Here is a 55,990-nt window from a genome sequence, read left to right as displayed (position 1 = left end):
GAATTAGAAGAAAAAATTAAGGAAAAGTTTGGAGTTTCTCCTCAATAAACGTGGGGTAGAATTTTATTCAGAGATATTTCAGCTATAGCAACGGGGTATTTTATATCGAATTTCTTTAACAGCTCTGGCCTTATCTCTCCCAAGGAACCTATCTCCTCATTATTTCCTATTATCACCGATGCACTTCTTCCCTTAATGAAGTAAGGCGACTCCTTACTTGAATATTTAGGTTGGATTGAAAGATTGAGCAGAATCTGATGTAATGGTGACTGTATCTCTTCGTATCCAGCCTTAGAATCCATTAATGCAATGGTAAGCATTCTTTCGTTCTTATATCCAGTTTCATTGTCTTTGTTTCTAACTACAATATCTCCGCTTTCAAATATTTTTACAGGAAATCTAGAGTGCTGATTTTTAGATAAGAAGTCTAATATGACTGGTATTAGTGAATTTCTAACTGCATTGTATTCATCAGAAATAGGATTTTCTATAACTACATAATCTCCAATCAAGTTGTCCTTTTTGGTCAATACATATGTGAAAACTTCCTGGAATCCGGCACCTATACTCAACTCCTTAATAGTTCTTTCTATTAATGTGATATTATCATACGTTCCTAATTTATAGCTAACAAATCTTTGTGGCTCTATCTTGGAATATCCATACATCATTGCTATATCTTCCGCAATATCCTCGTCTCTAATGATGTCTACTCTGTAAGGAGGTATTATTATTGAGCTAGACTCAAGGAAATAATCTATTCTATCCTTAGCTAAAAGGTGCTGTATTTCTTTTTCATCTAATCTTAGACCTAATACTTTTTGTACCCTTAATTTATCGATTACTAACTCTTCCCTTTTCATGATGTCAATTCTGTCTCTAGAATGTATTTTAACTGAATAGATTTTACCTCCTCCCTCAGCCAAATTAGATATGAGTATATTTATCGTTTGAAGAACTGCATGTAAAGAGGTTCCAGTTACGTCTATGAAAAGATCTTTACTTTTTTGGGTTATCCTTGTATGCTCCGAATTAATTACAGGAGGAATACTCATTACGTTTCCATTTTCTTCCATTATAGCAGGCATAGTTCCCCTATCTTGGTCTATTGAAATGTTACCGTATTCCTTTCCTTGGTTAGTTGACTGTAATACTTCCTTAACCTCAAGTAGCCTTCTTTCACCTAATGGGACGAATTTGTAATCCAACGGAACTTCCTTGTAAACGATAGTTTTGCTAGTTATTTTACCTAAGTCGTGAATTCCTATAGCTACTTTCTTTCTCTTTCTCCCTATTGTGGCATGTAATTTCTCTTGTAACTGAATTATTTCCTTTAAATACTCTTCGTCTAGCTTTATTTCCTTAACTATGGCAGCTATAGCATATGGTCTTTTCCTAACCTCTTCTACTTTTAATTCATAGTCTGATTCAAAAACGGGATACTTAGGTTCCCCGACTGCTCTCTCCTTTAACCCATCAATTGCCCTCTTAAGTCCGTCAGATGAGAATAGGTCCGGTCTATCAGCGTTTACTTCTATTTCTATAGAATCTCCAGAAACTTTAGACTCAGACTTTAAGTTAAATAATAAATCTTCTAGCTCATCCTCTCTTAAATTTAATTTTTTTAATAATCTTTCTCTATTTAAATTTATAGTTACCATCTTAAGCTCACCTTTCTGTCCCTAAGATATTCTATGTCATATGAATAGAGCTTCCTCACATCGTCTGTTCCAGTGTAAAGCATAGCTAATCTTTCTATTCCTAAACCCCAAGCTCCCGCCCTTCCTTTCACTTTTACTGCTTCTAGAATTTCAGGCCTTAACATTCCAGCTCCGCTTAACTCAACCCACCCAAGTTTTCCTATTAAGCCGTATGCCTCTACACTGGGTTCCGTGAAGGGGAAGTAAGCTGGCTTAAATTTTACTTTCTCAATGCCTATCCTTGCAAAGATTTCCTTCAAGACCCCTAACAGATCCTTGAAGCTGAAGTCTTCCTCTATTATTAATCCATCTAGTTGATGAAATTCCAGTATATGTGTGGCATCTATCGCATCAGGCCTGAAAACCTTTCCTATAGTAAAGGATCTAAATGGTGGAGTAGGTCTACTAGCTAATGTCCTTGCAGTTGTAGCAGTTGTGTGACTCCTCAGCAATAGCCTTTTAGAGATATCTGGGTTCCATGTATATTTCCACCATTTTTCATGCATCTCCTTTACGTTGCTTATGAGATTACTATCCTTCACGTTACCATTTCCTTTTATAGAGAAACTATCGTGGATTTCCCTTGCAGGATGATCTTGTGGCTGAAATAGGAGGTCGAAGTTGTAAAATTCTATCTCTATGTAGTCAGTTACTATTTCCTTAAATCCAAGTCCTACCATTACGTCCTTCAGTTTGTCTAGAAATTCCTTGAAGAAGTGCTTTTTAGCTAAAGGGAAAAAGGGAGGAAAAGCCTCAACGTTGAAGGGGCGAAACTCCTTGTTCTTCCAGCTTTCGTTAACTAATATGTCATGCGTTAACGTCGTTATCATCTCTGTCTGGCTAGCTATTGGTTTCAATAACGTAACTTTGGCTATTACCTTCTTGCCCTTCTTTAGGAGCCCCCTCTTAACAAGAACGTCGATGAAAGGAGAATTCGGATTTGGGTTTCTGAGAGTTTCTAGCTCTGGAGAAACATAGTGTTCTACCTTAGGTTTTACAACTCCTCCTTTAACCTCAATCAGGTTTTTCTTCTTACCCCAAGTTATCGCTATTTTGAAGTCTTCTCCCATTTTATCCTTAACGTCGTTAATCTTGACCTCTTTTCCTTTCAATATCTCATTAATTAAAACTTCCTCAGGTAAACCTTTCGTTGCCCTTTCCTTTCCCTCCTCAGTGAGCTCAACTTCTTCCTCTTCGTTAACTTCGATGTCCACTATACCTTTAGACTTAAGCAATTCAAGCAGGCTAAGTACAGAACTGTAATCCATTCCTAAGTCTTTAGATATTTGATCTGAGGTCGCTTGTCCTCTACTCGAAAGGTAATCTACAATATTTCTTTCTTTTTCGCTTAACATGGTTTTACAGCTCCTTTTCTTGTCCAGGGTAGAGAATTAAAGGCTTAAACCCTCTCTCTTTCACGTATTTTTCGAAGTCAGATATATTTACCTTTATCAAGTCCCAAGTATTATAATGAATTGGTATTACAGCTTTCTTCGGTTTTATCATTGAAGCCGCTATTCCACATTGATATGGATCCATTGTAAACCTGCCCCCTGACGGTAACATTGCGTAGTCGGGAGAAAATAGTTCTCCTATAAGTTTCATATCTTCAAATAGCCCAGTATCTCCTGCGTGATATAATGTAGTGCTGCCCAACTTTATCACTATTCCGGTTGGATCCCCATGCTCGCTAGAATGTACAGCCTTAGTTAAGGCTACCTTCACCTGATCGACGTCGATATAACTACCTACGTTGGCAGGTATCATTCTTTCCCAAGGTATGTTATGTGTTTTATTGAGGAAATTTTCCAAATCCCATGTTGCTATCAATTTTGCCTTTTGGTTGATCTTCATAAGTTCTAAAGCGTCTCCTAAATGGTCGTAATGATCGTGGGTTATACCTATCAAGTCAATGTCTTTAAACTCTTCAATCGGAACTTTATTCATTGGGTTATCCTTAAGTAATGGATCTATGAGAATTTTATATCCATCAAATTTTATTTCAACTGCTGCATGACCTAACCATCTTATCGTTAGCATTTGTTATAAAATGAATCAAGACAAAGATTAAAGTTTAGGTAATCCAATTAAAGAGCATGAATGACGAGGAACTAAAGAAAGTCCTTGAGGCAGGAAAAATAGGGGCAAAAGCTAGAGATGAAGGTGCAAGGCTAATTAAAGAGGGAGCTAAAGTCTTAGATATTTGCGAGGCAGTAGAAAAAATAATAATGGAATCTGGTGCTTTTCCAGCTTTTCCATGTAATCTCTCAATAAATTCTGAGGCAGCACATTATAGTCCTCTAATAGAAGATGAGAAAACAATACCTGCAGATGCGGTAGTAAAGTTAGATATTGGAGCGCACATAGACGGTTATATTTCAGACACTGCAGTAACCGTAAGTTTAGGCAGTAGATACGAAAAACTTCTAGATGCATCTAAGGACGCATTAAAAGTAGCAATAATGAACTCTAGGGTAGGTAGTAGTATAGGAGATATAGGCAAAATGATAGAGAAGACAATCAAAATGAAGGGATATAAGCCAATCAGGAACTTGGGCGGTCACTTGATAAGACGCTATGAACTTCATGCTGGTGTATTCATACCCAACATTCATGAAAGGAACACAAGTTTCCTTCAAGAAGGTAATACATATGCTATAGAGCCATTTGCAACAGATGGAGCAGGCTTTGTGGTAGAAGGAAAGCAAGTCACGATATACTCAGTAAGAAATATAGACCAAAAAGGTTTAAGCGATATTGAAATTAAGTATCTAACTGAAATTTTTAAGAGATTCAATTATTTGCCATTTAATGAAAGATGGTTAAAGAATTTGGGAGATGCTAATGAGATTAGGTCAATTCTGAGTTCCTTAACCAAAAAGGGTAGACTCTACGGATACCCTGTTCTAATCGAAGCTAGAGGCGGCGTAGTTTCTCAGTTCGAACATACAATATACATAGGGAAGGATAAATCGATAGTAACCACTGATATTAATGATTCTTGAATAAAGTTTAATTTGTAGAACTGAGAGAAGAGTTAAGATACAACATGAGCATTTTAATAGCTTTAGCCTCCTCTAGCGGTATATCTTCGAATTCTTACACTTTCCTAGATACCCTATTGTTTGTAGGAATATTTCTATTTTACATGATACTCGCTCTTCCAGGTCCTGGTACAAAAATTAGCATGATGTTCCTTTCTAGAGGAATAGAGGCTCAACTAGCTCAAATTGAAAACTATCTAAAGGACTCCAAGAAAAAGATGCATGACGTACTCTCTTCTAAAGGAGTCCAGAAACCAGAGGAAGTTATAGATAGAATCTCGGAAATATTTACTATAGATCCAGTTTCAGTAGAACCCACAGATATCATAGGAAGGATGAGGTTGATGATGAGAACTACGGAAGACAAAATAAGGGATATAATGGAGTTAGCAGTTCCAAATATAGATCCAGTAACCAGGAGTAAATTGGAGGTTTCCGCGGAAGTAGTTAATTCGTTGAACATGATACACAAGGTAATTAGGCACTATCTCATTTCAGCAAAGAAGACAAATAGCGTTTTCATTCTCTATCAGTTGCAAATGGTCGTCCCTCAATTGGTGAAGATATCTGAGGCATATTCTAAGGCTATGAGCACATTTATGAAAGGCATACCGGTTGGGGATTCTTTGGGTCCTTTAGTTGCTGCTAACCTCCTAATGAATTCTCAAAATAAATGGAACCCAAGCAGGGATACCATTGCAGGAGAAGTGGAATTCGAGGGAAGGAAACTAATTGTAGTGAAAGCCGAAGGCCCTATGGCTACTGTGGGAAGACCGGGTGAGGCAGTGGCTAACGTAGTTGAAGAGTACAAAGGTAACATAAAGAGGATAATAACCGTAGATGCCGCATTGAAGTTAGAAGGCGAGGAAACAGGGAGTGTAGCGGAGGGAACCGGAGTTGCGATGGGAGACCCAGGTCCTGAGAAAATAGCTATAGAGAGAATAGCCGTAAAGTACGGTATTCCTATAGACGCGTTAATAGTTAAAATGGGAATGGAGGAAGCTATAACTGAAATGAGGAAATCCGTTTATGATGCGTCGTCGAGAATAATGCAAATGTTGAAGAGAATAATACAGGAAAGAACTCATCCAGGAGATATAGTAGTAGTAGTAGGAGTAGGAAACACTTCTGGGGTGGCTCAGTAATGTCATCTCAACAGCAAAAGGAGCAATTGACGGTAATAACTGAGATAAAGTGCCGAACATGTGATTATACTACCACACGTCCGTTTACTGAAGGGGATTTTGTACTTAAGGAAGTTGGTTCTTGCAGCAAGGACGGAGGGACGCTTTACATAGCCGGAATATATGCAGTATCGCCAGTTAAGGAAAATAAATAACTTTTTAAAGATAGGGTAGATTAGTAGTTTGTCACCCGGTCATAGTAGGCGGGAAAACACCCGGACTCATCTCGAACCCGGAAGTTAAGCCGCTTACGTTGGTAGGGCAGTGGATTCCGAGAGGATCCGCAGCCCTGCCAAACCGGGATGGCTTTATAGGAGTTATGTTCAAATTGCTTTAATGAAAAGGATTTTCGATGATCTACACGGTTATGTTTCACTTAACGACTTAGAAGTAATGATATTAGATCACCCTCTGTTACAGAGGTTAAGAAGGATAAAGCAAACGAGTTTAGCATTCATGGTGTATCCAGGGGCAGTAAATACCAGATTTAGCCATACATTAGGGACACTACATATAACCACGATTTTAGGAGGCATCTTAGAAGAAAAGGGTATATTAACGCATGAAGAAACAAGAAAGTTGAGAATTGCGTCACTGCTTCACGACGTAGGGCAGTTCCCTTTTTCACATTCAATTGGAGGATTTTTTATGTCAAAGAATTTTTCAAATTCAGACTTTGGAGATATGTTAATATCATCTACAGATCTAAAGGACATATTGAATAATGGTGGCTATCCTTATCGAGAAATAAAGGATATTCTCTGGGGAGAAAGTCCGCTTAGGCCTATTATAGATAGTGACGTTGATGTTGATAGAATGGACTATCTTTTAAGAGATTCTAAGTATAGCGGCGTACAACTAGGGAATATAGACCTACAAAGGTTAATGGATAGTGTTTCCTATGAACAAGGTAAGGTAGATATCTCAGAAAAGGGTCTTTATAGTGCAGAGAACTTCTTCATTGCCAGACTTCATATGTACCAAGCGGTATATTATCATAAGACAATTCTGGGTTATGAACTTCTTGCCAGGAAGATATATTCGGATATGATAGATGAATGTGACGTTCCAGGCTCACCTTCAGAACTTAGAGAAATTGTTGAGTCTGGAAACATCTTTATGTGGGATGATGAGTGGTTCCATTCCAGACTTTACGGCTGCTATTATACTACAAGTAATGATGTCCTAAAGCAGAAAATATGGAACTTAATAAATAGAAGAGGACCGAAAATGGTGTATGACGAACCTTTCTCTGCGGCGAATAAATATTCTCTGCATTCAGTTCTGGAAAAATTAGAATCATCAAACATACCCAGATCATCAATATATCCCATAGAAGAAAACATTTCAATTATAGACAAGACTAGAATTAACTTCGTGAAAGCTAACGGTGGTAAGGTAGCAGTTGACGACGTCGGATTTCTGCTTAAATCCGTTCCGTCTCGTCTCTCAATAAATCGTATATACGTTGACGCACCTTACTCTAGCAGAGCGAGGGAAGTTATACCTTGAACAATAACGTTGTCATTCTTCTTGATCTGGATGGAACGTTAACTCTGGATAGAAATACCTATTCTCTTGACCTAGAAGCAATTTCGGAAATAAGGAATATTCAAAAGTTAGGTGTAAGAGTATTTATAGTAACTGGAAATTCTTACCCTGTATCAAGGGGGCTGGCTACTTACTTAGGTTTGGATGGAGTTGTTGCAGAAAATGGTTGTGTGATTTACTTTGATGAGGAGGAATCTCTTTGTAAAGAAATAGACTCAAATTTAGTTTTAGAGTTTGAGAGAAAATTTAACCTAAAGGGAAGTTGGCAAAATCGGTACAGAAGGTATGACTTCGGTTTCTATCCTCCGGATTTAAAAGACGATATGATATCGTGGGCCAATTATCGAGGACTTTACTTGAAGACCAGTGGATACGCTCTTCATTTAAGTTACAATGATAAAGGTAAAGAAGTGGGCGTAAATAGGCTCTTAAGTTTGCTAGGAGTGGATAGGAAAAACGTAATTGCAATAGGAGACTCATTAACTGATATTGACATGATGAAGCTGGCAGCTATCAAGGTTGCAGTTTCCAACGCAGACGAAGAGTTAAAGGCAATTGCTAACGTTGTAACCAAAGGAAGTAGCGGAGAAGGTGTAAAAGAATATATTTCGAGTTTAGCCAATGCATTGCATGGATCAAATAAGAGAACTTGCTAGAAAATATGCACTAGCTAATGCTTTCGCTCATGGCGGGAAAGCCCAAGTTGGGTCGGTAATAAGCAAAATACTTGCTGAGATGCCTGACCTAAGAAGTAAAGCAAAGGAGATAATTCCTATAATAAATGAGGTAGTAACTCAGATAAATTCTATGACTTTTGATCAACAGAAACAAGAAATTGAAGCAAAATTTCCTCAACTTCTTGAGAGGAAAAAAGACGATGAGGCTAAGGAGAAGAAATTACCACCTTTACCTAACGTTAGTAAAAAGGTAGTGACAAGATTCGCTCCTAATCCAGACGGTCCTTTGCATTTAGGTAATTCAAGGGCAGCAATTATATCCTATGAATACGCTTCAATGTATAATGGTGACTTCATACTTAGGTTTGACGATACTGATCCTAAAGTCAAGAAACCACTGAAAGAAGCCTATAATTGGATAAAGGAAGATCTAAAGTGGTTAGGTATTTCATGGAAGGAAGAGTTTGCCGCTTCATCTAGGTTTGAAAGATACTATGAAGTGGCTGAGATCATGATTCAAAAGGGATACGCATACGTGGATACTTGTGATAAGGACACTTTTCTGAAATTTACCAGCAAAAAGAATGGCGAACCTCCATGCTTACATAGGAGTTCGGATCCAAATGAAAACCTGGGTTTATGGAGGAAGATGCTCAAAGGAGAATACGATGAAGGAAAGGCTGTACTTAGGATAAAGACAGACCTAGACGATCCAGATCCTTCTCAAAGGGACTGGGTTATGTTTAGAATTATCGACACCAAGAGATCCCCTCATCCACTTACTGGAGATAAATACAGAGTTTTCCCTACATATAATTTTGCCAATTCGGTAGACGATCATGATAAAGGAGTCACTCATGTATTTCGAGCAAAGGAGCATATGTCGAATTCGTTGAAGCAGAAGTGGGTCTTTGATTACATGGGATGGGAGTTCCCCACAGTTATGGAATTCGGCAGACTCAAGCTAGAGGGATTCATGATGAGCAAATCTAAGATAAAAGAAATACTTGAGAAAGGCGTGACCAGAGACGATCCTAGGTTATCCACGTTAGCTGGACTAAGGAGGAGAGGAATACTGCCTGAAACCGTCAGGGAGATCATAATAGAAGTTGGCCTTAAGGTCTCTGACGCTACGATAAGCTTTGAGAATATAGCTGCAATTAATAGGAAAAAGTTGGACAAAACTGCAAGGAGGTTAATGTACGTTCCAGAAAATAAGGCGAAGACAATGAAAATTACAGGAGATAATATGCCCCAATGCATTAAGGCTAGAATACCGTATAACTTCTCTAATCCATCGGATTACAGAGAAGTGGAGGTATGTAAGGGTGACATAATAATGGTTGATTCAGACGATGCAAAAGAAGGATCTTACCTTAGGTTGATGGAGTTATGTAACGTTAAAGTTCAAGGTAATGAACTAATCTTTGATAGCAAAACCCTTGAAGAAGGAAAGGTAAAGAAAGCTTCTATAGTCCAGTGGGTAAAGCAATCCGATAGTTATCCTGTTGTCTTAAAGAAATACAACGGCAATGATGAAACTATTGAGAAAGGTTACGGCGAATTGTCAGTATCTTCCCTTAAGGTAAACGATATAGTACAATTCTTCAGGTACGGTTTCGTAAGGGTAGACGAAGTAAGTAACGGATTAATCGTAGCTATCTATTCCCATGATTGAAAAACTTATATAGGGAAGAGGATAGGTATGAAATGCGCGACCTAAAAAGAGGAGGATGAGCGCCATGTCTAAACCTTCATATGTAAAATTTGAAGTCCCCCAAGAATTAGGGGATAAAGCTCTAGAAGCAGTAAGAAAGGCAAAAGAATCAGGAAAAATAAAGAAAGGTACAAACGAGGCTACTAAGGCAATTGAAAGAGGACTTGCAAAGCTGGTGGTAGTTGCTGAGGATGTACAGCCTGAAGAGATAGTAGCACACCTACCTCTTCTATGCGAAGAGAAGAAGATACCATACGTGTACGTAAGTTCAAAGAAATCATTAGGTGAAGCTGCAGGTCTTCAGGTTGGTTCTGCCGCAGTAGCCATAGTAGATCCAGGCGAGGGTAAAGACGTTCTTGACGAAGTAATAAAGAGAGTAAATGAACTAAGAGGAAAGAGCTAAAATAATTGTTATAGTTTTTTGAATCCTTATTAAGATTATTTTGTATTGCTGGATATTACGCCTATATTTTCTCCTACTTTTTTTAAAAAAAGACGCCCAATATAAACCGTCTTAGTTCTTTTGTTTATTTTATGAATAAAATTAACTACCAGCTAGATATAAAGTAAGGAAAATTTGAAATAATATAAAACCATTTAGAAATATAATGGGCCCAGAGGGATTTGAACCCCCGACCACTGGGTCTCTCCATTCCAGATATAATTCATCCCCCAAGAGGGGTCGTTAGACCCAATGCTATCTGGAGCCCAGCACTCAACCTGGCTGAGCTATGGGCCCATTACCGATCATTCGCTAAGACCTATTATCATCCTTCATTTAAAAATTTATTTAGCTACTTTCCTATTATAGTTATTTTATCTCTATACCTATAATTATATTTTTCATATAGTTGAAAGAGACTAGACGCATGGTATCACCATATTATTTAAGAATACAATGAACCTGAGGTATTTCCTGTATTAGTTTTCGTGTAAATTGAGCGATAACTAAGGCTCAGATGAAGACAGCAGACATTCTTTAATTTTAGATATAGGGATATAAGTAAGTCATGAAGTGGGACGAAAGAAGGGTAGAAATAGTTCGTGAGCTTAAAGAAAAGGGAATAAATCCTTATCCTCATAAGTTCACATTTACCAATACAATTCAGGAGCTTAGAGATATAGGAAAAGAGAAAGGTAATCCATCTTCTCATGATCCCTTTATATTTAACATTTCAACGGTAGGGCGCATAGCTAATATAAGAAGACATGGAAAAGCGGCCTTCGTGGACATATTTGATGAAGGAGAGAGATTACAGCTGTATTTAAGGGTGAATGAGCTTGGGGATCGCTACGAATGGTTCATGAAATACATAGGTAGAGGAGACTTAATAGGAGTAAAGGGTGACTTGTTCTATACCATGAAAGGGGAGCTCTCACTTATGGTAAAGGACTTTGAGCTCCTAAGTAAGGCATTGATAGAGCCCCCAGATTGGACCACCCTTACACCCGAGTTTAGGTACGCCCATAGGTATGTTGATTTCCTTTACAATGATAAAGCTAGGAGTGCAATGGAAATTAGATTTTCAATGGAGAAAGAGATCAGGCAGTTCCTTTACTCTAAAGGTTTCATAGAAGTAGAGACGCCCATTGTGCAGCCAGTTTACGGTGGTGCTCTAGCTAAACCTTTCAAGACTCATGTAAACTATTTAGAGGAAGATTGGTTTCTTAGGATAGCATTAGAGCTTTACTTGAAGAGGTTTATAGTGGGCGGTTTCGATAAAGTATTTGAAATAGGTAAGGTATTCAGGAACGAGGATATAGACGTTACCCATAATCCTGAATTTAGTCTTTTAGAACTCTACTGGGCCTATGCTGACTATAACGACATAATGAACCTAACTGAGGAATTAATAAGAGAAGTATTCAAGAAGATCCTATCTACTAATGTAATAAAATATAATGGAAACGAAATTAAACTTGATTCACCTTTTAAGAGAATTTCGATGCATGACTCACTTTCCGAAGCTTTAGGGGAGAATATAGATTCACTATCTAACGATGAACTAAAAAACTTGTTAAAGAAGAACCAGCTAAAGCCAAGGGGTTGTCATTATGTAAGAGGATTAATGATAGAGAAGCTGTTCGATAAACTGGTTTCACCTAACTTAATCCAACCTACGTTTATTACAGATCACCCTCTAGAAACTACTCCCTTATGCAAGCCCCATAGGGAAAAGCCCGGTCTAGTAGAAAGGTTCGAATTGTATATAGCAGGAATGGAAATAGCAAACGCTTACACGGAGCTTAATGATCCGATATTACAAGACCAATTGTTTAAAGAAGAGCAAGAAATGTTTAAGAGAGGAGACCAAGAAGCCCATCCTTACGATAAGGACTTCATAAGGGCTTTAAGTTATGGAATGCCCCCAACTGGCGGTTTAGGGATAGGAATAGATAGGCTTGCTATGCTTGCTACAGACAATATAAGCATAAAGGAAGTAATACCATTTCCAATGATTAGCTCCAAGCTCATCCAAGAAGATGATTAGATAGCAGGATGGAGTATACGAAAGTTAATATCAACAATGCTTGGAAGTAGAGAGAGATTTTTTCTCCATTGGTTCCCATTATTCTCTTAAGTAGTTCCGTAAATATTTTACCTCCGTCTGTTATTATTAAAGGAGCTCCATTAAACAAGGCGAGACTAAAGTTGATCGTAAACATCCAGAAGACGAACGTATAAATGTCAAGCCAAATTGATGGAATATAGTAAGTTACATAAACTCCTAGAAAATGGGAAGGAGCAGATATTGTTACCTCTCTTTCTGTTCCGTTAGGCAGAAGTATGGTGTAAGTATTTGTCCGATATTTCTGTAGAAAATTTCCTAACTGATAAGGATTATTTACTGAAGTCCCATCAACTGCCTTTATTATATCTCCTGAAGTGAGGGAGGAGTTATAGGCAGCAGAGTCTTTTACAACACTCTCTATTAATATACCTTGAGATACCAAGTTAGGGAAAAAGTAGGTGATGGGGAAGAATATAGCTGCCAATATAAGGTTTAGAGCTATGCCTGCAGCTATTACTTTAACCTTTTTGGATAAAGCGCTTGAATTGAAGCTTTCCTCGTCAGGCTCAACGAAAGCTCCAGGGAATATGCCCAACAGTAGAATGCCGCCATTTCTTACCTTTATCCCGTTTGAAGTTGCGGAAAGTGCATGCATTATTTCATGCAATGCTACAGATATTCCAAGGGCCAAAAGGAGGAAAGGAGTCTGAGATAACGATATTGTTATCCCTGGTATTATGGGAGTAAGCGAAAGTGCTGGTTTCTCGGATGGTGGATGTGGTATTATGAATTCTGAGATTATGTAGAAAATCAGCACTATTCCTCCTATCATGGATATTATAGAAAGAACAACCGCTGCTCTCTCATAATATCTGTAAGCTTTGCTCATCGATATTGAAGGAAACCATACGTCTCTAACCTTAGATTTATACATAACAAAGAAAGGAATAGGCACGCTCACGCCGAACCTTTCGAGTCTTCTTCTTGATACATAAAGTAATATCCATGCTACTATGAAGATGGCTATGAACGCTATAATTTCTACGCTTATCATATCAAACTACTTCGTTCTCGACGACTATAAATCTCTTCCAAAAGTCTTGGTTATAGAAACCCCGTAATTAAAGTCTTAAAAGTGGTTAGAGTTAACTTTTATTCTGATGATTAGTGGAAATATAGGCAAGTTTAAGATTTCTAGCTCGGAACCTAAAAGAACCCATATAAGGGAGCTTTTCTACTTCGTACTCTTCGCTAATGGAAGGGAGGTCGCCAAGGTGTCCTACTTTACGGGCAGGGAATATTACCCACCTTGGATTGAGCTAGATTATGATCCTTGGTTAAGGAGAGAAGGAGTTGAGCCCGAACTTTTCAAACTATTATTTGAAATACTCGACTGCAACGGGAAACTGTTTGTCACTTATGATAAAGACAAGGATACAGAGAGGTTGATTTTAAGAGGCTATTCTCCTGTGGAGACACCCTTAGGTATTTCTATGCTTAACGCAGGCTTCACATGGTTTAAGGTATGGTATATACCGGAGGGAGGAAATGAAGGTTCTGCTAAGATACAAGGCAACAAGTCATGCAGGTACCAGGACTCTGTTAGCCAGCTTAAAGAACTCTTAGATGACGTTAAAACTCCAGAAGTAAGAGAAATAATACTGAAAAAACTTGACGATTTCAGGAAACCCCGAGATAACGTTGTATAACAATCCCTTACCGAAGGGCTGCGAACTTTGCAGGTTAGGCTCTAAGTTGGTAGTATTTATATCAGGAGAGTGTGGAGACTCTTGTTATTATTGCCCAGTGAGCTCAGAGAGATTTAATAAGAATAAGATGTTTGCGAATGAAGCTGAAGTGAGTAATCTTATGGATTACATATATGAAGCTTATCGAATGGGAGCTCTAGGGGCTGGAATAACAGGAGGCGATCCAATATTAGCCATTGACAAGGTAACATCACTTATTCGAATCTTTAAGAATGAGTTTGGAGAAAAATTTCATGTCCATTTATACACCTCTGGGCGTTACGCTACTAATGATGCATTAAGAGAGCTAAGCGAAGTTGGGCTAGATGAAATTAGGTTCCACCCTTTAAAGGTGGAATATAGAGAAGCCTTGAAGAAAGCCATGAAATACGACATGGACGTAGGCATTGAAATCCCTTCGATACCAGGAGAGGAGGAAAAGATATTGGAGCTAATAAAATGGGCTGAAAAGGAAGGCGTGAAATTTGTAAATTTAAATGAGCTAGAACTTAATGAAAGGAATTTCTTTCAATTAAATTCAAGGGGAATGAACGTTTCCCATGGGATAACCGGTGTTAAGGGGAGCTTTGAGACTGCGAAGAAGGTTATTGAGGAATTTAAAGAGTCACGAATCACAGTGCATTACTGCAGTTCCGTGTATAAAGACGTAGTTGAAACTAGGACAAGGTTCTTACGTACAATACGAGTATCAGCTAAACCTTACGAGGATTTCACCGGAGAGGGTACTTTGATAAGAGCTATAGTTAGGACAAATCAAAATCTAGACATACTTTACGGCGAGAAAATAGGCGATAACGTATATTCTGTCTTTCCAGGTATTACAGATGAGCTGGTGAAAAAGCTTGATATAGACGAACTGAAGATAGTCGAAGAACACCCAGACAGTAGAAGGTTGAAGGTTTCAGAGAAGGTGTTAAAGTCCAATTTCGAGCCATAGTAATTTACGTTATACTTACAGACCCACTTTATTGTATTTGTATGAAATATAGTTTGCAGACTTAGATTGGAAATCTAAGTAAGGCCACAATACCGCCCATGTTCTTTACTTGATAGTAAGAAGGGGAATCCCTAGGCACCAAAATCACTTTCCCTCCCTTTTCCGATACCTCATTTAATATAGTTGGATAGTCGTTTTCTTGCCCTATTATAAGTTCTGCAAGTACTAATACTGTATCGATGGCTCCAATTTCGGCGGCTTTCCTCACCTCTTCCTTACCGTAAGCTATATTTCTAGACCCTTTAGCTAGCATTTCCATAAACTTATCCATAGCCTTTGTTCCTTCAGATATCTCGTAATCCCTTATTAGTTGGTCTATCAAATCTCTCTTCATTACCTCATTTAATCCAGTTCTGCCAGGGGAATTCACATCGTCAGTATATACCTTATACTTCTTTGAAAGTAGCTTAGCCACATCCTGTTTAAAGAAGCCCGGTCCTGCGATTAAGATCGCATCAGGCGAATAAGTTTTAGCATAAGATTCTATCTCATCTGCAATAATCTTAGCGTTCTCCAGAAGGCTCTCTTCAGGTTCGTTAAAGCTCTTCTCACACAGGATCTTAATACCTTGTTCCATAGGTATAGCCACCAAACATTCATCAATATCTATTATTGATATCAGAATTCTAGATTTTTTCTGAGCATGCTTATATATTTTATCTAAGTCATATTTTTCCCATTTTCTTATAATTGTTATATCATCGCCTATATCTAAATTTATTGTATGATGCGAACCTTTCACGCTATACCTTTCAGGAGCGTCCAGTACTATTCCGTGAATTCTAAGTCTAGTGGTGAATTCCTGGAACTCCTTTCTTTCAACTTTCAGCCTAATTATCATAGGAACCCTTCTACTGTTATCACCTATGCTCACGTCCCTGAGAGTTTTCGCAACCACTTCATCGTCTTTCTTGAGCATGGTATAGAGAAGCCAAAGATCATCCTCATTTTCTACATGTATCGTTAAAGAGTCTTGTTTCTCATTAAATTCTAATATCCTCACAATAAGAATGATTGGAAAATTGGTAGTTATATCTGACGCAACGGAAGGGGATCTACAACAAATTTATGAAATAGAGGTAGAATCATTCGATCAACCTTATTCGCTTAGATTACTAAAGGCTTATCTTATACTTTCCGGGAATTTATACATAGTAGCGAAGGAAGGCGACGTCGTACAAGGATATGCAATAGGTATTACTCAAAACAAGATTAGAGGACATGTAATTTCAATTGCCACTCGAGCTAAAGCCAGAGGCAAGGGGATAGGCTCAACGATCTTGAGAGAATTAGAAAGGAGGTTCCTAGCCTGCGGAGCTACTTACTCTTACTTGGAAGTTGAAACCAAAAACGCTAACGCTCTCCTTTTTTATTCACATTTGGGCTATTTAATATCGTATACCAGGAAAAACTATTACGGGAGAAATAGGCACGCCTTTATAATGTTAAAGTCTCTCACAGTTGCGTGTTATACTGATTAGTCTACATTAAAATATAAAATAAGAACATCTGCTCTGAATTATAATAGGTTTTATTTTCTTGAGATAGCTAAGCCTTCCTATGATTAAAGAGTTTTTTGTAATAGATTTCTCTTACGAGAATGATCCATCTCCCAAGGCTTACATGTGGACGATATCAAAGGAAGGTAAAAGAAGTCTTCTGATAAAGGATGATTTTTACCCATACTTTTATGTGTTACCTAGATCTGATTCTAATTTAAAAGAAAAAATATTGGAATTATCTGGTAAAAATTACGAGATAAAAGATGTTTCTAATGATAAAAAGATCTATTTAGGAAAGGAATTGGACGTTCTTAAGGTAGCTTGTTCTCTTCCTACTTCAATAAGGTACTTTAGGGACGTAATATCTAAGATGGGGGACGTAAAGGGAATATTTGAAGCTGATATTCGTTTTTCCATGAGGTTTTCAATCGATTCCAGAGTTCCACCTTTTACATGGATAGAAGCTGACGTAGAACGGATTCCCAATGATGGGTTTATTGTGGACGAAGTTTATAGAGTCAAATCTCTGAGACCTATAGATAAAGAGGAGGTCCCATCGCTACGGCTTCTTTCCTTTGATATTAATGTTAATAATAAGTACGGTTCTATTAATCCCAGGAGGGACCCGTTATTATCCATTTGTATTATTTCAAATGATTCTTATAAGATTCTCGAAAGCGACGGCATAGACGATTCGAAGATAATAAAGGACTTCGTTTCCGTCGTTCGAGAAGAAGACCCAGATATAATTGGAACTCTAGGATCGTATCAATGGAATTATATAATACAGCGTGCTTCGTTTAGGAACATAAAGCTTGATGTATCTAGGAAAGAAGGAGCAGATATATCAACTGGTACTTATGGGCATTACTCCTCACCTGGTAGACTTAATGTTAATATAGGTAAATTTGTTCGTAATATCCTAGGCATAGATTATGAACAACATAGTGATAATATTGATATTTACTCTTATTTTGATGTAAAGAGAAATCAGTCTGCAGAGTGCCCCTTACAGTGGAATCTATTGAACAAGATTATGGAGCTGGGTATACTTATGTCTAGAAAGTTCGGTATGCCTATGGATCAATTGTTTTCCGCAAGCATGTATTCAGCTTTAGAATGGATTTTAGTAAGGAAGAGCGTAGAGAGAAATATCTTAGTGCCGAATAAGAAGGACGCAGATGTGAGGATAGACCCTAAGACCAATTTAACAGACCCTATAATTGGTCTTCATGACGACGTTTTGGGTCTCTTCTTTAACTCTTTGCCACCATCTATCTTAGAATCTTATAACATAAGTCCTGAAACCATTGATGGCAGTTTTGACGGTAAAGGATTTCTCCCGTCTGTAATACCATCCATTTATAGTGAGGTTGAGAGGGAGCTAAAAGAAAGATTTGGAGACAGAATATCAAAGGATTTAACAGCTACCTTAGCTAATACTATAACAGGGTATTTCTCTTGGTCTGGTTCAAGGTGGCTTTGTCCACAATGCGGGAAAAATTTGGACAAATTGATTATGTATACGATGAAGAACTACATAGAGGACTTAAAAAGAAAGGGTGCATCAGTTCTCTTTGCTAGAGGTAATACGATACTTGTGAAGGGTATAGACGAATTTCCATATGCTATAAATGTAAAATACAATAGGGTCGTTATTGGTGATGATTTCTTCATAGGGATAGATAAGCGTGGAGTTGCTGATCCTATCTCTTTAGCCTTTCCTTATGGAGATTGGTCTGAAGTGGCAAAAAGAATCTACGTGAGAGTTACGGGAAAGTTACTGAGGGAAAGCGTAGACTCGGCTCTGAAGGACGTTAGGCAGGAAGTGATGAGAATTAGAAGGGGAGACTTTGACATAAAGGAAATGATAATATGGAGGGAACTTGATAAAGAATTTTCCATGTACAAGCAGCCCTATCCACTTTTCGTTGTAGCAGCTATGAAGGCGTATAAGCAAGGATTCGTTGTAAACAAGGGAGATAAGGTAGGGTACGTAATATGCGAAGGAGGAGTAAGGTTGTCTGATAAGGTGGAACCATTTTTTTCAATTAAAGACAAGAAAAGGATAGATAAGGAGTTTTATGTAGATAAGCAGATAATACCAATAGTTATGCACGTTCTAAAGCCTTTAGGAATAAAAGAAAAAGATCTTAAAGAAGGAGGATTCGATATATCTAATTACTTTAGGAGGTGATTATATCGGAGAATGTGAGTAAAGTTACGTTCTTTGGTCTTTTGTTCACACCACCTATTCTAGCCCCAGCTAGAAGCTTCACATTTTTGTCGCTAGCCAAATCAAGAAGTCTTTGGGTTATTACTCCATCAAAAATTATGTATGATACTTTACCGTCTTCGGAGCTCTCTAATTTTGGAATAATATCTCTAACTTGGACTTTCTCTATTGGTTCCCAAGCTTCATTGTACATTACGCCCTCCAGCGTCCCTGGAAGTTTCTTGATTTCCTCAAGTATTTGAGGCGGTATAGATAGTGAAATCTGTTCTGGCTTCTTTTCTACTGTTTGTTGCACTACAGTCTGAACTGCAACCTGAGCTGGCTCGCTTATTTGTAACACAGGAGTAGCACTACTGCTTTCCTGTCTCTTTAGGTATTGTTGCAATGGAACCATATTCGACAATGCCTTGGCTATCTCTTTTCCGGTGAGTTCCTCTACTTCTCTTCCTACAGGAGCTCTGGCTACATAATCAACCTTTACATTGTGACTAATTAGCTCCTTTAGAATCAAGTCTCCTCCATGGTCTCCGTCTAAAAAAGCTATTACCACTCTCTTATTCTTACTTAATGTTACTAAAGAGTCTGGTATTTGAGAGTTAGCTCCACCTACAGCAACTGTGTTTCTATATCCATACCTTAACAAGTTTATTATGTCAGCCCTTCCCTCAACTATTATTAGGTTGGGATCTTTATCGGCGTCAGGTCCAGCTGGTAACCTATCTGGGCCAAATTCGGTAATTTCCCCTACCTTTACAGCGGAGCTTATCTCGTTTAGTACTTCCTTTATATCTAAGTTCTTCTCTCTGTTCCATACTGTTAGTATATCTTTAGCACGATCAATTATCTTCTTCAGCTTCTCGGCTCTAATGTCTTCTACTTCTACTAATTCAAACTTGGAATTGTAAGGACCAACTTTCTCTACGCTTTCTACCATTGAGGCTATTAGTGCGGTTTCTATTCTATCTAGATTAGAAGGTATTATTACTTCTCCATCCGCTTTATTACCTTTTGGATATATCTCGACCGTTATTCTACCAAGTCTTCCTTTATCTTGAAGTTCTCTAAGGTCAAATTCATCCCCAAATAAGTTTTCAGTCTGGCCAAATATTGCACCTATTACGTCAGTTTTTTCGACTATTCCATCAACTTGAAACTTAAGCTTTATATTATATTTCAATTTTTATCACCTGGTTATATTTTTGGTAATTCTGTTTACTATATCTTGTAGATCGGTTCTACTATTGAGCCTTTGTCTCATAGGCTCTATTATTTCATTTAATTTTCTTGCTGTAGCCTTCTTTAAATCCATTGGATGCAGTTTGCCTTCTACAAATAACATTTGTAATTCTTCATATTTAGTTAACTCTATGTCACCTCCGTATTTTTGTTCTCTCTCTATTTTTAATGAATTAAATCTAGGGAAAATTATAAATTTGTTAATTTGAAGAATAGGATTGTTTTCTACAACCCCTCTGGGACAGTAGGCAGCCATAATTTTAGATTCAACTGCATCAGGGCTATCATTAATGAAAATAGCGTTCTCAGGTTTAGATTTGCTCATCTTTATGGAAGACATGTAATCTTCTTCGTCACCACTTACGGTCATCCTTTCACCGCCTTGAAGGCCTACTAATAGAGGAGTATGTAAGGATATCACTTTCTTAGTTCCCATTTTCTCTGATAAGTCTCTAGCTAACATGTGAGCCTTCCTTTGGTCTGTACCTCCTAACGCAATGTCCAAATCCATGTAATAGATATCTGCAACTTGCATGGCAGGATAAATTAGCTTGGAAGTATCTATTTCAGCCTCCTCAGACTTTCTCCCCATTATGGTCATTGCTCTCTTCATCCTGGCTAGGCTAGTATTTTTGGAAATCTTTATAACTAGTTTCCAATAATCCTTATCGTTCACTAAGGTTTCTGCATCCACAACATCAACCTTAGACATATCAACGCCAAAGGTCTCAAGTACGTCGACGGCGTACTTTCCAGCGTCCTTTATTAGCTGAAGGTCTCCACCAAGCTTATCGTTTATCCATGCATGCCAAGTAGCCTCCAGCAAGTTCATTTTTATTCCAGCATCTATTAGATCTTTCATTTTCTGAGCCCATATTAGCCATCCGATATGGAACAATCCGCTTGGTTCAAATCCTATATATCCCTTTAGTTGATTTCCTGTTTCTAGTTTAGCTTTTAATTCGTCTAAAGTGACGACCTCCTCTAGGTTTCTTGTAATCAAGGATAATCTTTCATTAGGGTTCATTATGATTTTCCCCAAGACTAAAAGAAAGAAGCAGATTAAAAATAGTTCTAATTTATGACTCTTCCATCAGATGCCTGAGAAAGAGTATGATAGGATGCTCTTCTCCAAGTCTACTTTGCAGGTCTTCATAAATTAGGTCTAGGTCTATTTCATTCATCATAGCAGCTAAAACCAATTCCTCCGTAAAAACGTATGAATTAGCCACAACCTTTTCGTTTTCGTCCTCGGCATCTAGCTCCTCGTTTACGTGTCTGTAATCTCCATTCATCAGAGACATCAAATATTCATTTACAATAGTTTTTACGCATTGCCTATCTTGGCACTCAGATAGTTTTTTAAAAGGAGTAGGTCTTAGATTAGGTGGCAATATTACTCTACATAATCTTGTTTCACTGGTAAAAAAGCGATCATTCACCAAAAACTTTAATAGCTAATGTTCTTGTCCTAGGTCCATCAAACTCTAGAAATATTATTCTTTGCCAAGTACCTAAATCTAATTTACCTTCTGAGATGGGAACTACTCTGGAATTACCTATAATTGAAGAAATGACGTGAGCATGACCATTGTTATCCATTACGTTATGTTTGAAATCTCCCTCAGGAGGAACTAGTTTATTAGCCCAATCTAAGTAATCGCTCATTAAGCCCTTCTCAGCTTCGTTTACAATCACCGCACATGTAGTATGCTTTGAAAAAATGTAAGCAACTCCTTCCTTTACATCTATCTTATTTTGTACCTCATCTGTTATATCTATGCTTTGGAATTTAGTGGACGTCTTAACTGTTAGCAAGAAAGTTTTTACCTTCAACCTTTATCCCGCTAAGTTTTATTCTCTATAATATAAGTCAAGATGATATAACATGGATCTAGAAGGCATCGCGAGGAAACTCATTAGTAGTCATGAAGATGCCAGGAAGAAGTTGATTGAAGAATTAAGATTTTACAAGGATGAGAAATACCCGGTGGATAAGGTTGCCTCTGCGATCGTTCAGGAAGTCTCTCAATCTCTTAAAGCTGGTAGATTTACATATGTTAAAACCGGGATAAAAGCAGGAGATTCAGGACTAGGTTCAAGAGGTATAGGAGACCATATAATTCATCAAGCTCTCTTTGAAATTAGCGGAAGACCTCTAAGTTCCTTCGATGATGCGGGTATAGAAGACGATGTGATAGTTTCCGTTGACGGAATACATTCTAGGTTAGGCTATTTTCCCTTTTTGGCTGGATTTCACGCTACAAGGGCTACATTAAGGGACATAATGGTTAAGGGAGGTAAGCCTCTAGGTGTAATAGTTGACATACATTTATCTGATGATAGCGATATAGGTATGCTAACAGACTTCGAGGCTGGAGTTTCAACAGTAACAGATTTTATGGGTATAAAGATACTATCTGGTAGTACGTTAAGAATAGGAGGGGATATGGTAATAGGCGAACGTATAAGTGGTGGAATAGCTTCAGTTGGTAAGATAGGTAAGAAGAGGTTTCTAAGAACAAATGTATCAGAAGGCCAATACGTTGTGATGACGGAAGGTAACGGTGGAGGAACCATTGCGACAACTGCAATTTTCCATGGAATGCCAGAAATAGTCGATTCTACCTTAAATCTAAAGGATCTCTTGGCATGCAAGGTTTTAGATAGAGTTGCAGACAAAGTCGATTCAGTCACTGACGTTACAAATGGAGGAATTAGGTCAATTTCGTCAGAAATAAACGCAGGTAGAAATGACGGCAAAGTGACGTTGAAGGTAAACATTGCTAAGTTTAAGGCTTTGATTAACTCAAAGGTGAAAAACATGCTTTATCAGCTTAACATTGACCCTTTAGGTCTTTCAATAGACTCCATCCTCTTTTTTACTAGGTTTCCTGATCAGATAATTGGCTCACTACGAGAAGAGAGAATAACTGCAGATGTAATAGGCACAGTCGATAAATATAATGGGCATGATATCATATCTGAAGATGGAGTACCTCTAGAAGAGAACTTTAGAGAAAGCCCTTACACACCTTTAAAGAAAGTTATAGGCAATTGGTCTCCTTATAGTTTAGTTGAAATACACAATAAGGTAAATGAGGCAGTCAAAGAGTCAATGAGGAAGAAGGAAGAGATATTGAAAAACTTAAAAACAGGAAATGCATAGACGATCTAGTTGATACTTAATGAGCCAACAGTTTAAGTACGTAATAAGAATGTTTGGGCAAGACATAGATGGGACTATGAAGCTCCCCTATGCCCTGGCAACGGTAAAAGGCATAGGTTACAACACGGCCAGAGCTATAATACGTAACTTGAATCTAGATTCTAACTTGAGATTGGGTGAACTTTCTGACAGCGATATAAAGAGGATTGAACAACAGTTAGAGAATAAGGTAATAAGTAACGTTCCGTCGTGGATGTACAACAGAAGGAAGGATTACGAAAGCGGAACTGACATGCACTTAGTAACTTCAGATCTTATATTCTATGCAAGGAACGATATCGAAAGAGAGAAGAAGAGCAAGAGCTGGAGAGGAGTAAGGCACTCAATAGGACTAAAAGTAAGGGGACAGAGAACCAGGACAACTGGAAGAGTTGGATATACGATAGGCGTATCAAGGAAAAAGGTCACACAGCCAACTTCAAGTAGCTCCTCTCAGAAAAGTGGGTGATATAAATGGGCGATCCTAAGAAGAGCACTAGAAAATGGGAAGGTCCAGGTCACCCCTGGATAAGGCAAACCCTTTCGGAGGAGCAGTCCCTGATGGGTAAGTATGGTTTAAGGAATAAGAAGGAGTTATGGTTAGCCAGAACTTTCACAAGGAATTTAAGACATCAAGCTAGGTCTCTGTTAGCGCTTCCTCCAGCTGAGAGAACAGTAAGGGAAAAGCAGTTAATAACTAGAGTTTATAAATTAGGTCTGATACAAAATGAGAACGGTACTGTAGACGATATATTAAGTCTCAATGAAAAGAACGTACTAGAAAGGAGGCTTCAAACTATAGTGTTCAATAAGGGCATGGCCCGTTCAGTGTATCAGGCTAGGCAACTAATAGTGCACGGTCACATATCTATCGGAGGTAAAAGGATAACTTCTCCTGGTTTTTTAGTTTCTATTGATGAAGAGACTGCAATAGAGTTCTATCCAACATCACCTTTTAAAGACAGACCTCCTACAGTAGTTCAGAATCAGTCTGAAAAACAAGAACAAGTAGAAGCTGGTGGTGAGAATGTCCAGTAGACGTGAAATTAGATGGGGTACAGCCCATATATATGCATCTCAAAATAATACTATACTTACTATATCTGATATAACTGGCGCAGAGATAGTAGCTAGAGCTTCAGGAGGAAACGTAGTTAAAGCGGATAGAGAAAAGCCTTCACCGTATGCAGCAATGTTAGCAGCAAATAGAGCTGCAGCCGACGCATTAGATAAGGGGATAATGGCAATTCATATAAAGGTTAGAGCACCTGGTGGATATGGCAGTAAGACTCCTGGTCCAGGGGCCCAACCTTCAATAAGGGCACTTTCAAGATCTGGTTTCATTATAGGAAGAATAGAAGATATTACTCCAGTACCTCACGATAGCATAAGGAGACCAGGAGGAAGAAGAGGAAGAAGGGTATAATCCGAAAGAAGGGGATGTTTTTTAATGTCAATCAGTAAACTTGCTAGTTCTCCCAATAGGTTAGAACTTGTAATAGAGGGATATCCTCTAGAATTCGTTAACTCTATTAGGAGAGCTTTGATGACCGAAGTTCCGGTCATGGCCGTGGATGAGGTGTACTTTCTAGACAACAGTAGTCCTCTGTATGATGAAATGATAGCTCATAGATTGGCTATGATACCATTACGTTCAGACGAAGCTTTAGACATATATAAGAGACCTGAAGAGTGTGTAGACTGCTCTAGTGGCTGCGAAAATTGCTATACCAAGCTTTATTTAGAATCCGAAGCTGACGACTCACCTAAGATGGTTTATACAAGCGAACTCAAATCGGACGATCCTAACGTTACACCAGTTAGCGGAGACATTCCAATAGTAATGTTAGGCGCTAAACAGAAGATATCCTTGGAAGCCAAGGTTAGGCTAGGTTATGGGAAAGAACATGCCAAATTTAATCCAGTGTCAGAAGCTGTTAGTAGATACTTTCCGATAGTGAAAGTCAAGGAAAATTGTGATGAAGCTTACAAAGTTTGTCCCGAGGGAGTTTTCTCTATAGAGGGAGGAAAGCTTAGAGTGAGAAACGAAATGGCCTGCACTCTATGTGAGGAATGTATAAAAGTATGTGGAAACAAGATATCTATATCCTACGATCAGAATAAATTTATACTTCAGGTTGAAAGCGTAGGCTCTATTAAGGCAGAGAGAATTTTATTAGAGGCAGGGAATAGCATTTTAAGGAAGTTGGAAGATTTTGAAAAGAAGATAGATCAGGTGGTTTCATGAGAAGGACTGGAAGTACAGACGAAAATGTAAGGAGGCTCTTAGTTTCCATGAGGGAGCATGAGAAGCCTTTCTGGAACTATGTAGCAGAGGAGTTGGATACTCCAACTAGGAAGAGAGCTGAAGTGAACTTATTCAAAATTAATAAATTAACTAAGGCAAATAATATAGTTGTAGTGCCGGGAAAAGTTCTTGGCACTGGAAGTTTAGATCATCCAGTGATCGTAGCAGCATTATCATTTTCTAAATCCGCAGAGCAGAAGATAGTCCAGGCTGGAGGTAAGATATTATCATTGAAAAAGGCAATGGAGGAAATAAAAGATTTTAAAAATACTAGTGTGAGGTTGATTAAGTGATGTCTCAGACTAACACTGTTGTAATTGATGGAGAAGGGCAAATTTTGGGTAGACTAGCCTCGAACGTAGTAAGATACCTAAAGGAAGGAAAGAAGGTAGAAATCGTAAACGTGGAAAAAGTTATATTGAGTGGACCTATGAATAGGGTTTTGGCTTCTTATACCCTAATGTTTGACGTTAAGACTTTGTTTAATCCTTATACGAATAGTGTGATAAGGCCTAGATCCCCCGAGAGAATATTCAAGAGGACTGTCAGGGGAATGTTACCTAAAGGCCTCAGAGGTATAAGGATGCTCAAGATGGTAAAGGCGTACATAGGCGTTCCAGAGCATCTAAAGGACAAGGAGAAGGTTAAGCCTTTGACATCGGATGGAGCTAGACTTAAAGGTAAGTTCGTAACCCTTTACGAAGTATCTAAAAGTTTAGGGTGGAATGAATGAGTGAGTCCACTATAATTTCCTATGGGAGGAGAAAGACTGCCACTGCTAGATGTTATATAAAGCAAGGTAAGGGAAGAATATTCCTAAATGATATACCTTTGGACATTTATCCCAATGAAGTGGTAAGGTTAAAGGTAGCTGAGCCTTTGTTGCTAGCAGGAGATAAGATAAGATCTACTTTAGACTGTTGGATATATACTTCTGGAGGTGGGATGATGGGTCAGGCAGAAGCTGCAAGAATGTCCTTAGCTAGAGCTTTAATTGAATATACGAACAGCGAAGATCTTAAGAGGATATATAAAGCTTACGACAGGACAATGCTTTCTGGAGATCCAAGGTCAACGGAATCCGAGAAGTGGATGAGATACAGCGCAAGAAGATGGAGGCAGAAAGCCTATAGGTGATCTACTTGATAATCCCAGTTAGATGCTTTACGTGCGGATCCCTAATTGCTGATAAATGGTCAGCATATGCTAGTAGGGTTCATGCTGGAGAAGAGCCTGGAAAAGTTTTGGACGACCTAGGTGTAAGGAGATATTGTTGCAGGAGAATGTTCCTATCACATGTAGACATAATTCAGGAAGTAATTAATTATACCAGACCTGTATAATGGTGATCAATATGAGCATGAGAGATGAAAAAGGTTCTCAGCTAAGTGATGCTGAGAAGGAGGAGTTAAAGTTAGGGGAGAAGGGAGCCGTAATAGAGCTTCTTGTTCCACTCGAGAATTATCTATCTGCTGGAGTGCACATAGGTACTCATACTTCTACCAAATATATGGAGAGGTTTGTATATAGAGTTAGACCAGAAGGACTTTACGTGCTGGACGTCAGAAGAATAGACGAGCGTCTAAGAATAGCAGGGAAATTTCTAGCTAGGTTCGATCCCTCCTCTATAGTTGTTACTGCAACCAGACCTTATGCTTTTAGACCTTCCCAGAAATTTGCGGAAGTTATTGGTGCTAAGTCAATCACTGGAAGAATGATACCAGGAACTTTCACTAATCCTTACTTAGATTCATATATAGAACCCCAAGTAGTTGTAATATCAGATCCTAGAACGGATACGCAGGCAATAAAGGAGGCAGCAGACATGGGAATACCCATAGTCGCGTTCGCAGATACCGATGCAAAGATAGATTTCGTAGATCTAGTAATACCAGCAAACAATAAAGGAAGGAAATCCTTAGCTTTGCTTTATTGGATATTAGCAAGGCAGATCTTAAGAGAGAGAAGAGAGCTAGCTGTTGATGCTGATCTTCCGGTATCAGTTGACGAATTTGAGGTGAAGTTAGCTCAATGAGAAGGCTCCCAGCAGTATCTGGGAGTTTCTACGAGTCCGATTCATCGCAGTTAAAGGAAAGAATTTTATGGTCTTTTCTTCACCCGGTTGGTCCTGGTTCCTTACCCAAGGTAGGTTCGCAACAGCGTAAAACTCAGTTTTTTATAGTTCCTCACGCAGGTTACATTTACAGCGGTCCAGTAGCAGCTCATTCTTATTTTCAGCTGGCATCTGAAGGGAAGCCAGACTTAATAATAATTCTAGGTCCAGATCATAATGGCCTTGGTTCCGTAGCTTCAGTCTGGCCGCAAGGAGAATGGTTAACTCCTTTAGGGGAAGTTCAAGTTGATAGTAAAGCAGTGGAGTTCTTATTGGACAATTCTGATGTTCTAGCTCCAGATGAAAGGGCGCATATATATGAACATTCAATAGAGGTACAACTTCCATTTATACAATATTTCTTTGGTTCCTTCAAGTTCGTCCCAATTTCTGTCACCTTACAACTCCCTGAAACGTCGGAGAAGATAGCTGAAGTGATAGATTTATACATCAAAGAAAGCGGAAAGGATATAGTTATAATATCTAGCAGTGATCTTAACCATTACGACCCATACGATATAACCAATAAAAAAGATGAGATGGTAATTGAGAAAATTCTCTCCATGGATTACAAAGGTTTATATGATGTAATTATAAACAAAGACGTTACCGTTTGCGGGTATTCTCCGATTATGGTTTCTATGATTCTAGCCTCAAAGAGAGGCAAGAAGGCTAATGTTCTAAAGCATGCTAATTCTGGGGACACCTCTGGAGACAAATCTGCAGTAGTAGGTTACTTGGCAGCAAACTTCAATTGAGTTCATGGTTTCTCTTGATTTCGTTTTTAATGCATACTAAAAAGGTAATAAAAAGTGGAAAACCCATGCGACATAGAGATAAGAGCGTATGAAAGTATAAAGAGGAGAAAGAAGAAAAATGAGATTAAATCATAGTGACCGCATAGTAAAGTTTCCCATTCCTTTCTCAGGTCTTCCAATATCTAAAGTTAACAACCCAATTCTAACTCAATTTTCTACATTTAACGTAATTTATAATTCTCTACCAGGAACAAGACAATTTCTAGACTTACTAAAGGAAGCAACGGGATTCGACTGTAAAGTTACCTTTTTAGGTCTATCCGATGCTCCGCTGGTCTCATCTTATGTCTTCTCTACTGACACGATAATTGAAAATTTTCTAGAATGTGGAGTACCTGCGACCAAGGAAGAGATGAATGAGATAGCGGAAGAAATAGATTCGGTTCTATTTCCCGAAGATGTGGATGTTTTAAGTGCTATAAGGACTAGTAACTACTTAGGCAAACCGATAATATATAGACGCGGAGATGAGCCTATTATAGTTAAACAGAAGTTCTCTGGAAGGACTATTTTGTTCTGGCATAGAGATAAACCAAATTTCTTTGATAATTCTTTAACCCATCTAGCTGGTGTAGTTACTCTAGAGATTAGTAGAAAGTTAAGTAACCCTGAAGTTATCAGATTAGTGGATTTTGAAAATGGAATTTGGAGCGCGACGTATTCCGTACCTATTACGTCAATATCTATGGTGAAGTGGGTTTGGGATCTGGAGGGCACGTCTCTGATTGGGTTGTCAAACTGGGAGGAAGCGTAATAACTTGCAAGGATATTCCTTACTGTTTTAGATTGGATGTGATGAATAACATTGCCAAACAAATATTGAGAATTTCAGAAGGGTCTAAAGTAGTTCTAGTCCACGGAGGTGGTAGTTTCGGACATTATGAAGCATCAATTTCAGATTCCTCTAGAACTTCTAGAACATCACATTCAATGATAACTCTCAATTTTCTTGTAAATTCTGTACTTAGAGATCAAAATATACCAACGTACACTGTCCCTGGTAGATTCTTTTCCATGAACGCTGTAAATGATGTCCTAAGCAACGGAATGATCCCAGTAATATTTGGGGATATCTTGGCTAATGGTATGGTAATTTCAGGAGACGATATAACAATAGAAATAGCTAGAAATGGTTACAAAGCCATTTTCCTAACTGACGTAGAAGGAATAATGAATAGCGATGGGAAGGTTTTAGAGTGCGTTGAATCTACTGACGAATTTCCGCTCATAGATTCTAACGTTAGCGACGTCACTGGAGGCATCTTGACTAAAGTAAGAAAGATACTTGAGGCGGGGATAAACGCGATAATAGCCAACCCTGGAGACGAAAATATATTACGCATAACGAGTGGAATTAGAGTAGGTACTAGAGTGGGTAAATGTGACTGAAACAAGAGACCCCCGTCATCTAATAAATAGAAAGTTAGAGCACGTTGAAGCTACAGTTTTTGGTGGAGTAGAACGTTTGACCAGTACAATGCTAGACGACATTACTTTAGTTCATCAAGCTTTCCCTGGCTTTTCCTTAGAGGATGTAGAAACCATGTCTTATTTTCTTGGCAAGAAGATCAGCTCCCCCATAATGGTTACAGGTATGACAGGAGGTACGCCAGAGCTTGGAAGATTGAACGGGATAATAGCCTCAGTGGTGGAGGAGATGGGACTGGTAATGGGAGTAGGTAGTGAGAGGATAGTAATAGAAAACCCATCATCCGAGGAATCTTTTCGTGTAGTTAGACGAAATGCTCCTACTTCTCCCCTAGTGGCAAATATAGGTGTACCTCAACTTTACAGGGGATACGGACTTAACGAGCTAAAGACGATAATATCGGTGATAGAAGCTGACGCTTTGGCGGTTCACCTAAACGTTGCTCAAGAGGTATTTCAGCCAGAAGGGGAAACTGACTATAGGGAAGAAACTTTAGCAAAATTAAGGGACCTCTCAAAGGAGATAGGCATACCCGTAATACTAAAAGAAACTGGTTGTGGTTTATCCATCGAGACAGTTAGGCGTTTCTCCAGTTATGGTTTTCATAATTTTGACGTTTCAGGTCAAGGAGGTACAAGTTGGGTCGCCGTGGAGAAATTGAGAGGCGAAAGAAGGGGGAATTGGAAGTCAAGGAGTGCTTCGGTATTTTCTACTTGGGGAATACCAACTGCAGCCACCATAATGGAGACTAGGTGGTCCGACCCAACCTCATTTATAATAGGAAGCGGAGGGCTTAGGAACGGTTTAGATATAGCTAAGGCAATAGCTTTAGGAGCGGACGTTGGAGGTTTCGCTTTGCCGGTTTTGGAAGCTTCTCTAGAAGGAAAGAACTCCGTGAGAAGTTTTCTTAATGACGTTTTATTTCAATTACAAGCTGCTATGCTAATGAGTGGGTCCAAGGACGTCAAATCCTTAAGGAAAGCATCAATTGTCATACGCGGCGGCCTCAAGGAATGGATGGAATCTAGAGGAATAAGTTTATCAACATACGATAAAGTGAGAAAAGGAGGGTATTAATGAACTTGGAACGGTATTTTAGCGATATAATAAATGATGTAAACAACGCTATAGCAAAATACCTTGAATCCGCAAATACTCCCACCCTTTATGAAGCTTCTAGACATCTTTTCTCCGCCGGAGGGAAGAGGCTTAGGCCATTGATCTTAGTATCATCGGCGGACTCGTTAGGAGGGGACAGGAAAAGATCCATCTTGGCCGGAGCAGCAATTGAAACTCTTCATACTTTCACTCTTGTTCACGACGATATAATGGACCACGATTCCTTAAGGAGAGGCTTACCAACAGTTCACGTAAAGTGGGGAGAACCTATGGCAATATTAGCAGGGGATCTGCTTCACGCTAAAGCCTTTCAAATGCTGAACGATTCTCTAACCGGGTTTGACAGTGATATTTATCATAAGGTCATGGAAACTTTCGTTAACTCAGTCATTACTCTATCGGAAGGTCAGGCTATGGACATGGAGTTCGAGAACAGGGACGATGTAGCCATAGACGATTATATGGAAATGATTAAGAAGAAAACAGCTTACTTAATAGCGTGCTCTTCTGGAATAGGCTCGATGATATCTGGTGGAGATAACACTACATTTGAAAAATTCTTTAATTTTGGTTTATATTTGGGAATATCATTTCAAATAGTGGATGATATAATAGGTATTACTTCGGATGAGAGTGAACTGGGAAAGCCAGTCTTTAGTGATATTAGGGAAGGTAAAAGGACCTTACTTGTTATAAAGACCTTAAATGAGGCCTCTTCAGAAGAACTTTTGCTGCTAAGAAGTGTTTTAGGTAATCGTAACTCGAGCCACGAAGATTTAAAAAAGGCTGCAGAAATCATAAAGACCCATTCTTTTGAATATGCATATAATCTAGCTGAGAAATATAAGGTAATGGCGTTGTCAAACTTGTCCGAGATTAATTTCAAGAATAAGGACGCCATTGATGCATTGGTTTACATCTCTGACTTTACAGTTAAAAGGAGGAAGTGATTACGCTTTGATATTTGTTTTCCTCCTTGTTCTTTTGGCTTGTATTCTATCCTTTATAGTTACTTTTTTCTCAACCAAATGGGTTATAAAGGAAGCTCCAATTAGAGGCTTTACTGGGAAAGATATAAATAAACCTGATAAAAGGGAGGTTGCACAACTTGGAGGAATAGCGATTCTTGCAGGATTCGTAGCAGGGGCTTTCACATTGATGATTTCAGATTCTCAATCTCAAGAAATTATACCTGCAATCCTCCTTTCAGCTCTTTTAATAGGGTTTCTCGGCATAGTAGACGATGTATTTAACGTCAGGCAATCCCTTAGGGCATTTCTGCCAGTAGCTGCAGCTGTTCCTCTGTCTCTGTTCAGTCTAGGCCATTCAGTTATATCTATTCCTTTTGTGGGATTAATGAATTTCGGAATCTTGTATTACATTATAATTGTTCCAGGGGCTCTGACTATAACCAGTAATGCCTTTAATATGTTGGAAGGACTAAACGGACTTGGTACTGGCATGGGAATAGTAATGCTATCAACGCTAGCAGCAATAGGACTTAAGGGAACAGGTCCCACCCACCTTGCTGGTCTTTTAGCGTTGGTCACAGACTTTACGTTCATTGCGTTTCTTCTTTTCAATAAATATCCCGCTAAGGTTTTTCCTGGTAACATTGGAACTTACTTAATGGGGGCAATAATAGGTGCAATAGGTATAGGCGGATATATGTTCACTGCGTTAGCCGTGCTTTATTTACCTTATGTTGTAGAATTTGTTCTTAAGGCTCGTACTAAATTCAAAGGTATATCTTTTGGTAAGCTGAGAGAGGATGGAACTCTTTATTGGGATTCATATCCTAACTCTTTAACTCATGTTATAATGAAACTGGGCAGATTTAAGGAATATCAAATAGTTTCAATAATTTGGGCTATAGAAATTCTGTTCGGAGTGGCTGCGTTTATTCTTCAAACTACGGTAATTACTTTATAGAAGAAAAAGGAAATGATGTTTTTGAAAGTTATATTTAATTTTATTATTTTTTTCTTTTAAACAAATGATTAATCTTTATTTAGACTGTCTCTTTCTCCTTATCTATTTCAGACTTGTAACAAGGCGAATATAGGTATACTGAAAGTTGAAAGTTTACTATAAATAACATGAGAACGCCGAGGACGGGATTTGAACCCGTGCGGGCTTTCGCCCATCGGCTTAGCAGGCCGACGCCCTACCAGGCTAGGCGACCTCGGCGTTAATCTTTAGACATGTTATAATTAAAAACTTTTCGTAAAGGTCGGCCCCCATACCCCGTGTAGCCAAAGACTAGCAGCCTTTACCCATCCCTGCTCAAGCCGGAGACCGATGAACGCCGATACCCGGGCACGGCTGCTTCCTTCCGGACCTGACCGTTTCCCCCAGTTAACGTGGTTCTGCCTCTCTCTCCAGAGAGGTAGTCCACGAATATCTGGCCCCATCGGGCGACTATCATAGTTCAGGATGGAACTGCCTAGTCTAAGACTACCTCGGAGCACGGGTTGCTGGTGCCCACTTTACGCCCTTGGGTTTAGGAGGTGGCGAGACTCCCACCCTACCCGACCACTATAATACTCAATTGGATATTTTAAGAAATTATCCTTTAGTAGAGTCTTCATTTTTCTTGTATTCTATAAGTTTTCAGAGATGCTACCTTTATCCTTTCATGCAGTGTTTAGCGTATACGATAACTTTAACTATAATGGATCGTCTTTTATTAATGTCTCTTAGAAAGCTTGCCAGAGTAGCTCAGTCGGAAGAGCGCCCGGCTGTTAACCGGGCGGTCGGAGGTTCGAGTCCTCCCTCTGGCGCTATTAATCTTTATGGTTATCCCTGTTTTCTACGTTTTCTTCTATAGGTTAGAAAGTTTTGTATCTATATTTTTATAACGGAAGATTTTCTTAACTTCCTTAACAAACTTTTTAGAAATTTAAGATAAACATCGTTAATTTTGACTACCTTGTATTTTAGAGCTAGATAATATATTTACGTAGCGTGAGACTAATGTAGATCATCATGGGTCTTAAGGATTTAGTTATCTCGCTTTTCCAATTGGACAAGGATTGGACAACCAGGATAGTAATGGGAATGTTAGTAATGAGCGTCATATGGGGGCTTCTAGGTATTATAGATGCATTGATGGTTAGAATTCAAGAGGCGACATGGGGTCTAACTCAAACGCTTCCTTTGTCTCCACAAGAGTACTTTGCATCTATAACGCTTCATGGTGCAAGGGATCTCTTTCCATTCGCCGAGCAACTGGAGTTTGCCTTATTCATATACTTCACAATAAAGTTGCTCAATATACAGCCTAGGGCAAAATGGTTGCTAAACATAGCCTTCATAATGATGAACATCTCGCCCATGTTCATGGAAGGTCCTATAATAATTACTAATCAACCTGGCTTCGACAACTACTTCCCTGCCACTTCTTGGTATTATCTAGCTCCTTTGGGAATTCCAGATTTCTCTCAATATGTTGTTAGCATAACTTGGTACATAGGTTGGATACTTTTAGACGGATTTACTTATCTTGCTGGGATATGGATAGTATATCATTACTACTTGGCTTCGAAGCAGGTTAAGGAAAAACTACCAGTTGTTTTAGTGTTCTTCTTAATGGATACTTTGCTATATATGATAGGCTATAGTGGCGTTACAGTAGCCGATGTATGGGACGTATTAGCGTTTTATCATATTACTGGTCTTGACGTGATAGCCAACCAAGTGGCGTTCTGGATATTTGGACACGCAATAGTATATATGGCATGGCTACCAGCAGTAGGAGCACTGTATTTACTGATTCCCGTGTTAGCAAACAAACCTCTTTACAGTGATAGGATGGGTAGAATTTCAGCACTCTTATATTTGATATTCTCAAACAACGTTCCAATACATCACCTTTATATGGTAAACCTACCTTTGGATCTAAAATTCCTTCAAGAGGCTCTAACGTACGCGGTAGTAATACCTTCAATGATGACGTTCTTTAACTTGTGGGCCACTGCTAAAGGATCTCAAGTCAATTTCAATTTGATTACGGCTTGGACTGTGACCTCATTTGCAGGAGCAATTGCAGCTGGTGTTACTGGAATTTCAAACGCCACAATTTCTTTTGACGCCATAATTCACAATAGCATGTGGGTTGTAGGCCACTTCCATGCCATGATCTTATGGTCTATTGTGCCTGCAGCATTTGCAGTGCTCTACTTCATGTTACCTATGATGACTGGACGGTCATGGTACTCTAGGTCATTGGGATGGATACATTTCATCGGTTATATGATTGGAACTTCGCTTTTAATAATAGGATTTGAGCTAACTGGATTTTCTGGATTGTTGAGAAGAACAGAGATTTATCCAATTACCGGGTTAGTTACTGAAGGTGAAGTTATGGCAACAGCTGGAGCCTTCATCGCCGACGTTGCTACTCTTTTATGGTTCCTTAATTTAGTCCTTACCTTAGTGAAGGGCCATCCAATGAAAACATGGAATTCTGTTCCAGAACTTATAAATGAGGTTGCAATGAGTTTTAGCTATTATCCTAAGTTAGATTCATTATCCTCAATTAAAATAACTAAATCAATGTCAAGGCTATTTCATTCGAAGTCCAAGAGAGGACTGGGGAAGGACTGGGCTTTAGGAGTACTCGGTGCTATACTCATAGTTTTAAGCACTATACCTCTAGCCATAGCGGGGAACTTTTACACTACTACTGGATGGATATGGATAGCCACTCTTACTCTAGGTATAGTTATTACTTCGATATTTACCTTGAAGGCAGCTAAGACAATTTAGTTTTTTTAAAGAAAAGTTTTATTTGCCATACATGAAAGGTGAAAGGTTATGGATAAGAAAGAGAGATGGGAGTTAATTTGGGTCGTGTTTGTTCTGGCACTTTTCGTAATAGTTGGAGTGGCAACTGCTCCTCTTGACGGTAACGTTGGTGGAGTTCCACAAGAGATTAGTCAGATTCCTCCTCACGCAAAGGTTGATAATGTACTTGTAACAGCTTATCAATACTACTTTAATCTTTCAGAGCACGGTGTGGATGTAAACTCCGTAGAGCAGATCAATGGGTCTACAACTAATAACTTCTATTATAACATATTGGTAGCTCATCCTGGAGACTGGCTTAACCTTACAATGGTAGCAGGACCTGAAACTGCCACAACCAACTTCTTCTTCCCACTTTATAATGATAAGGTGACTGATGTCCAGATTGTTCCTGGTCTAACTGGGTACGCAGTATTTCCTTCGCCAAATGTGACTGGAGTCTATACATTTGTAAACGGCGAATATGACGGACCTTGGTTTAGCTATCAAGAAGGTAACATGATTGTTATACCTACATCAGGATATTCCTCTCCATCAAATATCTCTAGATACATAACGACTACCCACCAAGCATTCTCCTCTGCGCTTGTGGGAGACCCATATAATCCTCCAATATATGTCGAGAATACTACTATGGCCCCTGTACTTAACGTAGTATCAAATGATTACAATGTTTTTAATGGAACAATTCCTGGTCCAACATTTGTGGTAAACGCAGGTTCTACCGTAACCCTTAATATGTACGTACCAACTCCCAAGGGAGACCACAATTACTTATACAATTACACTACTACTGGTAAGGCTTACCCTGATAAGGGCTTAATAGCTGGAATATACGCAGTATGGTGGAACGGGACTATAACTCCAGTTGAGACAACCAACTTAACTTATAATACTCACATATCATTCACGTTTAATGCTAAGGCTCCTGCTTATCTATATGGAGTTATATACCCCGTTTTCTATAACTATGATTTAGACGGTATGTCAAGTACGCTAACGGGAGAACAAATGGGATATGTAATGAGCTTATGGGGAACTGTTATGGTTGAATCTTAAAGGTGATGTAAAATGGTGAGCTTCTTCAAACTATTAGGTATTGGGTACATATTTGCGATATTACTCCTCTTGTGGGAAATAGGCGATATCACATTTCATGCTGCAGCTACTCCTTACGTACTACCCTTCACTATATTTGCTTTGATAGGATTTCTCGCATTCTTCTTGTTTGTCTACTTCGCTCCGCAAGAGGGATGATTAAATCAAGGTATTTCGATTTTTTCTTCATAGAAGGTATTTATTTTTCTTTTTGTTATATTCTTATATTCCTAAAAATCTCTTAAAGTTATTTTCAATTAATCGTTCTATAGACTTATCATCAATATTCCATATTTCTCCAAGTTTCTTGATACTATATGATACGTTACATGGCTCATTTCTATCCCTGGTAGGACCTAAGTATGGTGAATCTGTTTCAGTGAGTACTCTGTCTATTGGTATTTCCTTTGCGACGATTTGTCTTTGTTTATCCCTTATTATTACAGGTGGGAATGATATATATCCGCCCAATTCTATAATGCGTAAAGCGTTCTTAATGTTTCCCTCGTAGGCATGAACGTCAAAGATTACCTTATAAGAAGGTATGATGTCAAGGAAATCCTTTATTCCTCCTCTTATGTGTACGATCAAAGGTTTTCCTCTTTTTTCAGCCTCGCTCAAGAATCTCTCAAGTACTGTCTTCTGAATTCTCCTTTTCTCGTCCTCTTTTATCCAGTAATAGTCTAATCCAATTTCACTAATTATTTTAAATTTATCTAAAAGCTCAAGTACTTTATTTAACTCCTGATCAAAGTTCTTATAATCTATATTCTCTGGATGTAAGCCTCCAGCTGGAATTATGTTACTATATTTCTTAGAGAGTTCTAAGATAGTAAGGTCATTATCGAAGTTTATTCCAGCGTCAACTACTAAGATGTCACATTTCTTTAGAATAACTTCTCTATCTTTATCGAATTCCTTAGAATCTATATGTGAATGAGCATCTATTAACAAGATGTAAAAATAAAAAAGGCAGAAGAAAAAAGTTTACTGGAAAGTGTAATGGAATTTTACTTCCAAGGTTCTTTCATTATCTGAATCTTAACGACTCCCTCTCCATCGTCAAATATTACCTTAACTAGATCTCCCTCTTTTATTTGGAACTTCTGCCTTACCTTTGCAGGTATTGTAACTTGGTAGTTTCTTGATACTTTAACTATTTCTTCTACACTCACTTAGATCACTAAATTATCATATAACTAGACTACTATATAAATCTTCCTCAACACAGTAAAAAATAGTGAGTAAGCTATAAGTGAGTATTAAACTAATCTCAGCTAGTATTATGTACACTTAAGTTCGGAATCGTTCATATAATGAAGTATAATCATCTCATTTTAGCTTAAAAGATTCAATAGATTCTCTTGTTCTAGTCGGAAAAAATTTTTATAGTTGAAGATTACATTCTTAAGTTGTGATATAAATGTCGGAAACCCAATTATCGTCTGGAACAAGAATAAAGCTGCCTTCGGGCAAGGACGCCGGTCTCGTTGATATTCTGTCCTTTTGTTATGGTTTATCCGAGACTGACGTTACTGTACTTCTAGCTCTCATGAGAGGAGATGCCAGAGGTACTGAGGAACTAGAGAGTGACTTAAAGCTCTCTAAGGCTTCAATAAACAGGAGCCTGAACAAGCTTTTGGAAATGGGCTTAGTTATGAGGATTAAGGAGCCTGGTAACAAAGCAGGAAGGCCGAGATATTTATATAAGGCTAGGGATTATAACGAACTTAAGAGCAAAATGCTTGCTGACATAAAGGACTGCTCAGATAAGATGGCTGACTTAGTAGAGAAAGAGTTCCGTCCTCTGTAACGTTAGTCTCGCGGTAAAGAAAAATAAAAAGCGTTTTTTGTTGGTCAAAGATACTTTTTTTAAATGAGTTGGTTTCAAAGAAAAGGACTTAAGAACGTTATTCTCAACGTTCTGAAAGGTCGTTCTATGACCGGTTCTCAAATAATTGATGAGATAGAAAGGATTACTTTAGGTATGTGGAGACCCTCTCCTGGCTCCATTTACCCCGCTTTGGATCAATTGGAAGAAGACGGTTTAGTTAGAATAAGTAAGGTAGATGGATGGAAGAAATATTATGAGCTTACAGAAAAGGGAAAACAAGAACTTGAAAAAATAGAAAATGGAGGAATAAGTGACGTAGTATCTCAAATGGAATTCGTAAGTAGGTATCTTATTGAAAATTATGAGAGAATGGATGAAAAACAGAAGAGAAAAATAGTTGAATTGTTAGAGGAGCTTAAGAAATACTTCTATACCTAGAACTCGTTTTCGGCATACATTTCCTCGTCAAGTTCCTCCTTAGTAAGCTTCTTTATTTCCTCATAATGCTCTTGTATTTCCTTTAGGTTGGAATACTTCGCTGGTATGTACTTTATTCTACCGTAAGACATATAATATGAACCAGGACATAAGAATCCTTGTTTTACTATTATTGCATCTGCATCCAATCCTAATATTAGATCCATAGTAGCTTCTTTACTTCCTATGCCCTCATTTTCGTATTGTTCTATCTCCTTCTTTTCGTCGTCAATTATCCCTATTAATTCTGCCTCATCCAGTGGCTTTAGATTTTGATCTTTATCATAAGTTACGGCTATTCTCATTAACTCTATTAATCGTGAGGATAGCTTTAAGTTTATTTAAGTAGATTTCTCTCGTTTGTTCTTATTTTTAAAAATAAAAATAGTTATTATTATGTTATTGAATTAAAAGTTTATTACCGCATGGTCTAAATAGCATTTATGGTTACTACGATAAAGATTGTCTATTGTAGACCTTGCGGGTATTTAGATAGAGCATTGGGGTTGGCTAGGGATATTCTAAGTTACTATCAGGATACTCAAGTATTGCTGGTTCAAGGAGAAAAAGGGATATTCGACGTTTATCTTAACGGGAGGATGATCTTTTCAAGGTATGAACAGAAAAGATTCCCAGATAATATGGAAATACTTCAGGAAATATCTAAGGAGACTGGAGACAGAGTTTTAAGTTGAAGTTGATGTTCTCTATATACATTTTTAAATCTAATTAGATTAATCAAATATCGTGTAAACGAAATGGTAGTTAAGCTCGAATCTTATGGGCCTTATTCTGTAATAAAGTTTAATAGCGGTACTAAATATAATTTATTTAATATTAAATTTATGACTGATATGATAGATACATTGAGCAACTTAGAAGAAGATAGAAGTTCTAGGTACGTTTTAGTTCAGGGTGAAGGTAACTTCGGTGCTGGAGCAGATATAACTGAGTTAAAGAGGGCTAATGACGATTTAGAATTTGCAAGGACATTCTTCAATTACATGAGACAAATTTATGAGAAGATAATTTCAATTCAGAAGATCTTTATAATGCTTCCTGAAAACATAGCTTATGGAGCATCGATGGAGATGCTTTTAGTGTCGGATTTCGTTATTTCAAAAGTCGGCACTAAGTTCGCTGCCCCAGGAGGTAAGATTGGAGTTTTTCCCCCAGTATTAGTAAGTATCGGACCTCATTTGATAGGTTTTCAGAACGTTAGAAGGCTAGCAATTTTAGGGGAGGAGATCGACGCTGATGAAGCAGCTAAAATAGGGTTAGTTAACTATGTATCAGATGATCCAATGGAGACGGCAAAGGTGCTAATGGATAAGATCTCCGTAATGGCTCCCACTTCTATAATGTGGATGAAAAAGAACATTAGCTGGAGGCTTAGGGAGTCAATGTATGAAGCCTTTGACGATCTAGTCAATCAAGTTCAAAGCGATACAGCTAAGGAGGGAATATTAGCTTTCATAAGTAAAAATAGACCTTCATGGACTACACAGCCTTCACGAGACTCTTAAAAGCACAAGACTCTTAAAAGCCGGTTTCCCTGAGCCTAAGAAGCCTACCTGCAATTACATTGAGAACTATGGTAATTGCTATAATTGACCCTACCAAAGTTAAATTTGGTATGACTCCGTAAATTGTTAGATCCCTAATCACTGAGTCTATCAGTGAGAGTGGCTGATATTCTACAAAAGGTCTTATAATGGATGGAAATGTAGAAACAGGGAAGAAAGCATTACTGAGAAACATTAGCGGAAAGATTAATGCGCTCACTACGCTCTGAGCTACGAATAGTTTTTCCTTGGGTGTTAATCCATATATCACTGCTCCTAATGCACCGAACATCATGGTCGACACAATTAGAAATCCCAAGAAAGCTATGTTAGCTATTGGTAAGAAACCGAAAATGATTCCAGTAAGCAATACTGCTGAGGTCGATATTATGGTAATAATTACAACATAAAGAATGAGTGAGATTGACCACTCAATACTCCTTAAGGGAGATGCGGCTAATCTTTCCACGATTCGGTCTCTGTAGTATCCAGATGCTATTCCTATGAGACCAAAGAGACCGTTAGAAAGGGAAACTATGCCTATTATTCCAGAGATTAAGTAATCGCTAAAGGTATAACTGCTAGTAACTTGTGATGAGAAGTTAACGTTTGGCTTTAATATAGCTTCTTCTATTAGAGCCTTTAACGAAGGTATTAATGGTTTATCCTGAAGGTTGGTATACGCATTTATCTCATTACCATTGTTAGTCACATTTACGTAAATGAAACCTTGCTTCATAGCCTGTTGATAACTAATTCCAGTGACTCCGATAAAGATATTGGATTCATTAAGGCTTTCAGCTATTCCTTGAGCGTTATATCCGTTTACGTCTACAGTAACGTGTACTGCGTTTCCTATTCCTCCAAATACTAGAGGGAAAAGTATAGCTAAAATAACTGGAAAGAAAATTATCCAGAACAATGCGAACCTATTCCTTAAATTATCCTTTAAGATTGCTACTGTGGTGTTGATTATATGATTTATACTATTCATTGTTTTCACCTTCTAAGTTCTTTAGCAGTTCAAGATAAGCGTCTTCCAGATTCTCTTTCTTGAACTCATCTATAATTTCTCCAGGCTTTCCTCTTCTTACTACTCTGCCATCATAAATCACTACAACTGTATCGGATAACTTTTCTGCTTCGTCCAAGTAATGTGTAGTTAGAAATACCGTTATTCCCTTCTCTTTTAGACCTTTAATTATATCCCACAAAGATCTCCTTGCCTTAGGATCTAATCCTACAGTTGGCTCGTCCAGAAAGAGTATCTTTGGATCTCCAGCTAAGGCTGAAGCTAGACCGACTCTCCTTTTATAGCCACCAGAGAGTTCTCTGAGTTTCTTATTTTCATACTTTTTTAATTCAAAAGTATCTATTAGTGAGTCTATGTTTACTTCCTTGTCGTAGAGTTTCGAGAAGTATTCCAGATTTTCCCTCACAGTTAGATCCGTAAATCCCTGAAATTCCTGTGGCATTATACCTACTTCTCTAAGGATTTCTCCGCAGGAATCGGGTAATTCCTTACCTAATACTTTAACGTTCCCTCTGTCGTATTTCAAGATGCACGACATAACTTTTACGGTTGTTGTCTTCCCTGCGCCGTTGGGTCCAAGCAGAGAGAAGATTTCTCCACTCTCAACTTGCAAATTCAGTCCCTTCAAAGCCTGGATTCCGTTCTTGTAAGTTTTCCATACATCCTTCATGTCAATGGCGAGCATTTCTTATATACTCTCCACGTAAGTTAATTTAGCTTTCGTAATACAAAGCTTTGATATAATGAGACTAGTTATAATGGCGGGAGGCAAGGGATCAAGGCTCTCAATCATTAAGCCAATCCTTACAGTTTGTGGAAAGCCAATCTTGCAGAGAATGGTAGAGTCGTTATCTCCTCATTACGAACTATGGGTTGCTACAGTTAGATGCCATCCTGTAGATAGGTTTGTTAAGTACTATCTAGGTATCAACAATGTGTTGTATACCGATGGCTTGGGTTATGAGAACGATGTAGTGAAAGTCGTAAGAAAGCTTGGTTTTCCGTTGATTGTGGTACCAAGCGACATACCCTTCATAACTAATGATGCATTGAAGGTATTAATAAGGGAATGCAAATCCTCTCTGTGCTCCTTAAAGGATATTTCTAACTCTTTTACTGGGATAAGTCTTTGGAGAAATGAAGGGTATTTCTCTTCATTCCAGGATGTCTTTCTAGACTACTCATTGATTAACGTAAATGATTGGAACACTTTTTTACAAGCAAACAAAAGCTGTTAATAGAGAGTAATATTATGGGAGATGATAAAAGAATAATTTTCCTGATTCCTTTCAGGGGAATAGCTTCTATTGTTATTCACATTTTCCTTGGGATATTCATTGCTATTTTAGCTACTAGCTACTTTGCGGAGATCTTCTCATACCTAGGTCTTCCAATTTATCTGAGCTACGGTCTAGGCATTGAGATAGCTTTCCTGAGCCTTCTCTTAAGTCCTATAAATATAGTAATAAAAAAGGTGGAGAACAACGTCTTTTCGATTCAACAAGACGTAGTTTACTTCTTTGGAATTCCCATAGTTGTTCCTAGACCCTTCGAACAAAGGATGTATACTTACATAGCACTTAACGCCGGTGGTGCAATTCTCCCCCTCATCACGACCCTTTTTCTCTTGTTTTCACTTCACGCGCTTCCTCTTCTTTTAGTGATAGTAGAGACAATAATGATCATTTTATTGAGCAAGTCAATTGCTAAGGTAATACCTGGTGTAGGTGTTGTTATGCCTCCTATAATTCCTTCCATAATTTCGTCATTTATTAGCTATATTCTTTTCTTTTCTGTAAATCCAATCCTAGTTCCACTGTCAGCCTATATAAGCAGCGTTTTAGGTACCTTAATAGGAGCAGACATTCTTAACATGAAGAGGATGTTGCAGGACGCCAGACCTCAAATGATAAGTATAGGTGGAATGGGAACCTTCGATGGTATCTTCATCTCCGGCTTACTTTCGTTGGCTATAGGCACGTTCCTTATATCGATTTAACTCTGCTATCTAGAGTCTTTGTAAACTGAGTTACTCCAATCTTTAATGTGGAAAATCTAACAGATTTGTATGGAGTCAGAAAAAAATGAGGTTTTGCTTAAGCTAAAAGAGGCTGCAGATATTTTTGTCTCTAATCCCAAGTCATATCTCTTAATTCCTGAGATAAGAACTAACTTGGGCTATGCACTTTCTAATGCAAAAGATATAAATGATGTTGCAGCGATTCCAGGGAGAATTACTTCTGCCTTCAATAGGGCATTCTACTGTCTTCCACCACAGTTCGGTGCTTCAGATCATATAGCTAGGGTTATAATTACTGCTATGAGACATGATTCAAACATGAGAAGTGCAATAGACCTTAGATACTACGAGTCTATAGTATATTCTCTTCCTAAGCATGAGATATGTATGTTCGATAGAAGACTGGAGAAGGAAGAGTCTAGAAAGAAGGAAAGACATACTATGAACTTTATGGTCGATTATTGTTTTGAACAGTGGAATGGAGAATCTCATTATTACATAGTAGACGAGGGAGACGTCGGAAAAGAGAAAACTATATTCGTTTTAGGTAAAGATCCAGTAGAAGTGGTAGAAAAATCACTTAGTTTGTTGTCATTCATAAGTATCAACAGATGATCTTTTATTTGGATTTATTTGATATTATTTCGGTAATTTTTTCTCTGCAACCTTTAATTACCTCAAGGATCTGTCTAGCCTGATTCTCATTTATAGTGTTTCTATTTCCATATAAGGCAATTATCATTCCCATCACCTCAGTGGCTATTTTTCTCTTATCTCCAGTATAGTCATCTGCAAACTTTGATTTGAACTTCTCTCTAGCCTTCTCAAGTTCCACTCTACCGGTCTCGTTCAAAACGTAGGTCTTCTTCCCGTCTTCCTCAGTTACATTTACTAACCCTTCATCAACCAAACCCTTCAATATAGGATAAATTGAACCAGTACTTGGCCTATACGTACCGTTAAACCTTTCCTCTATTGATTTAATAATGTCGTAAACCCTCATGGGTCTTTCGGATAATGACTCTATTACAAGGTATCTCAAAACACCCTTTCTTAGCCTTTCTAAGTTAAATTTACCCAGCATCTAAACGACACCGTCTTTTGCACAAGATATATAATGTAATTCACTGAAATAAAGGTTACATAACCCATTGAAAGATGAAAAGATATTTAATTATTCTAAATAAAATCATAATTTATGTAAAGTTTTTAAGAAATAGATGAGAACTAGATGCATGGCATCTGTTAAGAAAGTCGTAATTATAGGTGCTGGAAACGGAGGCGTAGTAGCTGCAAATCAGCTTGCCAAAAGCGAAGGAGTAAAAATAACTGTAATTGACAAGTCTCCTTTTCATGTATATCAGCCTGGTTTGGTTGATATGTTATTTGATGAAAAAATTACGTCAGATTCGATAAGGAAGGAAACGAGAACTTTATTATATAAAAATATAGATTTCGTTCAAAAGAAAGTAATTAAGGCTGATATACAAAATCATGAAGTGGTAACAGATGACGGTAATAAAATAGGTTATGATTATCTCATTATCTCTCCTGGGGTTACAGAGAAAAATAAGTTTGGATTTCCTCCTTGGCATGATATAGAAAGTATAACGAAAATACGGGATTCTATGGAAGACCTTAACGGTAAAAACGTAGTTGTAGGCTATTATGGCTTGATAAAGTGTCCAGCTGCACCGTTTGAAATATCTTTTCTGCTTAAGCGTAAGTACCCTAAGGCTAACGTTACCCTGCTCAACCCAGTTTCACAACCACCAAAGCTTCAAGTTCCTATGGCGAATTTGTTAGGTCAAACAGCGAAGGAAATGGGGATTCAGGTTAAGAGGGGATTTAAGCTCTCAGAAGTGAAGGACAACCTGATGGTATCAGAGGAAGGTGATAAGGTCCAGTTCGACTACGCGATAATAGATTCTCCCATAAAGGTTCACAAAGAGTTTGAGGATCTATCTGACAGTACGGGTTTAATTCCTACAGATAAATTCTCCTTGAAGTTTAAGGATTTCGATAACGTTTTCGTAATAGGTGATGCAACTAATATTACTTTTCCTCCTAAGACAGGTGCAATGGCTCATTTTGAGGCAGTCTATGTATCTAAATCCATTTTAAGCGATATAAATGGTCAGGAGAAGACTAAGTTTGACGGTAGGGCTATGTGTGCAATTTATGCTGGCATTAACAAAGGAATGTTAGTTTATATGGACTATGAAAAAAGCACTGCACAAGGTAGAAATCTAGCATTTTACGTTTCAAAGAAAATGTTCATGTCTCTGTATTGGGCTTCGCTTACTGGTTCTATAAATAACTTGCTAGAAGGCCTATCCTCTGCTTTTGCAACTAAGGCTATTCCGGCAAATTGACTCCTTCCAAAAGATTTTTCCTTTTGATTTTGTTCCATGGCTTCTTTTTAGATATTCTTTATCAATCTAAAGATCAATTTAAAGCAAAACATGTAGAAATCCAAGCCATCCCGGTTTGGCAGGGCTGCGGATCCTCTCGGAATCCACTGCCCTACCAACGTAGGCGGCTTAACTTCCGGGTTCGAGATGAGTCCGGGTGTTTTCCCGCCTACTATGACCGGGTGACAAATTACTAATCTCTTAGAATCTTAAAAAATTATTCCTCAAAACTTACCTCATTAGATCTGTGAGGCTTGAAAGTTACTACCCCATTTGGAGTGTAGAGAGCGAGGATGACGTTATCATTATTAATTTCATTTAGACTTGTTTATTATCTTCCTAATCATATCTACAAAGTTCTTGTCTTCAGTTATTATACCCCAAGGTTTCATTGATTCTACCTTTGGATATAGCGAAATGTCGTTTATTCCATCTATTAGAACTGGAGATTTATACTGATGTATTTCTCTTATACTCAATGGCATATATCTTAATATAACAAACTTGGCCTTAGCTCTATAATAGGGTTTCGATAGAACTAACGCCTTATCTTCAACGTTTTCCGGTTTATCTGTAATCTCTAATTTTAATTTGTCTTTATCATAAATGACTAACGTATTTCCATCCTTTTCAATTATTCCATCAAATCCTAGCTCTTTTAATCTGTCTCTTGGTATTTCCTCCTTAATTCTGAGTACAAATTTCATAAATGTATTTAAAATGTAGATGTTTTTATTATTATCTAGTTTGACCAGTATTATCTGAAATGTAGGTTTCAATCATTATATATTTTTATTATTATGTAAAATTATTTCTTATATGTAACGTAATACGTTCCTTTGGTATTACTCCTTTAACATGCGAGAATGATATAACTCTTCCGCTTTCTTAAATAGCTCAGGGTACATCTCTCTTAATCCTATTTCCAATGCTTCTTTTGCAACTTTGCTCATTTTAAACCCAGGAACTGTATTATATAGATATTGGAGTAACATAAAAGAAGGAAAACTCCAAATGCCTATCTTTGGATCTCGATCTAGAAATTTCGACATTATAGATTCTATATTATCTTTTTTAGGTTCATCATTTATGTTTTGCTTTATTTTATTTTTTGTATAATCTGACTTTTCATTTACATTTTCAGGTACATTATCATTTGTCCTTGTCTCCTCTTTTGTCGGTTGGGTATCTTTTTTGCCCAGTAGGAAGTCCAGTTCGCTCATTCTATTACCGCCTTTTCTAGACTCTCGAAGGTAGACTGTAGTCTGGACTTTCTAGATCTTACTTCTTCATATCTCAATGCCGGCACTCCGAGTCTAGAAGCCTCTATGAAAACTCTAGACTGTGGAACGCCTACCGTAACGAACTTAACTGAAGATAAACCTTCTAGCGTGACCGGTTTCTTTGAGAAGTTCGTAAAAGAGTAAGCGCCTTTTTTTAAACTAGTGAGTCTGGAATCAAGGTTCTTGACTGCCTCAATGGATAATGGCTGAGGAGTCACTGGGGAAATTATTTTATCTGCTACAATCATAGCAGATACCGCAAGCTTACCTAAGTTAGGCGGAGTATCTATTACAAGTGTGTCATAGTTTTCGGAAATCCTCTTTATGTCCTTGGTTATTTCGTTGATATCGCCTGCTAATTCTAGCTTTAGAAGCCCGACGCTAGCAGGGAAAACTTCTACGTTAAAGATGTTTATACTCTTGGAACCTAACTTAAGTTCACTCTGTTCTCTCTTGATTCCGAAAGATACTGTAGAGCCTCCTTCAGGATCAAGATCTAGAAGTGCAGTTTTCATTTTCTTTGAGAGTAAATATGACATGTTTACCGAGGTAGTGGTTTTTCCTACTCCTCCTTTTTGATTAATGACTGTTAGTATCACAGTCTAGACTCTTGAAAAATATCCTTTATTAAGAGTTGACCTTGATATTACGTAATGTGATAGCCTCAGTCTAGACTATTCAAATCTAGAAAGCATATTTCTCACTTTGCAAAAGGGCACTCATTCTAGAGTTAATGTAATAGATCTCCCAAGTGAACTACTCTAAGTCCACTTTTTCTTAAAGCTAAGGAACAAGATGGATTTGTGCTGATTACAACTTTTGCTTTACTAGCTCTGACCTTTCTATTCTTTTCTTCTATGACTGAGTCTGAAATCTCTTTATTAAATAAAAAGAATGCACCACCAGCCCCACACTCAAATGAAGGATCTTCCATTTCCATCTCGTTCTCTTTGTCCTTTATAGCATCTTCAAGGTAAATTGAAAGTCCATCTAAGTGAGCATGACAAGGATAATGCACAACGAATGGTTCACCTACATTTACCTTAGTTCCAGTCTTTATCAAGAACTCAGATAAGTCCATTACTTTAATTCCCTTCTCTCTCATATGGGCAGTGCAGTTAGAGGAAAGGCAAATAGCTTCCTTTTCCCTTAGGTCTTTAACAAGCTCATTTAGCGAAATGTCTCCTCCTTTTACCTCTCCTTCAGAATAGTGTGCTAAACCGCAACATCCGTTTATGATCTTAATTCTAAATCCACTCTTTTGAAGGAAGGAGACTACGTTTTTCACGGTATCTCGGAAATACGTCGACATTATGCATCCCGGTATAACGTAAAGGTTCGCGTTCTTCTCGTTAATTTCAAGAGGCAGATTCACTTGTTTTATGAATTCCCTTATCCTTAATGAGAACTCTCCATTTCCCTTCATAATTCCCTTAGTTGCCACGTAAAGTAACTTGGGTTTTTCTAATGTTTTTAACATTATTTTCTTAAAAACGTCTGGTTTTCTTGCAGATGTAATAATTCTACTGTATATTACTCCGCTTGGGCATGCTATTTCACATCTTCTACAATACATACAAGTGTCAATTCCATCACTCTTCAAGTTCAGCTTGACCTCCATTATTCTACCTCTAGGGGAATGAACCTCGGATCTAGTTATCACATACGTTGGACACGATTCCAGACAGAAACCGCAGTGCACGCACTTATTGATCTCTCCCTCAGCGTTACTCTCTATCATTCCCACTCCCACATCACCTTTAGTACTTGGTCTTCTCTAGGTAGCTTGTTTGGAAGAAACATCTTCCAAGGGTTGAACAAGTTCTCAGGATCGAAAGTTTCCTTTATTCGTTTCATTACATTAATTTCCTCTTTATTGTAATAATATTCTTCCATTTTAAGTTTTTCTATTCCTATTCCATGTTCGCCTGACGGAACGCCTCCCATTGAAATCGCTATCTTGGAAATCTCTTCACCAACCTTTAGAGCCTTAATAAGGGATTCCTTGTCTTGGGGGTTATACGGTATCAATGGATGTAGGTTCCCGTCTCCTGCATGAAATACGTTTGCAATAAATATGTTTCTTTCTTTCGAAATCTTCTGTATAGATTCTAGAGCGTCTGGAAGCATGCTCCTAGGTACGGTACAGTCTAGGGTTATATATGAAGGCGATATTGAACCCATTGAAGGGAATGCTCCCTTTCTTGCATTCCAGAACTGATTAATCTTACCTCTAGGGTCTACAATCTTTCCTGAAGAAGCCGCTATAGTATCCATTGTAACTTTAGCTTCCATCTCCACTTGTTTTTTCTCACCGTCAAATTCAATTAATAATAGTCCTTCGCTGTCGGGAAGTCCAGCCTTATATCTACTTTTTTCTATCGCAAAAATAATATTTCTGTCCATCATCTCTAATGCCGAGGGGACAACACCTCTTTTGAATATTTCTACTACGGCTTTCCCGGCATTCCTCAGGCTGTCAAAGGTCGCTACTAATGATACTCTTGACTCCGGCTTTGGAAATAATTTAAGCCTAGCCTTTAATATTCCGCCCAGAGTCCCTTCTGCACCTATAAATATTGAAACCGGGTTCATGGCGGTCTCGTGGAAGAGTAGATCTTCCACTTCTCCGTTAGGAAGGATCACCTTTAATCCCAACACGCTGTTGAAAGTAGGCCCATACTTTACAACGTGAATTCCTCCTGAGTCATGGGATATGTTTCCCCCTATAGAAGATACGGAGTAGCTTGCTGGATCTGGAGCATAGAAGAGGTAAGATGGTGCATTCTTAGAAACCATGATATTTGCTATTCCGGGGCCAACAATTACCTCATTTCCGTGATATTCTTCTATTTTATTAAGCCTAGACAGACTTACAACTATTTCTCCATCTACTGGAGTTGATCCTCCGCTGAGACTTGTTCCGGACCCCCTTATAATTATCTTTTTCTTATTTTTAATTAATGTTTTAATTACAGCCACGGCTTCATCTTCGTTACCTGGTAAAACAACAGCTGAGGGTTCCCCTCTGAACGCTGTAAATCCGTCCACGCCAAACAATGAAACCTCCTCTCCGCGAACAATCCATTTCTTGCCAACTATGCTCTCAAGTTCATCCGCCAGCGACATGTATGTACTTTTTAAACTAGATCAAACTATTTAAAAATACCTTGTCCAACATTCAGATTTTAGAACCATTTACTTACGAGGAAGTTTCTAGAGTTTTCACTGAAGCCTCTAAAGAGAAGAGAAAAATTTCCGTACGCGGTCTAGATAGTAACCGACTTAAGATGGATGCAGATGAGGTTTTATCACTAAGGAACATTAAGGGGATTTTGGAGTTTTCCGAGGCAGATCAATATGTGAAGGTGAGGGCTGGGACCTCTTTTGAGGAGTTACAATCGTTCTTATTTTCAAAAGGGTATATGATCCCTCACATGTATTGGGGGTCAGTAGGGGGTCTTTTTTCTCTTAATCTTCCTTCACCTTACTCTACTTGGTTTGGTTTACCAAAGGACATACTACTTGGTGCAACTATAAGTACTGGATTAGGGGAAATTATTAGATCTGGTGGAGTTACAACTAAGTTTTCCAGTGGCTATAAAATTTGGAAAGTATTATCTGGCTCTTTGGGTAAGCTAGGAGTTTATCTAGACGTGACAATTAAGGTAATCAAGAGGCCAGAATCGATAAAAGTAGTGAAGGTAGATCCTAAGGATTCCTTCAAGCTAGCCGTTTCAGGAAAGAGACCTTGGGGAGTCATCTGCGATAGTCTAAGCGAGGAAATTCAATGCTATGCGGTTTTCGGTGGATTTAAGGACGCTGTTAACGAAGTTACTAGGGATTATAGTGAATCCACTAAAGGAATGCCGTTTTTGAAATCTACTTTTATTTTGAACTCTAGACTAGGTGACGAGTTAACTCTACTCTCTAGAGTAAGGGGTCTAGCGTTTCTAGGAACGGGAACTATACTTGCAGATAGGGAAGTACCCTTACGTTTGACTAGGTCTTTCGAAATCCTCAAAAAGGCTCTTGATCCCGCGTCAGTCTTGGTATAGTTTACGAAATCACGAATTTGTATAATGTCTGTCTTATTTAATAGAAAATACTTAAGCCATATTTAAAATAATGAATAAAATTTAAATAGCTAAATATTTTATAATTATCATAAAGTATAAAAGAAAATATCTTAAAATATTTTCCAAAAAAAGAAAGTCACTAATGGAAGCTTACTATACTTCCTTTTCCTTTAAGATCTCCTCTATCAACGTAGTAGGTTTACCTTGGTCTTCAATTATTTGATGTGCTGGCATATTGTCAGCATAAGAGGGAGATCTTTCGGTTATTCTCTCCTCAAAAGTGCTCAGTAGTTCGTTTTTATAGAAAACGCCTATTGGTATTCTGTCTCCCCATTCAAGGGATTTCTCTAGAGCTATTGCAATCTTCTCGTCCTCTTCTTCTTTTTTTGTTACGTTAGGATTCCATCCTTTAACCTCTTCCAGCCTGTAAATCCTTTTATCATAATATTCTTTAGTAAACAAATCGTTGTAAGTAGGACATGGTTGTAACACGTCAATTAGGGCTAGCCCCTTATGGGATATAGCTTGCTTTATCAATTCCTTCAAATGTTTTACGTCATAGGCGTAACCCCTAGCAACGAAAGTGTAACCGCTAGCAATTGCTACAGCTAATGGATTTATGGACTCGTTTATGTTAGGCTTAGGTAGAGATTTAGTTTTCAATCCAAGTTTAAGGGTAGGAGAAGCTTGTCCTTTAGTTAATCCGTATACTCCATTGTCATGAATTATTAACGTCATGTCAATGTTTCTTCTACCGCTGTTCACGAAATGCCCAGCTCCTATCCCAAGCTGGTCTCCATCCCCAGCGTTTATTATAACCTTCAATTGTGGATTAGATAACTTAATTCCAGTTGCGAAAGCCATAGCTCTTCCGTGAAGGGTATGAACTCCAGATATAGGTAATCTCATAAAATGAGGCGTTTTTCCAGAACAACCTATTCCTGATACTATTACTACCTTTTTAGGGTCAAGCCCCAGCTCGGTTATAGCTTGCTGTTCAGCACTTAATATGCCGAAATTACCACAACCGGGGCACCAGTCCGACCACTCCACTTTATGCTCCTGCATTTAATATCACCTTTTTCTCACCTTTGAGAGAAAGTTTCAATGCATTAATTACTTCATCCATCATAATAGGTCTTCCGTTCCATTTTAGTATAAAAGAGTCAGCCGAAATTCCAGTGTTTAACTTTAGAACCTCATTTGACTGGGCTAAGTAATTGTTCTCTATATCAATTATCCTTTTACCTGAAAGCAACTTGCTCATAATCTTTTTTGGATAAGGACTGAACATTCTCACCTGAACAACGCCCAGTGAAATTCCTTCTTTCTTTAGTTCTTCTATCGCATCTAGTACTGTACCCTTTGGAGAACCCCACGTTAAAATTACGTTTTCAGAATCCATATCTCCGTATGTCTTGATCCTTTCCTCCTCAGGAATTTCAGCGTCCGCAGTCTCCAGCTTCCTCATTCTTTTTTCATACATTCTTATTCTGTTCTCCGACTCCTCTCTAATGTGACCTTCCTCGTCATGTTCATCACCGCTATACATCATTAATGCTTCTCCCAAAGGCACTCTAGGAGAAATTCCGTCCTTCGTAATCTCGAATCTTTTGTAACCCTCTGCTGGACAGCACACTAGTTTTCCTCTTTCAATTTTTAAAGAATTTAGATCTAATTCATCCTCATCAAATATGGAGTATGCATTTGCTAATCCTTTATCTACCAAATGAATTACAGGAGTCTGATACCTTTCTGCTAAGTTAAAAGCCCATACAGCATCTCTGAAGGCCTCCACGTGATCGCCTGACGCTATAACTATCCTAGGGAACTCGCCGTGTCCCACGTTTAGGGCAAACAGAAGGTCAGCTTGAGATGACCTTGTAGGCTGACCTGTACTCGGTCCTCCTCTGATGTAATACGTTATCACCACCGCTGCCTCGTTCATGCCTGCCCATCCTATTCCTTCAGCCATTAAAGAAAATCCTGGTCCAGAAGTTGCAGTAGCTGCCCTTACTCCCGTTAAAGAAGCTCCTATAGCCATATTTATCGCAGCAAGTTCGTCTTCACTTTGAACCACAACCACTGTTCCCTTCCTTTTGTCCCCGGTTTTAGGGTCCTTCATCATAACTTCTTGATGTGCCTCGAGGTATACGCTTTCGTCACTTGCAGGCGTAATTGGATAGTAGCTTTGAAACCTCACTCCTGCGTATATTTTCCCTAGAGCAACTGCCGTATTTCCATCGATTTGAACTCTTTTCTTTCCGTTTTTCAAGGAAGTCAAGTCGTATAATTTGTCTACTTTATCGTAAACTAGATCAATTGCAGCAGAGTTCATTGTGTAAAACGTCTCCTGTTTAAAAGTTTTCTTTATGGAATTTAACAGAAATGCTTTATCTACACCCAATACCTTCCCAGAAGCTCCTATTGCTATCGTGTTTTTAACTCTTTCAATAACTGAAAGAGGTAAGTGAAGTTTAGTGGATATTTCTTTCATTATTCCGTCGTAATCTATCTCTATAGTCTTGACTCCTCTCTCTGAAACGAACTTGACCACGTCCTCTACAGTCTCCCCCAAGCCTTTTTCCTTCAGTCTAGACTCTACTTTCTGGGCTACCTCAGGTTCCATGCTAACTACCGCAGATGCCTTGGTTGACTTCACTGAAGTGTTATATATCAAAACTCCCTTAGCTTCCTCAAAATGTTGGAATATCGTCTCCGCATCAAAAGTAGCCATTACATCTATCATCTGAGATACGCTGTTAACTCTCTTGTCGCTTATGGTTACGTTGAAGTAACTATGTCTACCTTTTATATTTGAATAATACTCTCTGTTGCCGTATACGTAATATCCCATAGATGCCATTGCGTCTCCGAAAATTTGTGCCGAAGTATCAACGCCAGTCCCCTGGGCTCCTCCTATTAACCAGCTAGTTCTCATATGTAAAATATTGGTATTGTGAGAAAATAAATCAGCATGGTTTCGTTGTAGGCTATTTTAAATTAAGTAACAAAGTTTTCATACTGTAGATACAGGCTAAGGTAACTTAGATATAAGAGCTTTAATTATTATTTCTTTTTGTAAATTCTTCTTAGTTTTGTGATCATAATATATTTTTGCTTTCTCCTCTAAATCTACAGTGTTACCTATGTTTACGTCGTCTCTAGTGGCTTTTCCTTTCTCGATTTTAAATGAGATCTCGTCTTCCATAATTATTTCAACTACATTATCGTCGTAAACGTTCATATTAATCATAGGAAATATTAATAGTGTTTCTACAGAAGTCCATAACGAACCTTCTATCGCCCCCTTTGAGGAGAGGATCTTTGTCACTAAATTTGGCTCTATGAAAATGCTTCTTTTACGCTCGAAGTTAGTTATCTTTTCATCTTTGAAGGTGACAACTACGTCGTCCTCTTCTTTGCTGTTAATTCTCTGTTCCAACGTTGAGTAGCTCTCATAAGGTAGAAAAGATAACCTTACGGTTCCATTTAATATCACTCCATGTGCAGGTATCTGATCCTCTCCTATCATTCTAACCACGGTTTTACTAGAGAAAGGAACTACGTAGTATGGAAAATTAGTTAGACTACTCTTCTTTTCACCCTTACCTTCCTTTTCCAGTACCTTCCTAACGAAAAGATCTTTGGTATACTTGTATTCGTTGAAAATATCAGAGTATCTATATTCCATGTCCTTAACTATATTATTCAATATATTATCATCTAACTGTGGCATAATTACGGGTTCTAGGTCCATTTCCTTACTTACCTTTTCAGCCAACATCACTGCGTTCTTCAATTGCGGATAATTTGATAAGATGGAAAGTGACCTCATCTTTCTAATCATCTATTGGACTTTTAAATAGTTAATTCATATGAAATTACTCAATCGGAAAAATTAGAAAAAACATAAATTTAATAATTAAACTATCAAAAGTAAAAAATATTACTCGACGTCTACCTCTATCCAGCCATTGTTTTCTCTCACAGGGATAAGTTTAAGTCCCAATTTCTCTTTGGGTGCATCGGGAGCCACGTAAGGAGGTTCGAGCATCTTTCCAGTATTTAGATCAAAGACCGCATGATGACAAGGGCACTTAACCGTTAATGCGTTCTTATCTAATTCTCCAAGTATACATCTGGCATGAGAGCATACTGCATCCATTCCAATTAATTTACCGTCTACATTTGCAACAAAAACTACGGAGTTCTCAACCTTTATTGAGGCATGACCAGCTTTCTCTAAAGCCTTGG

65 protein-coding genes, 3 tRNA genes, 2 rRNA genes and 1 other RNA gene (2 of these 71 cut by a window edge) are annotated in these 55,990 nt (G+C 38.2%); 43 read left to right on the top strand and 28 right to left on the bottom strand.

What is annotated here, in order from left to right; genetic code table 11:
- Positions 1-48: the end of a nicotinamide mononucleotide deamidase-related protein gene (locus RQ359_RS11425; protein ID WP_338116966.1), read on the top strand. Its footprint begins 741 nt before the window's first position; the window shows 48 of its 789 coding nt (coding positions 742-789); the start codon falls outside the window, past its left edge; it ends in the stop codon at positions 46-48.
- Here the strand turns inward: RQ359_RS11425 and pheT are convergent.
- The 3 genes from pheT to RQ359_RS11410 are packed head-to-tail and all read right to left on the bottom strand — an operon-like array spanning position 42 to position 3,740.
- Positions 42-1,661: a phenylalanine--tRNA ligase subunit beta gene (gene pheT / locus RQ359_RS11420; RefSeq protein ID WP_156016426.1), complete on the bottom strand. Its 1,620-nt coding sequence runs from the start codon at positions 1,659-1,661 to the stop codon at positions 42-44. The two genes, RQ359_RS11425 and pheT, sit on opposite strands and share 7 nt — an antisense overlap.
- A complete protein-coding gene (pheS, locus tag RQ359_RS11415) occupies positions 1,655-3,055 on the bottom strand; it encodes a phenylalanine--tRNA ligase subunit alpha (protein WP_156016427.1) in 1,401 nt (466 codons plus the stop codon). Before pheS ends, pheT begins: the two co-directional genes overlap by 7 nt.
- A gap of 4 nt (positions 3,056-3,059) precedes the next feature.
- Entirely contained in the window at positions 3,060-3,740 is a 681-nt protein-coding gene (locus RQ359_RS11410) for a metal-dependent hydrolase (protein ID WP_054837679.1), read from the bottom strand.
- 56 nt (positions 3,741-3,796) lie between these two features.
- On the opposite strand from RQ359_RS11410, the gene map reads away from it, so the two are divergent.
- The 8 genes from map (at position 3,797) to rpl7ae (ending at position 10,276) form a co-directional block, all read left to right on the top strand.
- Entirely contained in the window at positions 3,797-4,705 is a 909-nt protein-coding gene (gene map / locus RQ359_RS11405; protein WP_156016428.1) for a type II methionyl aminopeptidase, read from the top strand.
- Between the two features lie 44 nt (positions 4,706-4,749).
- Positions 4,750-5,889 (top strand): DUF1512 domain-containing protein, encoded by a 1,140-nt coding sequence (locus RQ359_RS11400; RefSeq protein WP_156016429.1) that lies wholly within the window; start codon positions 4,750-4,752, stop codon positions 5,887-5,889.
- Positions 5,889-6,083, top strand: coding sequence for a hypothetical protein (locus RQ359_RS11395; protein WP_054837678.1), 195 nt, complete (start codon positions 5,889-5,891; stop codon positions 6,081-6,083). The genes RQ359_RS11400 and RQ359_RS11395 overlap by 1 nt, the downstream gene beginning before the upstream one ends.
- A 31-nt stretch (positions 6,084-6,114) precedes the next feature.
- Positions 6,115-6,234: ribosomal RNA gene (gene rrf / locus RQ359_RS11390) — 5S ribosomal RNA — on the top strand.
- Positions 6,235-6,264: 30 nt separating this feature from the next.
- The gene (locus RQ359_RS11385; protein WP_156016430.1) at positions 6,265-7,440 is read left to right on the top strand and encodes an HD domain-containing protein; all 1,176 of its coding nucleotides are present in this window, start codon (positions 6,265-6,267) and stop codon (positions 7,438-7,440) included.
- Positions 7,437-8,135 (top strand): phosphoglycolate phosphatase, encoded by a 699-nt coding sequence (locus RQ359_RS11380; protein ID WP_054837675.1) that lies wholly within the window; start codon positions 7,437-7,439, stop codon positions 8,133-8,135. Before RQ359_RS11385 ends, RQ359_RS11380 begins: the two co-directional genes overlap by 4 nt.
- On the top strand, positions 8,101-9,834 hold the full coding sequence (locus RQ359_RS11375; RefSeq protein WP_420856767.1) for a glutamate--tRNA ligase: 1,734 nt from the start codon (positions 8,101-8,103) through the stop codon (positions 9,832-9,834). Before RQ359_RS11380 ends, RQ359_RS11375 begins: the two co-directional genes overlap by 35 nt.
- A gap of 64 nt (positions 9,835-9,898) precedes the next feature.
- Positions 9,899-10,276, top strand: coding sequence for a 50S ribosomal protein L7Ae (gene rpl7ae / locus RQ359_RS11370; RefSeq protein ID WP_156016431.1), 378 nt, complete (start codon positions 9,899-9,901; stop codon positions 10,274-10,276).
- Positions 10,277-10,482: 206 nt separating this feature from the next.
- On the opposite strand, the gene RQ359_RS11365 is transcribed toward rpl7ae, so the two are convergent.
- Positions 10,483-10,612 (bottom strand) — tRNA-Trp (locus tag RQ359_RS11365).
- 271 nt (positions 10,613-10,883) lie between these two features.
- Here RQ359_RS11365 and lysS point away from each other — a divergent pair.
- Positions 10,884-12,365 (top strand): lysine--tRNA ligase, encoded by a 1,482-nt coding sequence (lysS, locus tag RQ359_RS11360; RefSeq protein WP_156016432.1) that lies wholly within the window; start codon positions 10,884-10,886, stop codon positions 12,363-12,365.
- On the opposite strand, the gene RQ359_RS11355 is transcribed toward lysS, so the two are convergent.
- Positions 12,346-13,440, bottom strand: a complete 1,095-nt coding sequence (locus RQ359_RS11355; RefSeq protein WP_156016433.1) for a site-2 protease family protein — start codon at positions 13,438-13,440, stop codon at positions 12,346-12,348. The genes lysS and RQ359_RS11355 overlap by 20 nt on opposite strands.
- 106 nt (positions 13,441-13,546) lie before the next feature.
- Between RQ359_RS11355 and RQ359_RS11350 the strand changes: the two genes are divergently transcribed.
- Positions 13,547-14,095 (top strand): DUF1122 family protein, encoded by a 549-nt coding sequence (locus RQ359_RS11350; protein ID WP_054837673.1) that lies wholly within the window; start codon positions 13,547-13,549, stop codon positions 14,093-14,095.
- Positions 14,058-15,092, top strand: coding sequence for a radical SAM protein (locus RQ359_RS11345; protein WP_054837672.1), 1,035 nt, complete (start codon positions 14,058-14,060; stop codon positions 15,090-15,092). Before RQ359_RS11350 ends, RQ359_RS11345 begins: the two co-directional genes overlap by 38 nt.
- 61 nt (positions 15,093-15,153) lie before the next feature.
- On the opposite strand, the gene RQ359_RS11340 is transcribed toward RQ359_RS11345, so the two are convergent.
- Entirely contained in the window at positions 15,154-16,155 is a 1,002-nt protein-coding gene (locus RQ359_RS11340; protein WP_054837671.1) for an mRNA surveillance protein pelota, read from the bottom strand.
- A gap of 19 nt (positions 16,156-16,174) precedes the next feature.
- On the opposite strand from RQ359_RS11340, the gene RQ359_RS11335 reads away from it, so the two are divergent.
- Together RQ359_RS11335 and RQ359_RS11330 are read left to right on the top strand one after the other, a co-directional pair.
- Positions 16,175-16,633: a GNAT family N-acetyltransferase gene (locus RQ359_RS11335; protein ID WP_156017903.1), complete on the top strand. Its 459-nt coding sequence runs from the start codon at positions 16,175-16,177 to the stop codon at positions 16,631-16,633.
- 79 nt (positions 16,634-16,712) lie between these two features.
- Complete coding sequence (locus RQ359_RS11330; RefSeq protein ID WP_156016434.1) at positions 16,713-18,851, top strand: DNA polymerase domain-containing protein; 2,139 nt, start codon at positions 16,713-16,715, stop codon at positions 18,849-18,851.
- Here the strand turns inward: RQ359_RS11330 and dnaG are convergent.
- Genes dnaG through RQ359_RS11310 form a run of 4 tightly spaced genes read right to left on the bottom strand, consistent with a single transcriptional unit; the run spans position 18,841 to position 21,962 of the window.
- Positions 18,841-20,067 (bottom strand): DNA primase DnaG, encoded by a 1,227-nt coding sequence (dnaG, locus tag RQ359_RS11325; RefSeq protein WP_156016435.1) that lies wholly within the window; start codon positions 20,065-20,067, stop codon positions 18,841-18,843. The genes RQ359_RS11330 and dnaG overlap by 11 nt on opposite strands.
- Before the next feature lie 6 nt (positions 20,068-20,073).
- Positions 20,074-21,153: a tyrosine--tRNA ligase gene (locus RQ359_RS11320; protein ID WP_156016436.1), complete on the bottom strand. Its 1,080-nt coding sequence runs from the start codon at positions 21,151-21,153 to the stop codon at positions 20,074-20,076.
- 52 nt (positions 21,154-21,205) lie between these two features.
- Complete coding sequence (locus RQ359_RS11315) at positions 21,206-21,520, bottom strand: hypothetical protein (protein ID WP_240900034.1); 315 nt, start codon at positions 21,518-21,520, stop codon at positions 21,206-21,208.
- 40 nt (positions 21,521-21,560) lie between these two features.
- A complete protein-coding gene (locus RQ359_RS11310; RefSeq protein WP_156016437.1) occupies positions 21,561-21,962 on the bottom strand; it encodes a secondary thiamine-phosphate synthase enzyme YjbQ in 402 nt (133 codons plus the stop codon).
- A gap of 52 nt (positions 21,963-22,014) precedes the next feature.
- On the opposite strand from RQ359_RS11310, the gene RQ359_RS11305 reads away from it, so the two are divergent.
- The 16 genes from RQ359_RS11305 to RQ359_RS11230 all read left to right on the top strand — a co-directional run bounded on the left by RQ359_RS11305 (position 22,015) and on the right by RQ359_RS11230 (position 33,053).
- Positions 22,015-23,295, top strand: coding sequence for an AIR synthase related protein (locus RQ359_RS11305; RefSeq protein WP_156016438.1), 1,281 nt, complete (start codon positions 22,015-22,017; stop codon positions 23,293-23,295).
- A gap of 19 nt (positions 23,296-23,314) precedes the next feature.
- The gene (locus RQ359_RS11300) at positions 23,315-23,803 is read left to right on the top strand and encodes a 30S ribosomal protein S13 (protein WP_054837667.1); all 489 of its coding nucleotides are present in this window, start codon (positions 23,315-23,317) and stop codon (positions 23,801-23,803) included.
- Positions 23,804-23,808: 5 nt separating this feature from the next.
- Positions 23,809-24,372, top strand: a complete 564-nt coding sequence (locus RQ359_RS11295; protein ID WP_156016439.1) for a 30S ribosomal protein S4 — start codon at positions 23,809-23,811, stop codon at positions 24,370-24,372.
- A complete protein-coding gene (locus RQ359_RS11290; RefSeq protein WP_054837665.1) occupies positions 24,362-24,760 on the top strand; it encodes a 30S ribosomal protein S11 in 399 nt (132 codons plus the stop codon). The genes RQ359_RS11295 and RQ359_RS11290 overlap by 11 nt, the downstream gene beginning before the upstream one ends.
- Positions 24,761-24,784: 24 nt before the next feature.
- Positions 24,785-25,582, top strand: coding sequence for a DNA-directed RNA polymerase subunit D (locus RQ359_RS11285; protein ID WP_156016440.1), 798 nt, complete (start codon positions 24,785-24,787; stop codon positions 25,580-25,582).
- Positions 25,579-25,935: a 50S ribosomal protein L18e gene (locus tag RQ359_RS11280; protein WP_054837664.1), complete on the top strand. Its 357-nt coding sequence runs from the start codon at positions 25,579-25,581 to the stop codon at positions 25,933-25,935. The genes RQ359_RS11285 and RQ359_RS11280 overlap by 4 nt, the downstream gene beginning before the upstream one ends.
- The gene (locus RQ359_RS11275) at positions 25,935-26,375 is read left to right on the top strand and encodes a 50S ribosomal protein L13 (protein ID WP_054837663.1); all 441 of its coding nucleotides are present in this window, start codon (positions 25,935-25,937) and stop codon (positions 26,373-26,375) included. Before RQ359_RS11280 ends, RQ359_RS11275 begins: the two co-directional genes overlap by 1 nt.
- Positions 26,372-26,779, top strand: a complete 408-nt coding sequence (locus RQ359_RS11270; RefSeq protein ID WP_054837662.1) for a 30S ribosomal protein S9 — start codon at positions 26,372-26,374, stop codon at positions 26,777-26,779. Before RQ359_RS11275 ends, RQ359_RS11270 begins: the two co-directional genes overlap by 4 nt.
- 5 nt (positions 26,780-26,784) lie before the next feature.
- On the top strand, positions 26,785-26,985 hold the full coding sequence (locus RQ359_RS11265; RefSeq protein WP_054837744.1) for a DNA-directed RNA polymerase subunit N: 201 nt from the start codon (positions 26,785-26,787) through the stop codon (positions 26,983-26,985).
- 11 nt (positions 26,986-26,996) lie between these two features.
- Positions 26,997-27,677, top strand: a complete 681-nt coding sequence (gene rpsB, locus RQ359_RS11260; RefSeq protein WP_054837743.1) for a 30S ribosomal protein S2 — start codon at positions 26,997-26,999, stop codon at positions 27,675-27,677.
- Positions 27,674-28,513, top strand: coding sequence for an AmmeMemoRadiSam system protein B (gene amrB, locus RQ359_RS11255; protein WP_457921217.1), 840 nt, complete (start codon positions 27,674-27,676; stop codon positions 28,511-28,513). Before rpsB ends, amrB begins: the two co-directional genes overlap by 4 nt.
- 118 nt (positions 28,514-28,631) lie before the next feature.
- On the top strand, positions 28,632-29,327 hold the full coding sequence (locus tag RQ359_RS11250; RefSeq protein ID WP_054837661.1) for a hypothetical protein: 696 nt from the start codon (positions 28,632-28,634) through the stop codon (positions 29,325-29,327).
- Entirely contained in the window at positions 29,273-29,962 is a 690-nt protein-coding gene (locus RQ359_RS11245) for an isopentenyl phosphate kinase (RefSeq protein ID WP_162308975.1), read from the top strand. Before RQ359_RS11250 ends, RQ359_RS11245 begins: the two co-directional genes overlap by 55 nt.
- The gene (gene fni, locus RQ359_RS11240; RefSeq protein WP_457921216.1) at positions 29,955-31,079 is read left to right on the top strand and encodes a type 2 isopentenyl-diphosphate Delta-isomerase; all 1,125 of its coding nucleotides are present in this window, start codon (positions 29,955-29,957) and stop codon (positions 31,077-31,079) included. Before RQ359_RS11245 ends, fni begins: the two co-directional genes overlap by 8 nt.
- Positions 31,079-32,071, top strand: coding sequence for a geranylgeranyl diphosphate synthase (gene gds, locus RQ359_RS11235; RefSeq protein WP_054837659.1), 993 nt, complete (start codon positions 31,079-31,081; stop codon positions 32,069-32,071). Before fni ends, gds begins: the two co-directional genes overlap by 1 nt.
- Before the next feature lie 7 nt (positions 32,072-32,078).
- Complete coding sequence (locus RQ359_RS11230; protein WP_054837658.1) at positions 32,079-33,053, top strand: MraY family glycosyltransferase; 975 nt, start codon at positions 32,079-32,081, stop codon at positions 33,051-33,053.
- A 174-nt stretch (positions 33,054-33,227) separates the two neighbouring features.
- Here RQ359_RS11230 and RQ359_RS11225 read toward each other — a convergent pair.
- Both RQ359_RS11225 and ffs read right to left on the bottom strand, forming a co-directional pair.
- Positions 33,228-33,311, bottom strand: a tRNA-Ser gene (locus RQ359_RS11225).
- A 40-nt stretch (positions 33,312-33,351) separates the two neighbouring features.
- Positions 33,352-33,659: signal recognition particle sRNA (gene ffs, locus RQ359_RS11220), an RNA gene on the bottom strand.
- Positions 33,660-33,831: 172 nt separating this feature from the next.
- Between ffs and RQ359_RS11215 the strand changes: the two genes are divergently transcribed.
- The 4 genes from RQ359_RS11215 (at position 33,832) to RQ359_RS11200 (ending at position 37,187) form a co-directional block, all read left to right on the top strand.
- Positions 33,832-33,904 (top strand) — tRNA-Asn (locus RQ359_RS11215).
- A 205-nt stretch (positions 33,905-34,109) separates the two neighbouring features.
- A complete protein-coding gene (locus tag RQ359_RS11210) occupies positions 34,110-35,891 on the top strand; it encodes a cbb3-type cytochrome c oxidase subunit I (protein ID WP_457921215.1) in 1,782 nt (593 codons plus the stop codon).
- 48 nt (positions 35,892-35,939) lie between these two features.
- A complete protein-coding gene (locus RQ359_RS11205; RefSeq protein WP_054837656.1) occupies positions 35,940-36,989 on the top strand; it encodes a hypothetical protein in 1,050 nt (349 codons plus the stop codon).
- Positions 36,990-37,001: 12 nt separating this feature from the next.
- Positions 37,002-37,187, top strand: a complete 186-nt coding sequence (locus tag RQ359_RS11200) for a hypothetical protein (protein WP_054837655.1) — start codon at positions 37,002-37,004, stop codon at positions 37,185-37,187.
- Positions 37,188-37,250: 63 nt separating this feature from the next.
- Here the strand turns inward: RQ359_RS11200 and RQ359_RS11195 are convergent, their stop codons facing one another.
- Complete coding sequence (locus RQ359_RS11195; protein ID WP_156016447.1) at positions 37,251-37,982, bottom strand: TatD family hydrolase; 732 nt, start codon at positions 37,980-37,982, stop codon at positions 37,251-37,253.
- 56 nt (positions 37,983-38,038) lie between these two features.
- Complete coding sequence (locus RQ359_RS11190) at positions 38,039-38,203, bottom strand: AbrB/MazE/SpoVT family DNA-binding domain-containing protein (protein WP_054837654.1); 165 nt, start codon at positions 38,201-38,203, stop codon at positions 38,039-38,041.
- Between the two features lie 248 nt (positions 38,204-38,451).
- On the opposite strand from RQ359_RS11190, the gene lrs14 reads away from it, so the two are divergent.
- Together lrs14 and RQ359_RS11180 are read left to right on the top strand one after the other, a co-directional pair.
- Positions 38,452-38,841, top strand: a complete 390-nt coding sequence (gene lrs14, locus RQ359_RS11185) for an HTH-type transcriptional regulator Lrs14 (protein ID WP_054837653.1) — start codon at positions 38,452-38,454, stop codon at positions 38,839-38,841.
- Between the two features lie 63 nt (positions 38,842-38,904).
- Positions 38,905-39,300, top strand: a complete 396-nt coding sequence (locus tag RQ359_RS11180; RefSeq protein WP_054837652.1) for a PadR family transcriptional regulator — start codon at positions 38,905-38,907, stop codon at positions 39,298-39,300.
- On the opposite strand, the gene RQ359_RS11175 is transcribed toward RQ359_RS11180, so the two are convergent.
- Entirely contained in the window at positions 39,297-39,644 is a 348-nt protein-coding gene (locus tag RQ359_RS11175) for a hypothetical protein (protein ID WP_054837651.1), read from the bottom strand. The two genes, RQ359_RS11180 and RQ359_RS11175, sit on opposite strands and share 4 nt — an antisense overlap.
- A gap of 138 nt (positions 39,645-39,782) precedes the next feature.
- On the opposite strand from RQ359_RS11175, the gene RQ359_RS11170 reads away from it, so the two are divergent.
- Both RQ359_RS11170 and RQ359_RS11165 read left to right on the top strand, forming a co-directional pair.
- Positions 39,783-40,034 carry an Rdx family protein gene (locus RQ359_RS11170; RefSeq protein WP_054837650.1) on the top strand — a complete coding sequence of 84 codons (252 nt, stop codon included), beginning with the start codon at positions 39,783-39,785 and terminating at the stop codon, positions 40,032-40,034.
- Between the two features lie 63 nt (positions 40,035-40,097).
- Positions 40,098-40,865 carry an enoyl-CoA hydratase/isomerase family protein gene (locus RQ359_RS11165; RefSeq protein WP_054837649.1) on the top strand — a complete coding sequence of 256 codons (768 nt, stop codon included), beginning with the start codon at positions 40,098-40,100 and terminating at the stop codon, positions 40,863-40,865.
- A gap of 13 nt (positions 40,866-40,878) precedes the next feature.
- Here RQ359_RS11165 and RQ359_RS11160 read toward each other — a convergent pair whose 3' ends face one another.
- Positions 40,879-41,889 (bottom strand): ABC transporter permease, encoded by a 1,011-nt coding sequence (locus RQ359_RS11160; protein ID WP_054837742.1) that lies wholly within the window; start codon positions 41,887-41,889, stop codon positions 40,879-40,881.
- Position 41,890: 1 nt separating this feature from the next.
- Positions 41,891-42,622 (bottom strand): ABC transporter ATP-binding protein, encoded by a 732-nt coding sequence (locus RQ359_RS11155; protein ID WP_054837648.1) that lies wholly within the window; start codon positions 42,620-42,622, stop codon positions 41,891-41,893.
- Between the two features lie 58 nt (positions 42,623-42,680).
- Here RQ359_RS11155 and RQ359_RS11150 point away from each other — a divergent pair, with 58 nt between their 5' ends.
- The 3 genes from RQ359_RS11150 to RQ359_RS11140 all read left to right on the top strand — a co-directional run bounded on the left by RQ359_RS11150 (position 42,681) and on the right by RQ359_RS11140 (position 44,572).
- A complete protein-coding gene (locus tag RQ359_RS11150) occupies positions 42,681-43,175 on the top strand; it encodes an NTP transferase domain-containing protein (RefSeq protein WP_054837647.1) in 495 nt (164 codons plus the stop codon).
- A 14-nt stretch (positions 43,176-43,189) separates the two neighbouring features.
- Positions 43,190-43,936, top strand: coding sequence for a DUF1614 domain-containing protein (locus RQ359_RS11145; protein WP_156016451.1), 747 nt, complete (start codon positions 43,190-43,192; stop codon positions 43,934-43,936).
- Positions 43,937-44,005: 69 nt separating this feature from the next.
- Complete coding sequence (locus tag RQ359_RS11140; protein ID WP_156016452.1) at positions 44,006-44,572, top strand: thiamine-phosphate synthase family protein; 567 nt, start codon at positions 44,006-44,008, stop codon at positions 44,570-44,572.
- Between the two features lie 4 nt (positions 44,573-44,576).
- On the opposite strand, the gene RQ359_RS11135 is transcribed toward RQ359_RS11140, so the two are convergent.
- The gene (locus tag RQ359_RS11135; RefSeq protein WP_054837646.1) at positions 44,577-45,041 is read right to left on the bottom strand and encodes a PadR family transcriptional regulator; all 465 of its coding nucleotides are present in this window, start codon (positions 45,039-45,041) and stop codon (positions 44,577-44,579) included.
- A 151-nt stretch (positions 45,042-45,192) separates the two neighbouring features.
- Between RQ359_RS11135 and RQ359_RS11130 the strand changes: the two genes are divergently transcribed.
- Complete coding sequence (locus RQ359_RS11130) at positions 45,193-46,332, top strand: NAD(P)/FAD-dependent oxidoreductase (protein WP_054837645.1); 1,140 nt, start codon at positions 45,193-45,195, stop codon at positions 46,330-46,332.
- A 105-nt stretch (positions 46,333-46,437) separates the two neighbouring features.
- Here RQ359_RS11130 and rrf (RQ359_RS11125) read toward each other — a convergent pair.
- The 6 genes from rrf (RQ359_RS11125) to RQ359_RS11100 all read right to left on the bottom strand — a co-directional run bounded on the left by rrf (RQ359_RS11125) (position 46,438) and on the right by RQ359_RS11100 (position 50,783).
- Positions 46,438-46,557: ribosomal RNA gene (rrf, locus tag RQ359_RS11125) — 5S ribosomal RNA — on the bottom strand.
- 128 nt (positions 46,558-46,685) lie between these two features.
- On the bottom strand, positions 46,686-47,078 hold the full coding sequence (locus tag RQ359_RS11120; RefSeq protein ID WP_054837644.1) for a hypothetical protein: 393 nt from the start codon (positions 47,076-47,078) through the stop codon (positions 46,686-46,688).
- A gap of 138 nt (positions 47,079-47,216) precedes the next feature.
- Positions 47,217-47,594, bottom strand: a complete 378-nt coding sequence (locus tag RQ359_RS11115; RefSeq protein WP_054837643.1) for a hypothetical protein — start codon at positions 47,592-47,594, stop codon at positions 47,217-47,219.
- Positions 47,591-48,253: a ParA family protein gene (locus RQ359_RS11110; RefSeq protein ID WP_338116968.1), complete on the bottom strand. Its 663-nt coding sequence runs from the start codon at positions 48,251-48,253 to the stop codon at positions 47,591-47,593. The genes RQ359_RS11115 and RQ359_RS11110 overlap by 4 nt, the downstream gene beginning before the upstream one ends.
- 131 nt (positions 48,254-48,384) lie before the next feature.
- Positions 48,385-49,395 carry a (Fe-S)-binding protein gene (locus RQ359_RS11105; RefSeq protein ID WP_457921270.1) on the bottom strand — a complete coding sequence of 337 codons (1,011 nt, stop codon included), beginning with the start codon at positions 49,393-49,395 and terminating at the stop codon, positions 48,385-48,387.
- A complete protein-coding gene (locus RQ359_RS11100) occupies positions 49,392-50,783 on the bottom strand; it encodes an FAD-binding oxidoreductase (protein ID WP_156016453.1) in 1,392 nt (463 codons plus the stop codon). The genes RQ359_RS11105 and RQ359_RS11100 overlap by 4 nt, the downstream gene beginning before the upstream one ends.
- 41 nt (positions 50,784-50,824) lie before the next feature.
- Here RQ359_RS11100 and RQ359_RS11095 point away from each other — a divergent pair, with 41 nt between their 5' ends.
- Complete coding sequence (locus tag RQ359_RS11095; protein WP_054837641.1) at positions 50,825-51,712, top strand: FAD-binding oxidoreductase; 888 nt, start codon at positions 50,825-50,827, stop codon at positions 51,710-51,712.
- A 174-nt stretch (positions 51,713-51,886) separates the two neighbouring features.
- Here RQ359_RS11095 and RQ359_RS11090 read toward each other — a convergent pair whose 3' ends face one another.
- The 4 genes from RQ359_RS11090 to sdx all read right to left on the bottom strand — a co-directional run.
- The gene (locus RQ359_RS11090) at positions 51,887-52,801 is read right to left on the bottom strand and encodes a 2-oxoacid:ferredoxin oxidoreductase subunit beta (protein WP_156016454.1); all 915 of its coding nucleotides are present in this window, start codon (positions 52,799-52,801) and stop codon (positions 51,887-51,889) included.
- Complete coding sequence (locus RQ359_RS11085) at positions 52,788-54,674, bottom strand: 2-oxoacid:ferredoxin oxidoreductase subunit alpha (protein ID WP_156016455.1); 1,887 nt, start codon at positions 54,672-54,674, stop codon at positions 52,788-52,790. Before RQ359_RS11085 ends, RQ359_RS11090 begins: the two co-directional genes overlap by 14 nt.
- 96 nt (positions 54,675-54,770) lie before the next feature.
- Positions 54,771-55,571 carry a hypothetical protein gene (locus tag RQ359_RS11080; protein ID WP_157042893.1) on the bottom strand — a complete coding sequence of 267 codons (801 nt, stop codon included), beginning with the start codon at positions 55,569-55,571 and terminating at the stop codon, positions 54,771-54,773.
- A gap of 111 nt (positions 55,572-55,682) precedes the next feature.
- Positions 55,683-55,990, bottom strand: the 3' portion of a protein-coding gene (sdx, locus tag RQ359_RS11075) for a sulredoxin (RefSeq protein WP_054837639.1). The gene runs 25 nt beyond the window's last position; 308 of the gene's 333 nt are visible here — the last part of the coding sequence; its start codon lies off the right edge, out of view — the gene reads right to left on this strand; it ends in the stop codon at positions 55,683-55,685.

This window comes from Sulfuracidifex metallicus DSM 6482 = JCM 9184 (assembly GCA_032834875.1).
Lineage (GTDB): Archaea > Thermoproteota > Thermoprotei_A > Sulfolobales > Sulfolobaceae > Sulfuracidifex > Sulfuracidifex metallicus.
Note: the sequence above shows the minus strand (reverse complement) of the source record. Positions and strands in the feature narration are given on the sequence as shown.

Excerpts from the sequence above, each read along its gene's own strand:
- pheT (WP_156016426.1), bottom strand. The coding sequence starts at position 1,661 with ATGGTAACTATAAATTTAAATAGAGAAAGATTATTAAAAAAATTAAAT.
- pheS (WP_156016427.1), bottom strand. The coding sequence starts at position 3,055 with ATGTTAAGCGAAAAAGAAAGAAATATTGTAGATTACCTTTCGAGTAGA.
- RQ359_RS11410 (WP_054837679.1), bottom strand. The coding sequence starts at position 3,740 with ATGCTAACGATAAGATGGTTAGGTCATGCAGCAGTTGAAATAAAATTT.
- map (WP_156016428.1), top strand. The coding sequence starts at position 3,797 with ATGAATGACGAGGAACTAAAGAAAGTCCTTGAGGCAGGAAAAATAGGG.
- RQ359_RS11400 (WP_156016429.1), top strand. The coding sequence starts at position 4,750 with ATGAGCATTTTAATAGCTTTAGCCTCCTCTAGCGGTATATCTTCGAAT.
- RQ359_RS11395 (WP_054837678.1), top strand. The coding sequence starts at position 5,889 with ATGTCATCTCAACAGCAAAAGGAGCAATTGACGGTAATAACTGAGATA.
- RQ359_RS11385 (WP_156016430.1), top strand. The coding sequence starts at position 6,265 with ATGAAAAGGATTTTCGATGATCTACACGGTTATGTTTCACTTAACGAC.
- RQ359_RS11375 (WP_420856767.1), top strand. The coding sequence starts at position 8,101 with ATGCATTGCATGGATCAAATAAGAGAACTTGCTAGAAAATATGCACTA.
- rpl7ae (WP_156016431.1), top strand. The coding sequence starts at position 9,899 with ATGTCTAAACCTTCATATGTAAAATTTGAAGTCCCCCAAGAATTAGGG.
- lysS (WP_156016432.1), top strand. The coding sequence starts at position 10,884 with ATGAAGTGGGACGAAAGAAGGGTAGAAATAGTTCGTGAGCTTAAAGAA.
- RQ359_RS11355 (WP_156016433.1), bottom strand. The coding sequence starts at position 13,440 with ATGATAAGCGTAGAAATTATAGCGTTCATAGCCATCTTCATAGTAGCA.
- RQ359_RS11350 (WP_054837673.1), top strand. The coding sequence starts at position 13,547 with ATGATTAGTGGAAATATAGGCAAGTTTAAGATTTCTAGCTCGGAACCT.
- RQ359_RS11330 (WP_156016434.1), top strand. The coding sequence starts at position 16,713 with ATGATTAAAGAGTTTTTTGTAATAGATTTCTCTTACGAGAATGATCCA.
- RQ359_RS11320 (WP_156016436.1), bottom strand. The coding sequence starts at position 21,153 with ATGAACCCTAATGAAAGATTATCCTTGATTACAAGAAACCTAGAGGAG.
- RQ359_RS11305 (WP_156016438.1), top strand. The coding sequence starts at position 22,015 with ATGGATCTAGAAGGCATCGCGAGGAAACTCATTAGTAGTCATGAAGAT.
- RQ359_RS11300 (WP_054837667.1), top strand. The coding sequence starts at position 23,315 with ATGAGCCAACAGTTTAAGTACGTAATAAGAATGTTTGGGCAAGACATA.
- RQ359_RS11295 (WP_156016439.1), top strand. The coding sequence starts at position 23,809 with ATGGGCGATCCTAAGAAGAGCACTAGAAAATGGGAAGGTCCAGGTCAC.
- RQ359_RS11290 (WP_054837665.1), top strand. The coding sequence starts at position 24,362 with ATGTCCAGTAGACGTGAAATTAGATGGGGTACAGCCCATATATATGCA.
- RQ359_RS11285 (WP_156016440.1), top strand. The coding sequence starts at position 24,785 with ATGTCAATCAGTAAACTTGCTAGTTCTCCCAATAGGTTAGAACTTGTA.
- RQ359_RS11280 (WP_054837664.1), top strand. The coding sequence starts at position 25,579 with ATGAGAAGGACTGGAAGTACAGACGAAAATGTAAGGAGGCTCTTAGTT.
- RQ359_RS11275 (WP_054837663.1), top strand. The coding sequence starts at position 25,935 with ATGTCTCAGACTAACACTGTTGTAATTGATGGAGAAGGGCAAATTTTG.
- RQ359_RS11270 (WP_054837662.1), top strand. The coding sequence starts at position 26,372 with ATGAGTGAGTCCACTATAATTTCCTATGGGAGGAGAAAGACTGCCACT.
- rpsB (WP_054837743.1), top strand. The coding sequence starts at position 26,997 with ATGAGCATGAGAGATGAAAAAGGTTCTCAGCTAAGTGATGCTGAGAAG.
- amrB (WP_457921217.1), top strand. The coding sequence starts at position 27,674 with ATGAGAAGGCTCCCAGCAGTATCTGGGAGTTTCTACGAGTCCGATTCA.
- RQ359_RS11250 (WP_054837661.1), top strand. The coding sequence starts at position 28,632 with ATGAGATTAAATCATAGTGACCGCATAGTAAAGTTTCCCATTCCTTTC.
- gds (WP_054837659.1), top strand. The coding sequence starts at position 31,079 with ATGAACTTGGAACGGTATTTTAGCGATATAATAAATGATGTAAACAAC.
- RQ359_RS11210 (WP_457921215.1), top strand. The coding sequence starts at position 34,110 with ATGGGTCTTAAGGATTTAGTTATCTCGCTTTTCCAATTGGACAAGGAT.
- RQ359_RS11205 (WP_054837656.1), top strand. The coding sequence starts at position 35,940 with ATGGATAAGAAAGAGAGATGGGAGTTAATTTGGGTCGTGTTTGTTCTG.
- RQ359_RS11200 (WP_054837655.1), top strand. The coding sequence starts at position 37,002 with ATGGTGAGCTTCTTCAAACTATTAGGTATTGGGTACATATTTGCGATA.
- lrs14 (WP_054837653.1), top strand. The coding sequence starts at position 38,452 with ATGTCGGAAACCCAATTATCGTCTGGAACAAGAATAAAGCTGCCTTCG.
- RQ359_RS11180 (WP_054837652.1), top strand. The coding sequence starts at position 38,905 with ATGAGTTGGTTTCAAAGAAAAGGACTTAAGAACGTTATTCTCAACGTT.
- RQ359_RS11175 (WP_054837651.1), bottom strand. The coding sequence starts at position 39,644 with ATGAGAATAGCCGTAACTTATGATAAAGATCAAAATCTAAAGCCACTG.
- RQ359_RS11170 (WP_054837650.1), top strand. The coding sequence starts at position 39,783 with ATGGTTACTACGATAAAGATTGTCTATTGTAGACCTTGCGGGTATTTA.
- RQ359_RS11165 (WP_054837649.1), top strand. The coding sequence starts at position 40,098 with ATGGTAGTTAAGCTCGAATCTTATGGGCCTTATTCTGTAATAAAGTTT.
- RQ359_RS11155 (WP_054837648.1), bottom strand. The coding sequence starts at position 42,622 with ATGCTCGCCATTGACATGAAGGATGTATGGAAAACTTACAAGAACGGA.
- RQ359_RS11150 (WP_054837647.1), top strand. The coding sequence starts at position 42,681 with ATGAGACTAGTTATAATGGCGGGAGGCAAGGGATCAAGGCTCTCAATC.
- RQ359_RS11145 (WP_156016451.1), top strand. The coding sequence starts at position 43,190 with ATGGGAGATGATAAAAGAATAATTTTCCTGATTCCTTTCAGGGGAATA.
- RQ359_RS11140 (WP_156016452.1), top strand. The coding sequence starts at position 44,006 with ATGGAGTCAGAAAAAAATGAGGTTTTGCTTAAGCTAAAAGAGGCTGCA.
- RQ359_RS11135 (WP_054837646.1), bottom strand. The coding sequence starts at position 45,041 with ATGCTGGGTAAATTTAACTTAGAAAGGCTAAGAAAGGGTGTTTTGAGA.
- RQ359_RS11130 (WP_054837645.1), top strand. The coding sequence starts at position 45,193 with ATGGCATCTGTTAAGAAAGTCGTAATTATAGGTGCTGGAAACGGAGGC.
- RQ359_RS11120 (WP_054837644.1), bottom strand. The coding sequence starts at position 47,078 with ATGAAATTTGTACTCAGAATTAAGGAGGAAATACCAAGAGACAGATTA.
- RQ359_RS11115 (WP_054837643.1), bottom strand. The coding sequence starts at position 47,594 with ATGAGCGAACTGGACTTCCTACTGGGCAAAAAAGATACCCAACCGACA.
- RQ359_RS11105 (WP_457921270.1), bottom strand. The coding sequence starts at position 49,395 with ATGATAGAGAGTAACGCTGAGGGAGAGATCAATAAGTGCGTGCACTGC.
- RQ359_RS11100 (WP_156016453.1), bottom strand. The coding sequence starts at position 50,783 with ATGTCGCTGGCGGATGAACTTGAGAGCATAGTTGGCAAGAAATGGATT.
- RQ359_RS11090 (WP_156016454.1), bottom strand. The coding sequence starts at position 52,801 with ATGCAGGAGCATAAAGTGGAGTGGTCGGACTGGTGCCCCGGTTGTGGT.
- RQ359_RS11085 (WP_156016455.1), bottom strand. The coding sequence starts at position 54,674 with ATGAGAACTAGCTGGTTAATAGGAGGAGCCCAGGGGACTGGCGTTGAT.
- RQ359_RS11080 (WP_157042893.1), bottom strand. The coding sequence starts at position 55,571 with ATGAGGTCACTTTCCATCTTATCAAATTATCCGCAATTGAAGAACGCA.